At 46.6% G+C, this 57671-nt stretch carries 43 protein-coding genes, 1 pseudogene and 1 riboswitch; of the genes and pseudogenes, 25 read left to right on the top strand and 19 right to left on the bottom strand.

The features are described from left to right. Positions 1-124 precede the first annotated feature (124 nt). Entirely contained in the window at positions 125-625 is a 501-nt protein-coding gene (locus tag H6F52_RS10345) for a pentapeptide repeat-containing protein (protein WP_190534321.1), read from the bottom strand. 413 nt (positions 626-1038) lie between these two features. On the opposite strand from H6F52_RS10345, the gene H6F52_RS10340 reads away from it, so the two are divergent. The 8 genes from H6F52_RS10340 (at position 1039) to H6F52_RS10305 (ending at position 11600) form a co-directional block, all read left to right on the top strand. Next, a complete protein-coding gene (locus H6F52_RS10340; RefSeq protein WP_190534317.1) occupies positions 1039-3531 on the top strand; it encodes a GH116 family glycosyl hydrolase in 2493 nt (830 codons plus the stop codon). Positions 3532-4222: 691 nt separating this feature from the next. After that, positions 4223-7414, top strand: coding sequence for an ABC transporter transmembrane domain-containing protein (locus H6F52_RS10335; protein ID WP_242033905.1), 3192 nt, complete (start codon positions 4223-4225; stop codon positions 7412-7414). A 418-nt stretch (positions 7415-7832) separates the two neighbouring features. Beyond that, positions 7833-9593 carry an HlyD family efflux transporter periplasmic adaptor subunit gene (locus H6F52_RS10330; protein ID WP_190534314.1) on the top strand — a complete coding sequence of 587 codons (1761 nt, stop codon included), beginning with the start codon at positions 7833-7835 and terminating at the stop codon, positions 9591-9593. Between the two features lie 27 nt (positions 9594-9620). Then, entirely contained in the window at positions 9621-10046 is a 426-nt protein-coding gene (locus H6F52_RS25700) for a HetP family heterocyst commitment protein (RefSeq protein WP_190415179.1), read from the top strand. Between the two features lie 253 nt (positions 10047-10299). Next, positions 10300-10518, top strand: a complete 219-nt coding sequence (locus H6F52_RS10320) for a hypothetical protein (RefSeq protein WP_190429765.1) — start codon at positions 10300-10302, stop codon at positions 10516-10518. A 141-nt stretch (positions 10519-10659) separates the two neighbouring features. Further along, positions 10660-10872: a hypothetical protein gene (locus tag H6F52_RS10315; protein WP_190415177.1), complete on the top strand. Its 213-nt coding sequence runs from the start codon at positions 10660-10662 to the stop codon at positions 10870-10872. 128 nt (positions 10873-11000) lie between these two features. Further along, positions 11001-11210, top strand: coding sequence for a hypothetical protein (locus H6F52_RS10310; RefSeq protein WP_190415176.1), 210 nt, complete (start codon positions 11001-11003; stop codon positions 11208-11210). 117 nt (positions 11211-11327) lie between these two features. Then, positions 11328-11600: a hypothetical protein gene (locus tag H6F52_RS10305; RefSeq protein ID WP_190529313.1), complete on the top strand. Its 273-nt coding sequence runs from the start codon at positions 11328-11330 to the stop codon at positions 11598-11600. A gap of 365 nt (positions 11601-11965) precedes the next feature. On the opposite strand, the gene H6F52_RS10300 is transcribed toward H6F52_RS10305, so the two are convergent. Next, positions 11966-12358, bottom strand: a complete 393-nt coding sequence (locus H6F52_RS10300) for a hypothetical protein (RefSeq protein ID WP_190534311.1) — start codon at positions 12356-12358, stop codon at positions 11966-11968. A 234-nt stretch (positions 12359-12592) separates the two neighbouring features. On the opposite strand from H6F52_RS10300, the gene H6F52_RS10295 reads away from it, so the two are divergent. Further along, the gene (locus H6F52_RS10295; RefSeq protein ID WP_190534308.1) at positions 12593-13333 is read left to right on the top strand and encodes a peptidylprolyl isomerase; all 741 of its coding nucleotides are present in this window, start codon (positions 12593-12595) and stop codon (positions 13331-13333) included. Between the two features lie 533 nt (positions 13334-13866). Here H6F52_RS10295 and H6F52_RS10290 read toward each other — a convergent pair. Then, positions 13867-14739 (bottom strand): hypothetical protein, encoded by an 873-nt coding sequence (locus H6F52_RS10290; protein ID WP_190534305.1) that lies wholly within the window; start codon positions 14737-14739, stop codon positions 13867-13869. A 341-nt stretch (positions 14740-15080) separates the two neighbouring features. Between H6F52_RS10290 and H6F52_RS10285 the strand changes: the two genes are divergently transcribed. From H6F52_RS10285 to H6F52_RS10270, 4 genes are all read left to right on the top strand, one after another. Further along, positions 15081-18164 (top strand): zinc-dependent metalloprotease, encoded by a 3084-nt coding sequence (locus H6F52_RS10285; protein ID WP_242033904.1) that lies wholly within the window; start codon positions 15081-15083, stop codon positions 18162-18164. Between the two features lie 507 nt (positions 18165-18671). Next, the gene (locus H6F52_RS10280) at positions 18672-21398 is read left to right on the top strand and encodes a zinc-dependent metalloprotease (RefSeq protein ID WP_190534302.1); all 2727 of its coding nucleotides are present in this window, start codon (positions 18672-18674) and stop codon (positions 21396-21398) included. Between the two features lie 474 nt (positions 21399-21872). After that, positions 21873-22460, top strand: coding sequence for a type II toxin-antitoxin system antitoxin SocA domain-containing protein (locus H6F52_RS10275; RefSeq protein ID WP_190433750.1), 588 nt, complete (start codon positions 21873-21875; stop codon positions 22458-22460). Further along, a complete protein-coding gene (locus H6F52_RS10270) occupies positions 22432-22809 on the top strand; it encodes a hypothetical protein (RefSeq protein WP_190433748.1) in 378 nt (125 codons plus the stop codon). Before H6F52_RS10275 ends, H6F52_RS10270 begins: the two co-directional genes overlap by 29 nt. A gap of 197 nt (positions 22810-23006) precedes the next feature. Here the strand turns inward: H6F52_RS10270 and H6F52_RS10265 are convergent, their stop codons facing one another. Next, positions 23007-24512 carry a pitrilysin family protein gene (locus H6F52_RS10265; RefSeq protein WP_190534299.1) on the bottom strand — a complete coding sequence of 502 codons (1506 nt, stop codon included), beginning with the start codon at positions 24510-24512 and terminating at the stop codon, positions 23007-23009. A 28-nt stretch (positions 24513-24540) separates the two neighbouring features. Further along, positions 24541-26190 carry a pitrilysin family protein gene (locus tag H6F52_RS10260; RefSeq protein WP_190534296.1) on the bottom strand — a complete coding sequence of 550 codons (1650 nt, stop codon included), beginning with the start codon at positions 26188-26190 and terminating at the stop codon, positions 24541-24543. 156 nt (positions 26191-26346) lie between these two features. Here H6F52_RS10260 and H6F52_RS10255 point away from each other — a divergent pair, with 156 nt between their 5' ends. The 5 genes from H6F52_RS10255 to H6F52_RS10235 all read left to right on the top strand — a co-directional run bounded on the left by H6F52_RS10255 (position 26347) and on the right by H6F52_RS10235 (position 31016). Then, a complete protein-coding gene (locus H6F52_RS10255; protein ID WP_190428402.1) occupies positions 26347-26982 on the top strand; it encodes a TetR/AcrR family transcriptional regulator in 636 nt (211 codons plus the stop codon). Between the two features lie 225 nt (positions 26983-27207). After that, complete coding sequence (locus H6F52_RS10250; protein ID WP_190534294.1) at positions 27208-28449, top strand: Rid family detoxifying hydrolase; 1242 nt, start codon at positions 27208-27210, stop codon at positions 28447-28449. 242 nt (positions 28450-28691) lie between these two features. After that, positions 28692-29699 (top strand): GTP-binding protein, encoded by a 1008-nt coding sequence (locus tag H6F52_RS10245; protein ID WP_190534291.1) that lies wholly within the window; start codon positions 28692-28694, stop codon positions 29697-29699. Between the two features lie 21 nt (positions 29700-29720). Beyond that, positions 29721-30632, top strand: coding sequence for an alpha/beta hydrolase (locus tag H6F52_RS10240; protein WP_190534288.1), 912 nt, complete (start codon positions 29721-29723; stop codon positions 30630-30632). A gap of 129 nt (positions 30633-30761) precedes the next feature. After that, positions 30762-31016 carry a hypothetical protein gene (locus H6F52_RS10235; RefSeq protein WP_190415162.1) on the top strand — a complete coding sequence of 85 codons (255 nt, stop codon included), beginning with the start codon at positions 30762-30764 and terminating at the stop codon, positions 31014-31016. A gap of 207 nt (positions 31017-31223) precedes the next feature. Here the strand turns inward: H6F52_RS10235 and H6F52_RS10230 are convergent, their stop codons facing one another. From H6F52_RS10230 to H6F52_RS10220, 3 genes are all read right to left on the bottom strand, one after another. Further along, on the bottom strand, positions 31224-31760 hold the full coding sequence (locus H6F52_RS10230) for a Uma2 family endonuclease (RefSeq protein ID WP_190534285.1): 537 nt from the start codon (positions 31758-31760) through the stop codon (positions 31224-31226). A 120-nt stretch (positions 31761-31880) separates the two neighbouring features. Beyond that, on the bottom strand, positions 31881-32540 hold the full coding sequence (locus tag H6F52_RS10225; RefSeq protein ID WP_190534282.1) for a (2Fe-2S) ferredoxin domain-containing protein: 660 nt from the start codon (positions 32538-32540) through the stop codon (positions 31881-31883). 45 nt (positions 32541-32585) lie between these two features. Continuing rightward, the gene (locus H6F52_RS10220) at positions 32586-32831 is read right to left on the bottom strand and encodes an Asr1405/Asl0597 family protein (RefSeq protein WP_190429618.1); all 246 of its coding nucleotides are present in this window, start codon (positions 32829-32831) and stop codon (positions 32586-32588) included. A 320-nt stretch (positions 32832-33151) separates the two neighbouring features. Between H6F52_RS10220 and H6F52_RS10215 the strand changes: the two genes are divergently transcribed. Both H6F52_RS10215 and carB read left to right on the top strand, forming a co-directional pair. Beyond that, positions 33152-33706: a Dps family protein gene (locus tag H6F52_RS10215; protein WP_190415157.1), complete on the top strand. Its 555-nt coding sequence runs from the start codon at positions 33152-33154 to the stop codon at positions 33704-33706. A gap of 547 nt (positions 33707-34253) precedes the next feature. Then, complete coding sequence (carB, locus tag H6F52_RS10210; RefSeq protein ID WP_190534279.1) at positions 34254-37532, top strand: carbamoyl-phosphate synthase large subunit; 3279 nt, start codon at positions 34254-34256, stop codon at positions 37530-37532. Positions 37533-38131: 599 nt separating this feature from the next. Here carB and H6F52_RS10205 read toward each other — a convergent pair. Then, positions 38132-38359 carry a hypothetical protein gene (locus H6F52_RS10205; RefSeq protein WP_190534277.1) on the bottom strand — a complete coding sequence of 76 codons (228 nt, stop codon included), beginning with the start codon at positions 38357-38359 and terminating at the stop codon, positions 38132-38134. A gap of 539 nt (positions 38360-38898) precedes the next feature. Between H6F52_RS10205 and H6F52_RS10200 the strand changes: the two genes are divergently transcribed. Then, complete coding sequence (locus H6F52_RS10200; protein WP_190429621.1) at positions 38899-39618, top strand: pentapeptide repeat-containing protein; 720 nt, start codon at positions 38899-38901, stop codon at positions 39616-39618. Between the two features lie 218 nt (positions 39619-39836). Here the strand turns inward: H6F52_RS10200 and H6F52_RS10195 are convergent, their stop codons facing one another. Together H6F52_RS10195 and clpS are read right to left on the bottom strand one after the other, a co-directional pair. Next, positions 39837-40670, bottom strand: coding sequence for a type II CAAX endopeptidase family protein (locus H6F52_RS10195; protein ID WP_347276204.1), 834 nt, complete (start codon positions 40668-40670; stop codon positions 39837-39839). 42 nt (positions 40671-40712) lie between these two features. Then, positions 40713-40994, bottom strand: a complete 282-nt coding sequence (gene clpS / locus H6F52_RS10190; protein WP_190415151.1) for an ATP-dependent Clp protease adapter ClpS — start codon at positions 40992-40994, stop codon at positions 40713-40715. Positions 40995-41377: 383 nt separating this feature from the next. On the opposite strand from clpS, the gene H6F52_RS10185 reads away from it, so the two are divergent. After that, positions 41378-42271, top strand: a complete 894-nt coding sequence (locus H6F52_RS10185; RefSeq protein ID WP_190534275.1) for an alpha/beta fold hydrolase — start codon at positions 41378-41380, stop codon at positions 42269-42271. 60 nt (positions 42272-42331) lie between these two features. Here the strand turns inward: H6F52_RS10185 and H6F52_RS10180 are convergent, their stop codons facing one another. From H6F52_RS10180 to ntrB, 6 genes and pseudogenes are all read right to left on the bottom strand, one after another. Then, on the bottom strand, positions 42332-46504 hold the full coding sequence (locus H6F52_RS10180; RefSeq protein ID WP_190534272.1) for a CHAT domain-containing protein: 4173 nt from the start codon (positions 46502-46504) through the stop codon (positions 42332-42334). 1006 nt (positions 46505-47510) lie between these two features. Then, positions 47511-47918, bottom strand: a pseudogene (locus tag H6F52_RS10175) (CHAT domain-containing protein); the annotation flags it as partial. Positions 47919-48567: 649 nt separating this feature from the next. Beyond that, positions 48568-49320: a universal stress protein gene (locus H6F52_RS10170; protein ID WP_190534268.1), complete on the bottom strand. Its 753-nt coding sequence runs from the start codon at positions 49318-49320 to the stop codon at positions 48568-48570. 135 nt (positions 49321-49455) lie between these two features. Continuing rightward, the gene (locus tag H6F52_RS10165) at positions 49456-50295 is read right to left on the bottom strand and encodes a nitrate ABC transporter ATP-binding protein (protein WP_190534265.1); all 840 of its coding nucleotides are present in this window, start codon (positions 50293-50295) and stop codon (positions 49456-49458) included. Positions 50296-50409: 114 nt separating this feature from the next. Next, entirely contained in the window at positions 50410-51816 is a 1407-nt protein-coding gene (locus tag H6F52_RS10160; protein WP_190534262.1) for an ABC transporter substrate-binding protein, read from the bottom strand. Between the two features lie 219 nt (positions 51817-52035). Further along, positions 52036-52890: a nitrate ABC transporter permease gene (gene ntrB / locus H6F52_RS10155; protein WP_190415145.1), complete on the bottom strand. Its 855-nt coding sequence runs from the start codon at positions 52888-52890 to the stop codon at positions 52036-52038. 104 nt (positions 52891-52994) lie between these two features. Continuing rightward, a riboswitch (cyclic di-AMP (ydaO/yuaA leader) is annotated at positions 52995-53216 on the bottom strand. A gap of 255 nt (positions 53217-53471) precedes the next feature. On the opposite strand from ntrB, the gene H6F52_RS10150 reads away from it, so the two are divergent. Next, the gene (locus H6F52_RS10150; protein ID WP_199300502.1) at positions 53472-53753 is read left to right on the top strand and encodes a DUF1830 domain-containing protein; all 282 of its coding nucleotides are present in this window, start codon (positions 53472-53474) and stop codon (positions 53751-53753) included. A gap of 168 nt (positions 53754-53921) precedes the next feature. Continuing rightward, a complete protein-coding gene (locus tag H6F52_RS10145) occupies positions 53922-55199 on the top strand; it encodes an ATP-binding protein (RefSeq protein ID WP_190534352.1) in 1278 nt (425 codons plus the stop codon). Positions 55200-55365: 166 nt separating this feature from the next. On the opposite strand, the gene H6F52_RS10140 is transcribed toward H6F52_RS10145, so the two are convergent. Next, positions 55366-55533, bottom strand: coding sequence for a hypothetical protein (locus H6F52_RS10140; protein WP_190534259.1), 168 nt, complete (start codon positions 55531-55533; stop codon positions 55366-55368). Positions 55534-55885: 352 nt separating this feature from the next. Between H6F52_RS10140 and H6F52_RS10135 the strand changes: the two genes are divergently transcribed. Continuing rightward, a complete protein-coding gene (locus H6F52_RS10135; RefSeq protein ID WP_190529352.1) occupies positions 55886-57148 on the top strand; it encodes a pentapeptide repeat-containing protein in 1263 nt (420 codons plus the stop codon). 197 nt (positions 57149-57345) lie between these two features. On the opposite strand, the gene H6F52_RS10130 is transcribed toward H6F52_RS10135, so the two are convergent. Next, positions 57346-57501: a hypothetical protein gene (locus tag H6F52_RS10130; RefSeq protein ID WP_190534256.1), complete on the bottom strand. Its 156-nt coding sequence runs from the start codon at positions 57499-57501 to the stop codon at positions 57346-57348. Positions 57502-57671: the final 170 nt, after the last annotated feature.

The raw sequence follows: 57671 nt of genomic DNA, 5'->3' as shown, positions 1-57671 counted from the left end.
AGATGGAACGCGATCGCGCGTTGATTCAGCCAAGGGATGCTTCTAGACAAACGCCGCGCCCTCTTCGCGTTGGGCGATATTCTGCTTTGGTTCTGGACATCCCTTAAGATGTTCCCAATCCTTTTCACTCATGGATACTGCCATCGGGCATAATTGCTTGAGTCAGAATGGCTCCGCTCAAGTCAACTTCCAACAAATCGGCTCCTCTGAGATTGGATCGACTCAAATTAGCTCCATATAGATTCACTCCATTCAAGTTAGCTCCTCCTAAAAAAGCTTCACTTAAATTTGCATAACTAAGGTTCGTCCCACTGAGGTCTGCTTTCCATAAGTTCGCGCCAGTTAAATTGGCTTTACTGAGATCCGAGCGTCTTAAGTCGATTGCAGCCAAATCAGCTTGACTTAGGTTAGCGCCAACTAGGACAATTCCGCTTAGACAAGCAGTTCTTAAATTGGCTCCCATCAAGTTAAATGTAGAAATACATAGCTTGCCTGCCTGCATTGTTACCTTACTAAAGATTCTTTGTCCGGTTGCGTATCGTTTGAGAAGTTCGTCAGCTTTTTTTTGAACTAACTCTGGCTGTGGATTCGCTGATGAATCAGTTTTCCGAGAGATAACTTCCATGTATGTAATACTCTAGCGATCAAATTGAATATTTTTTTATCATCCCCCTCTGGACATAAAAATAAGCATCGGAAATGATAAAGAATCTATAAAAGTTTAGTGAAGTTTGTCATTTTTTTAGAGGTAAAGAAATAATTAAAAATTTAAGATTGTAGTGCAATTTCTTAATATTTAGTCATACAGATGGTTATAAAGAGATGCCTGTAAAATATAGATTAAGTTACGTATTTTTCAGGAGAAATCAACAAGAAAAGTTTTTGCAATTAAGTAATACTACGTAATGTGCAATGCTAATACATTTTGTTTTTTGTTTGCAGTATATAGACTTCTTAACTCCCCAATTTATCGGGAAGCTAGAGAAGAACTGACAAAATTTGGGTAATCGTAGGAACGAAAGACCGTAAAATCAAGGCATGATCTATCAACGCCCTCGCCCCGAAATCCCCGATTGCACTTGGAGTCGTCCCATTGGTCTCGGCTGGGACAAACCCCACACGGTTCGCTACCCTAGTAATCTCGACGATGGCCCTTGGCACGGGATGCCCTTGGGTGGCTTTGGAGCCGGATGCATCGGTCGTTCTTCGCGTGGCGACTTTAACTTGTGGCATTTGGATGGCGGAGAACACGTCTTCCGGAGCCTGCCTGCTTGTCAGTTCAGCGTCTTCGAGCAGCCAGAAGACTCCCCCGCGCAAGCTTATGCGCTTTGTACAGAACCGCCTGATGATGGGACTTTATCCCGGTGGTTGTGGTATCCAAAGGAAGGGAGGAGTCGTGAGTCGGGAGCCGGGAGTCCGGAGTCGGTCGGAAATTCTTCGGGAACCTATCATGCGCTGTATCCCCGCAGCTGGTTTGTCTATGAAGGGGTGTTTCAGTCTCAGTTGACGTGCGAGCAATTCTCCCCCATTTGGGCGGGTAACTATCAAGAAAGCTCTTACCCGACAGGAATCTTTCACTGGACTGCCCACAATCCTACGGATAAGCCGATCACGATTAGCATCATGCTGACGTGGCAGAATGTCGTAGGTTGGTTTACGAATGCAATTCAATCTCCAGAAGTGCGGGTGCGGGATGATGGCAGTCCGGTTTACGAGTACCAGCCGCGCTGGGGGGATAGTACCGGAAATTTAAATCAGTGGATTGTGGACTTCCACCGAGTGGGGTGTCTGCTAGATCGGGTGAGGCTACACGATGAAGTCGGAGAGGGAGAAGGACAGTGGGCGATCGCAACTGTCACGAATCCTAGTTTAGAAGTCTTCTATCACGGTCGTTGGAACCCGATTGGGGATGGCTCAGATATTTGGGATTTATTCGCTTGTAATGGCTCGTTGCCAGATCGAGAAGATGAAACTCCGGCAGCACCGGGAGAACAAATCGGTTGCGCGATCGCTGTCCGGTTTACTCTAAAACCTGGGAGAACTCGCCAAATTCCCTTCATCGTCTGCTGGGATTTTCCAGTAATGGACTTCTCACAGAGTAACCAGCAACCAAATCTGGGCACTCAATACTACCGCCGCTACACCGATTTCTTTGGTCGAAACGGCAAAAATGCCTGGTCGATCGTCCGCACCGCTCTCAAGCAAGATGATATGTGGAAGGATGCGATTCGGGAGTGGCAACAGCCGATTTTGCAGCGTCAAGACTTGCCCAATTGGTTCAAAATGGCGCTGTTTAATGAGCTGTACTTACTTTGCGACGGCGGCACCCTCTGGACTGCGGCTTCGGAAGATGACCCTGTGGGGCAATTTGGCGTCCTAGAGTGCTTGGATTATCGCTGGTACGAAAGCTTAGATGTGCGACTTTACGGCTCATTTGCTTTGATGATGCTCTGGCCTAAACTGGACAAAGCGGTGCTAGAAGCTTATGCACGGGCGATTTCCACCCACGACGAGACGCCCCGAATTATCGGCTATAACCAAGCCTCAGCCATTCGCAAAGCCGCCGATGCGACGCCCCACGATTTGGGTGCCCCCAACGAGCATCCGTGGGAGAAAACGAACTACACCAGCTATCAAGATTGCAACCTGTGGAAAGATTTACCCTGCGACTTTGTGTTGCAGGTTTATCGAGATTTTGTCCTAACGGGTTCCACAGATATCGAATTTTTGCGCGAGTGTTGGGTGCCGATTGTGAAGACGCTTGCTTATGTCAAGCAATTTGATATCGATGGGGATGGGATTCCCGAAAATTCGGGTGCGCCCGATCAAACGTTCGATGATTGGAAGTTGCAGGGGGTTAGCGCCTACTGCGGCGGCTTGTGGATTGCAGCATTGGAGGCAGCGATCGCGATTGGTGAAATATTACACAAGTCTGAGTTCAATTCCGAAGAAAATTCCCCTGATTACCAATTACCGATTACCGAATACCAAACCTGGCTAAAACAATCCCGGCAGGTGTATCAAGAAAAACTCTGGAACGGTCAATACTACCGGCTCGATAGCGAAAGCGGCTCTGATATCGTGATGGCAGATCAGCTATGCGGTCAGTTCTACGCTCGTTTATTAAAATTACCCGATCTCGTGCCGCTTGAGCGTGCCGAATCTGCCTTAAAAACTGTCTATAATTCTTGTTTTTTGAATTTCAATCGGCACCTCCCGTCCTCCCATCCTGAAACCTTTATCGGTGCCGTTAATGGCGTCAAACCCGACGGTACACCAGCAAACCCCGACGCGACTCATCCCCTGGAAGTTTGGACTGGTATTAACTTTGGGCTAGCAGCATTCATGATCCAGATGGGAATGAAAGAGGAAGCCTTCCAAATGACGGAAGCTGTGGTGCAGCAAATTTATGACAATGGGTTGCAATTCCGAACCCCGGAAGCGATTACTGCCGCCGGTACTTTCCGCGCCAGTCATTATCTGCGAGCAATGGCAATTTGGGCAATCTACGGCATGATAACGCACTTTTAACGGCAGTATCCCAATAATTTTCGTTATCCCATTTTTCCTTAACGATGCTACACATTTGATTCCCCCCAACTTTACCCTCAATGGGGGGGCAAAGAGAAGCTTACGGTAATGTTAAATGGGATCGTTTTCCCCGATTAGCCAACAGCATCCTCTAAGGCGAAAGTGAAATTATCCCCCTTCCCTGGTAGGGGGATTGGGGGTTAAGTTTGTCTGATTCAAGAAGGATTGAGCAGCATCCCCGTTTGTGAAATATATCAGATTGATAGAATTTGCTGCTACACTAACGAATTTAAATATCAATTGCGAAAGACAGTGCGGAATTTACGGAGTTAAGAATGTTTATTGTAAAGTTACGATGAACAAATCGAACGATTCCATAAAGCTTCCATCATTTTTTTGTAAAGATTCTGTAAAGTTGTATGGAAGCCATGAGATTCGTTAGCGCCTCGGTTGACAAATCCTCAGTAAATTCACTAAGACATATACATTGTTAACGGTTAAACAGCCTTAACTTCCCTTTAATGCTTTTTTTACAAAAACCTAAAGTTAAAAACTTTAGGCTGTTTATAGTTTTCGGGAAATTTATCGAAAAGATGCTTTCTGGCTAAGGATTCTAGCGGTTACTACTGCGATACCTACCGGAAACGCATATTGAGCCAATCACAAACCTTGAAAGCTAAGAGGCTCACTGATGAATCGGATGCTGGTACAGGGTCATCCTCCGCTTCAGGACATACAAAACGCTTACTCTAGCCTTCCCGATATCCTCAATCTCTTGAGGCTGTCCCAATCAGATACGAGCTTTGCTTCCGACTTGAATCAAGCATTTGAACTTTGCGATTTTCAACTGGGCGATCGCCTTGTCAACTATAGTGCCGGCACTGCCTCAGGAAATTCAGTTCGTGATGAACAAAATCAGGGGGATTTTTACCTAGTTTGTGAAGGTCGGGTGCGGCTACTAGCCTTAGACGCAGCACAGGGTAAGGAAGTTCCCGCTCTGGTGGTGGAATCGGGAGAAAGTTTTGGGCCAGAAAAGGTATTTGGCAATCATTGCGAGCTGACGAGCGCGATCGCTGGCAGTGCCGGAATTGTGGCTCGGATTTCAGTTGCAGACCTTCAGCCTTGGTTAGAGCGACTCCCGAATCTGCGAGACTACCTGCAACAGCAGGCAATTTGGCGGCAATGTCTGATTTTCTTCAAAACCTCTACAGACTGGCGGCGCTTGAGCAGCCATACGCTACGACAACTGTTGCCCTACCTAGTAGAAACGCGGATCGAAGCGGGAGCATCTTTGATTGAATCCACACCCTCCGAGGCGGGTCGCTTTTGGTTACGCAGCGGTCAAATTGAAAGCCGACAAGACGCAGATTTACCCCCCACCATCGGACAAAGTTGGGGGTATCCTCATCCCACACCGAGCAGTTGGATTGCCCAGACTGATTTAGTCGTTTATCAGTTGCCTGAGCAACACTTTGAGGCAGCACGAGCAATTGCGCCAATCGCAGCAACTTTCTCAGAGCAGTCAGAAGCAGTTGCCGAGCGAACCCTTGAAAACGGGCACCGTGAATCTACGGAGAAAGGAAAATTGCGGCATCAGCCAAAAAACCTGTCTCCACCAGCTTCTTTGAAGGGCAATCGACCGCCGCAAATTCAGTCAGAGGTGCAGGCAAATATCCAGCCCCCTGAATCGCCTCCGATTGCTTTTCCCAAACCCGTCAAGCGTCCGGGTCGATGGTTTTGGCAACGCTATCCCTTAATTGAGCAGCAAAGCTCTTCTGACTGCGGTGCCGCCTGCTTGGCAATGATCGGACAATACTGGGGGAAACGATTTAGCATCACTTCCTTACGGAATCTCGCTGGCGTGGGGCGTGCCGGTGCCTCCCTGAAGAACTTAGGCGCAGCGGCAGAAAACGTCGGATTTCACGCACAACCCGTCAGGGCGAGTTTAAACCGCTTAGTCGAGGGGAAAAACCCCTGGATTGCCCACTGGCAGGGCGATCATTATGTGGTGGTTTACCGAGTCAAGGGCGATCGCATCTTGATTGCCGATCCTGCTGTTGGTAGGCGATCGCTTTCTGCGGCGGAATTTCTTGCGAGTTGGACAGGATACGCCCTGCTGCTCGATCCGACGCCAGCATTGCACGCCGCCCCAACGGAAAAAAATTCTCTCAATCGCTTTTGGGGTTTGCTTTGGCCTTATCGTTCCGCGATCGGACAAATTATCCTGGCGTCTCTGCTGATCCAGATTTTTGGTCTGATTACCCCCCTGTTTACCCAGATAATTCTCGACCGGGTGGTTGTTCACAAAAGCGCGATCGCCCTGCATGTCTTCAGCCTTGGTCTGCTACTATTTGGCGTTTGGCGCGTCTGCGTCACGGGAATTCGACAATACCTGCTGGATTATTTTGGCAACCGATTAGACCTCACCCTGATCGGCGGCTTTATCAGCCACACCTTGACCTTACCCCTTGCCTTTTTTGAATCGCGCCATGTCGGGGACATTATCACGCGCGTTCAGGAAAACCAGAAAATCCAGATGTTTCTAACTCGCCAAGCGGTCACAGCTTGGTTAGACGCCTCAATGGCACTCGTCTATTTGGGGCTAATGGCTTATTACAACTGGCGTCTCACCTTAGTAGTGGTAGCGCTAATTCCCCCGATTGTTATTTTGACGGTGGTGGCGAGTCCATTTCTCAGAGGAGTATCGCGGAAAATTTTTAACGAAGAGGCGGGACAAAATTCCTCACTCGTAGAAATGATGACCGGCATCGCCACGGTGAAAGCGGCAGCAGCAGAACGACAGTTGCGCTGGCGTTGGGAAGACCGCTTAACCAGCACCCTAAATGCCCAATTTCAGGGTCAAAAACTGGCAAACGGCTTGCAAGTTACCGGCGGCTTAATTAATACCTTGGGTACTACAGCATTGCTTTGGTACGGGGCGACGCTGGTAATTCAGGATCGGCTCACGAGCGGTCAGTTTGTGGCGTTCAATATGATGATTGGTAGTGTCATCAACCCGGTGCTGCAACTGGTGAACCTTTGGGATGAACTGCAAGAAGTTTTGGTATCTGTGGAACGGCTGAATGATGTGTTTTCAGCTCAACCCGAAGAAAGTCCTCAAAAACCTTTGCTAGTTCTGCCTCAGTTGCGGGGCGAGGTGAAATTGGAGAATGTTACCTTCCGCTACTCTCCAGATCAAGAGCGCAATACGCTTCAGAATCTATCTTTTGAAGTGACATCTGGGCAAACGGTGGCAATTGTCGGGCGCAGCGGTTCTGGAAAGAGTACGTTGGTCAATTTGCTCCAGGGTTTATATCAGCCAACCAGCGGTCGAATTTGTGTCGATGGTCACGATACCCGCCATGTTTCTCCCTCATCTTTGCGGAGTCAGTTGGGGGTGGTACCGCAGGAGTGTTTTCTGTTTTCTGGAACCATTTTAGAAAACATTACGCTCTACTCGGATGACTTTACCTTAGAGCAAGTTGTTGAAGTGGCAAAACTTGCAGAAGCTCATGCTTTTATTCAAGATATGCCGTTGGGATATCACACAAAAGTTGGGGAACGGGGGGCAAATCTCTCTGGCGGACAGAGACAACGAATTGCGATCGCTCGAGCGCTTTTGGGAAATCCTCAAATTATGATTTTAGATGAAGCTACCAGCTCTCTAGATACTGACTCCGAGCGGCGATTCCAGCAAAATTTAGCTCGAATTAGCCGAAATCGCACAATTTTTATCATTGCCCACCGACTCTCAACGGTCCGACACGCTGACTGCATCCTGGTCTTAGATCGAGGCATTCTAATTGAGCGCGGTACTCATGATGAACTGATTTCGCTTCAAGGTCTTTATTACCATCTAGCGCAGCAACAACTGGATCTTTAACTCCAAATGTTCTAAACCGAGCCAACTTGTATGAATTATTACAGTTTTACTTGAAATTGGTTTCATCCGTTGGCAGGAATGTGGAGCAAATTACAACCGTTACGATGTTAAAGATTCTTGTTCTGCCAAATTCCTCTTCCACGACCATTTGTTCAGTAGCATTGCAATCATCAATTCCAGTCCTCGGTGAATTGGCAGCTAATTCAGAAAATTTGGCAAAAAATATGCCAATTTGGCAGACTTTCCAAGCAGCAGAAATTAGGATAAAAAGGGAGTTCCTGTGGAAAAATTGGTAACGATGAAAAGCCAAACCAAAATGTTGCTGAAACCGGCTAAAAATGGCACCGCTCGTTAAATCCAAGCAACGAGAGCCATCCTCAATCTCAAACTTTGAACTTGCTCATTCTGGGCCACAGCCATGCAAAAACCAATCAGATCGATTTCTGCATCAACGGCCTCAAACCTACCCTTAACTCCACCCGTTGAGCCTTTTGGCTCAGGCTATACAGGTAGCAACCAGAATTCATTCGATAGCCAGGGGATATTATCCCGTACTCCGACTCAAGGCGAGTCGGTTACTCATCCTGGCAAGATTCAGCGTCAGTGCGATCGCTCTTTTGCTGAGATTTATGGGGGTGCGACTGGCTCTATCGAAATGAGCGTACAGCCCACCTCGACTGAAACAGCTAGCAATTCTCAAGTTCATTTCGCGTCTGCCACTTCTCCAGAGACTCGAACCAACCAATGGTCTACCTCGTTACAGACGGTGCTTGACCAGCCACCTTCCACGCTTCCTCGTCAGCTGATATTGGGCGGAATGGCTTTCTGTCTGGCTTTTGGGGCTTGGGCTACCTTTGGGCAAATTGACGAAGTGGGTCACGCTCAAGGACGGTTAATGCCCAAAGGAGCCGTCTACAAGATTGACCCAGTGGAAATGGGGAAGGTTGCCAACATTGCCGTCAAAGAAGGTCAAGCGGTAAAAGCCGGTCAAGTGTTAGTGGAACTGGATACCCAAATTGCGGCGGGTGAAGTAGAGCGTTTGCAGCAAATGCTGGCAACGAATCAAATGCAACTTATTCAGAAACAAGCGCTTCTAGAGAAAACGCATCTGGAAGTGAAAACCCAGACAGCGATCGCTTCTTCAGACACTCAAGCAGCTTTTGCTGCGATCTCCGAAGTCAATGCCAAAGGATCTGCTACCCGCGAACAAATCGCTCAACTTCAAACGGCAAAGACGGCGAATCAAGAAAGACTCGAAACACTAAAACCCCTGTCGGCGACGACGGCAGAACTGCACAAGAAACTAAAAGCTGATGTAGCGGCGGCGGTAGAGGAAGTCGAGAGGGTAAAACCGCTGGTCAAAGAGGGGGCGATCTCCAAGAAATATTTGCTGGATGCCGAGCAAATGATGCGCGATCGCCAAAGTGCCATCACCAAAACTCAACTAGAAGAAGACACAACTCTTAAAGACCGACTGTTTGAGGCCCAGCAAGCTCTGCGAGATGGCGATCGCGCGATCGCCTCTAGTCTTGGTGATTTAAAGCAGACGCTCGCACAAGCACAGCAACTCCAAGCAGAACTGGCTCAAAAACAAGCTCAAGAGCGCAAAACTCAGATAGAAACACAGCAGCAAATTCAGGAATTAGAAGTTGAAATGACTCAGCTTAAAGCCCAAATTGCTGAAACTCAAAATCTGCTGAACGCCGCTAAAGCAAAGCTCAAACAACGGTTTCTGACTGCTTCCGTTGATGGAGTGGTGTCGTCTCTGAAAGTCCGCAACGTTGGCGAAGTGGTTCAACCCAGCCAAACTGTTGCCGAAATCGCTCCCCACAAAGCACCCATGATTCTCGTAGCCAGTTTACCCAATCAAGAAGCGGGCTTTGTGAAGACGGGAATGCCAGTAAAAATCAAATTCGACGCTTACCCCTATCAAGAGTACGGTATCGTTTCCGGGAAGATACAATCCGTCTCTCCCGATGCGAAACCCGATGAGCGACTGGGAGAAGTCTATCGAATTGAAGTAGCGCTGGATCGTAACTATATCAATGCAGATCGTCAAAACATCAAATTTAAAGCCGGTCAAACTGCCTCTGCGGAGATTATCATCCGCCGACGCCGGATTGCCGACATTCTGTTAGATCCCATCCGCCAGATGCAAAAAGGCGGCATCAATTTGTAAAACCAAATTTATCCAAGGGCAATTGTTATGGCTTATCACATTCCCTGTTCTAATCCTAAACTTGACAAAACCATGAATTCCGAACAGTTTAATCAAGTTGTTGAAGCCATCATGGAAGGAAAGTATTCTTGGGCTTGCGTTTTACTATTGCGGTTTGCTGGTTACAATCCCCTACACTACATCCCCTACCGAACCTACAACCGATTACTCAAAGAAAACTGCCAAGTTGGCAGACACACCAACTGTAAAACAGATACTTTAAATACAGATAATCAAAGGGCTGCAATCGGGTCAGAGAGCCTAGAGTCACACAAGTGTTTAAGCACAATTAAAGACCTTGGTTATCTAGAAGCGATCGCTGAGCCACAAGTACGGGGAAGCGGGGGTCATTTTGATCCCTGGTTAGTCATAAAAACTCAAAAAATAAACTCAATTTTTCGGGAATTAAAATAAAAAAAAAATCTGCTCTTCAAGATTGAAGTTGATTTTTTGACCAGTCGTAAAAATCCTGCCGCGTTCATCTTTACTAAAGAATGGGGCAGGTTTTTCTTTTACAATTGCCAAAAAACTGCTCTCACACTATTTTTTAAATCATCGAGAAAAAATGCCAAAATGGCAACACGACCTTAACCATACTGTTTATATTGTTTATATCAACCAAACAAGGTTGTTTCAGAAAAAAACTGAATTGCAAAGGAAACATTTAATGATTATTTCTGACCTAAGCCATTTGGAAGTTGCCGACCAATCTCCCAGTCTTGTTGGTGCTGGCTATAGCTACTCCAGCTACAGCAAATATAAGAGCAATTCCAGCTATCTCAATCAATACGCTTCTTCCAAAGCAACGGCTAAATCAGTATTTGGTCCAGCAACAGCCGTAGCAATTTCTACAAATGTAGCCACCGTTACCCAACTAAATTTTTAAAAGTGGCGGTTGCTGTTAAATAATGCTCTAAATATTGAGCATTATTAGGGGAAACTTCTCTGGAAGTCTATCGACAATAGGCTTTCTAACTCGGTTACTCAAAAAGTAAACCAAATTCTCAATCTGGAAAGGAGACATCGAATGATTATTTCTGACCTGAGCCATTTGGAAGCTGCGAAGCAATCTCCCAGTGTTGTTGGTGGTTGGTATAGCTATAGCTATAGCAATTATAAGAGCAATTCCAGCTATGTCGATCAATACGCTTCTTCTAAGGCAAGTGCTAAATCATTTTTAAGTTCAGCAACTGCGGTAGCAATCTCTACCAATGACGCCAGCGTTTACCAAATTAATTGATGAAAGGTGACTGCTACTCTAAACTTTGAGCTTTTTCAGTAGTAAACCTTGGGGAAACTTATCCCCGGAATTGGCTTTTCAACCAGATTTCTGCAAAAACTAAACCCATTTTGAAAAGGAGACATCCCATGATTATTTCTGACCTGAGCCATTTAGAAGTTGCCGAACAATCTCCCAGCGTTGTTGGTGCTGGCTATAGCTACTACAGCACATCTAAGAGCAACTACAGCTATCTCAGTCAATACGCTTCTTCCAAAGCGACGGCTAAATCATTTTTCGGTCCAGCAACTGCCGTAGCAATTTCTTCCAATTCAGCCAACGTTTACCAAAGTAACTAATTAACGATGGCTATTACTTCTAGTCATTGAGCAAATTTAAGTCTGAGAACTGCTGAAAGCCAATTTTAAGTAAATAAAAAGGCTTTCAGCGGCCTTTTTGTTAGCAGGAGGACTCCCATGAGTGGATTGACAATCAATGATTTAAATTTTTTCGATTCGGGAATTTCGGACTCAAGTGGGGTGACAGGTGGCTCAAGCAAGATTACCTTGCACGACTTTTTGAAAGATATCAACATCCCGATAGATTATATCGATGTCAAAGACACAGACTACTTTAGTTATTCGACTAGCAGTAGCAAGGGAACGAAAAATAGCCTGAAGGCCACAGCTAGTGCTTTTGGGAGCAAGGGTAATATGTCTGTTTCAACATGGACTTCCGGTGGCTATTAATCTAGATTTGGCAGATAACAGTTCAAGATATACCCTACCTTGGACTGTTTATCAATCCTTCTGTGACTGTAAAAACTGAAGATAATTATGCCTTAGTTTGCCTTGCTGACTTTATTTAAGTTGTTGATCTAAGGACATATAAACAATATGATTAAATCATCTCAATGCGTTTTGTATCTTGGTCTAGCTGGAAGCTTGATCGTATCTGTTGCTCTACCTTCCCAAGCTAACCCTCCGGGTGGCAAAGATTTCACCAGCGCTTTAAGCGTCATTAGTTCATTTTCCTCTGGAGGTGGTTCTAGTAGTGTCACCGCTACCAGTAGTGCAACAGCAACCTCGTCTGGTGATAACGGTTTCAGCAGCAGTCAAAGTACCTCTAGCGCATTCTCATCTTCAGCGGGTTCTGGCAGTAGTAGTAGTGCGACAGCAACATCTCCTACAGGAACTCCCAGTAGCCAAAGTGCGACAGTCTTTACTCCTGGCGCAACATCCAGTAGCGCTAGCGCCACAGCTGCCGCATCTACAACTTCTCCTAATATTACGAGCGTCACTGTTGCCGCACCCGCAACCTCTACCAATCCCACTAGCGTCACCGTTCCTACACCTGCAACCTCTGCCAATCCCAATAGCGCTAATATCACTAGCGCTAATATCACTAGCGCTAAAGTTAATGCGCCAGCAACAATCATCCCTAATGCTGCTGGAATCTCAACCACCTTGCCAGTGGCAACCTTCTCTAACCCTAACGTCCCAGGCACTTCCCGCTCATCAACCGTTGTCGCAACCTACATTAGCAACTTCTCTTTGCTATCATCTCTTCCAGACAAGAGTGAGATTATTGAACAACGTAAAGACCTTTCTGTTGAAAATAATAGTAGCAACAATGAAGGAGCTTCCTATAGCCTTGTAGGGCTAGGTAGCCGAGTTTTTCCAGGCCTTGGTCTGAGGCTAGTTACTGATTAAGTCTAACTGAGTGGAGTCATAACAATGATATGACCGATCTTTCAGGGGCATCTATTCATCCGAATGAAGTGGTTAATTTCCTGAAAAAAAATCTTCAGTTGAAGGATGTCCATCAAAAAATTTTATATCAAAGAATCATCGAAAAAGCGGCTCAGGAAAGAAACCTAACAGTCACCGCAGAAGAAATTCAGGCTGACGCGGATAGGCTGCGTTATGAGAAGCGTTTGGAGAAAGCCGCAGACACGCTAGCATGGCTGTCAGACCAGATGATTAGTGTGGATGACTGGGAGACAGGAATTAGCGATCGCATTCTTGCCCGCAAATTAGCTAATTCTCTATTCTCTAAAGAAGTCGAAAAATTCTTCGCGGAAAATCGGCTTGATTTTGATCAAGTTTTACTCTACCAAATTATTGTTCCTTACGAAAAGGTCGCTCAAGAACTTTTCTATCAAATTGAAGAAGAGGAGATCGATTTTCATCAAGCCGCTCATCTTTACGATTGTGATGAAAGGCGCAGACATCATTGTGGATTGGAAGGCAAGCTTTTCCGCTGGAACTTAAAGCCAGATATTGCCGCCCTTATATTTAGTGCCCAAATCGGAGAAGTAATGGGTCCCATCCAAACCGAGCAAGGTTATCATCTCTTAATGGTTGAAGAGTTCATTCCTGCGGAATTAACCCCTGAAAGGTATCAAGAAATCCTTGATAGACTCTTTGAAGAGTGGTTAACCAGTGAGGTAAATTATATGGTTCACAACCAAATGGTTTAAACAAGCCACCAATTTTGGGTGAATTTAAAATTCAATTTTAACTCTTGCTTTTAATTCAGTATTCAGAAGGGAGGATATCAATCGTGATCCGTTCTAAAGTCTTAATTCAGCGAATCGTCTCATCTGATGGAAAAAGTGTTGCAGAAGCCAAGAGCGTAGTCATTACGTCGGATGATAGTGAGAGTACAATTAGTCAATGCGTCACGGTTGAAGTCTGTTCCGGCAATCGTTGTAGCAGTCGCTCAACATCTAGCGTGACTTCTAAATAGACACCTGCCTGAAAAGTGGGGTGGGATATAATCTTACTGCATCCAAACGAGAATTGTTATATCCCTAGCGATTACAGATCGCCCTTTCTACAAGCATTAGGATGTTCCTATTAGGGACTTTTAGAAAAAGTAATCTCTATGCCATTGTAGGGGCACGGCATTGCCGTGCCCCTACAGCAACTATTCCCTACTAAGAGGCTTAAAAATGAAGGCTACGTAGGCAGGCTTCGTTCGCGTAGCTACGACTTTAGTCACCTGACGTTTTTACTTTGACTTCACTGCAACAGCTTTCTTTCTGGCTTCATATCCAACGCCCATTAAGCAGAATAAGAGTAAAGCTAAAGTACTCGAAAACTCTGGGGTTTCAGCAATTGCCTTACTTGCTTTCACTTTATTTGTCTTAGTTTCTACTAAGGTTAGATAAGTTAAGCTATCGAATTTACGCGAAAACTTACCTTGAATAAAAGCTTCAGCAGTTTCTTCGTTGCCTCCAAAAGAAGTCTCTAAAAAAACTTTATTTGGCTTAACGGTTACGTTGGCGCTCTTCTCATAAGAAAGAAAATCACCAGGTTCTAATGTCTTTATTTTTCCGGCTAAGCTAAAAAAGTCTAAAGGAATCCAAGTCTTCGTATCTTTATTATTTTGGGTGTTATATAACTGAAAATTTACCTCGCTAGACGCACTAGCATATTCAAATTCTGGTTCGTCAATAGAGGTTTTAAGACCTAAAAAAGCTGAAAAATCGAAAGAGAAAGTTTGACCTGCATTTACTAGAAAGTTATAGCCAATCACTCCAGCTACGCTTTTCACCTGTCCAAAATAGCTCTTACCTTCGCCCTCAATTTTACTTAAAGAGAAATTGAAAGCGGAGGTTTTTTTAGGGGAGGGATCGGCTGTAAATTCTGCAAAGGCATCAGCATCGGCAGTCACCTCACTACTGCTTGTAAATATCTCAGTAAAAGCCTCAGTAAAAGCCTCTACCTCAATAGGTGAGTGGCTAAATTTATTCAGTTCTACTGTCGCTTCAGATTTGGCTAGAGTTGCAGCCCAACCAGGCGCAGCAACGAACGCAGAGCTAGCCATCAAAGGCGTTGCGAACAGCAAGAAGCGTAAGCTGGGACGTTGTTTGGTTATCATAAAAACCTTATTTCCTTATGTCACTAAAATTTTGGGCATGAGAATTTTGACCTGCTGAAAGTTGCAGATAGAAGCGATGAACTAACAAAGGAACAATTTCACCTAGACTGTTTTCAATAACAATAAACAGTCTGTTTGTTAAATGGATGTCTCCATTTAACAAGCCTTTGGGTTACGCTGAAAAGACTGACGAGAAAAGTTTCTATTGCACTCTAGCAAAGAAATACTTAAGGACTTTCACGTAAGTATCATAATCCCGATTCTCTAAAATTAGAGTAAAGCTCCAGTAAATATACTGAAATACTTTTTAAAGATTTGATGAAGTAGGAATGGTCATTCGGATGCTGAACAAAATGAAAAAATTGCCGTTCTATCTATGGGTTCTACAAGGAGTGTTGTTCGGGATAGAGCTACAAGTAGCAGCGCAGGCGCTGGTGCCTCTAAAAGCGGTGGAAAGGTTGGGCGGTCGCCAACAGATGCGATCGCTTGAGGCTGCTGTTACCAAGAAGCAGCTATCTGGAAGCCAGAAGTCAGACCGTTTTACTAATAAATTGCAACAGATTCCTATCGATCGGGGAAGCGCAAATAAGTTGCCTCAAAAAAGTGAAGAGGGGTCAGCACTCGAAATTCCTACCTCTGTCACGTCTCCGTATTCTCACGTATGGATCATCAAAGACAGCCAAAATCAGCCAGAGCAACAGCCTTTTGCGTGGATGGTCAAAGATACTAAAAAACAGTATGAAGATGGCAGTACGGTGCCGCTACAACCGATATTGGGGCTGCTGAAAGATACCAACCAGGCAGCGCTTCAGATGGCAGACGCGGGTGACGCGGGTAAAGCTACTAAAAAGTCTGGCTTTGATGAAATCGTTAAAAATACGGAGAAGGTGGAAGGGTTGTTTACCCTCTACCGCAACAAGAAGACGGGCAAAATTTATTTAGAAATCAAGCCCGAACAGCTCAATAAAAACTTCCTCGGCACCGTGACGATGGAATCGGGGATTGGAGAACGCGGGATTTATAGCGGAGTTCCCCTAAATGATTTCCTGTTTTATTTTCGTCGCGTGAACGAGAATTTACACTTTGTAGTTCGCAATGTTAACTTTCGCACGCGCTCTGGGGAGCCGCAAGAGCGATCGCTCAACCGGGCGTTTAGCGACTCTGTCCTCTACTCCCTAGACATCAAAGCAACTCATTCGCAACGCAAAACCCTACTTATCGATATGGGAGACTTACTCCTCACCGATTTGCCTGGGTTAACTTCGATGTTAAAAACATTGTTGGATACTTCCTACCGCCTCGACAGCAGCAAGTCGTATTTTGACACCGCCAAAGCCTTTCCCTTCAATATTGAAATTTCCTCGGTTTATGGTTTCTCATCGACGAGTAGCGAGGACGCAAATTTAGCGACTCTGCCTGATAGCAGGGCACTCAGTCTTAAAGTACATTACAGTTTATCCCAGCTACCGGAAAACAACGGCTATATTCCGCGTCTCGCCGACGACCGCATCGGCTACTTTATCACCGCCTACAAGGACTTCTCCAACGACAACCTCAGAGAACCTTTTGTTCGTTATATTCATCGCTGGCACTTGGAAAAGCAAGATCCGAAAGCATCTCTGTCGCCACCCAAGAAACCAATTGTCTTCTGGATTGAGAATTCTGTTCCGGTTGAGTACCGCGACGCCATCCGCGAAGGCGTTCTGATGTGGAACAAAGCTTTTGAGAAGGCGGGATTTAAGGACGCCATTGAAGTGCGGCAAATGCCGGATAATGCAACTTGGAGTCCCGCAGATGTCCGCTACAACACGATTCGCTGGATCAATTCTTTGGATGGATATTCTGCCAGAGGGCCATCGCGTGTCAATCCGCTGACTGGCGAAATTTTAGACGCCGACATCATTGTAGATGCCAACATGGTGCAATCGATTAAGCAACGATATCGCACCCTTGTCGAGTCAAGCCAGCCGTCGGGAACCGGGTTATTTTCCCAAATTGCGGAGAATCCCAATCTCTGCAACGGATTGGAAAGAGGAAAAACAGAGGGAAATTCTCAATCATCTACCCCTGATTTTTCGCAACTCCTGCAAGACCACGATCTCTGCTATGGCATGGAAGCGGCTACTCAATCGGCGATGGGCGCGATCGCATTATCGCTGGTTCACAATGTCTTGCCTAGCAGCAATGAAATGAAAGAATTTGTGCATCAGTATATCCGCCACCTGATTTCCCATGAAATTGGACATACTTTAGGGTTGCGGCACAACTTCCACGGTAGCACTCTGCTAAAACCAGAAGAATTGAACAACACCGACATCACGCGCCTCAAAGGAATGACGAGTTCGGTGATGGACTACGTTCCCGTCAACTTGGCACCCCAAGGTGTGAAGCAAGGAGACTATTATCCAGCCGTTGTTGGTCCTTATGACAAATGGGCGATTGAGTACGGTTATAAACCGAGTGGGGCAACAAATTTTGTGGCTGAGAAGCGATTTCTAGAGCAAATTGCCTCCAAATCACCCGAATCAGAATACGCCTATGCGACGGATGAAGACATCTTGGATCTCGATCCGGGTGCCAGTCTTTGGGATTTGAGTGGCGATGTGCTGCGCTATTCACAGTCGCAGATGGACAACGCCCGGATGATGTGGGGGCGTCTGGATAAGCGTTATCCGTTGCGGGGCGATAGCTATGAAGAAATGCGCGTGTTGTTTAACACGATACTAAGTTACTACTTCAGTAACGCTAATTTGATGAGTCAATACATTGGTGGACAGTCATTTAGCCGCAACCATGCTGGAGATCCCAACGGGCGTTTGCCGTTTGAACCCGTGCCCCTGGAAAAACAGCGCGATGCATTGACAAAAATAGGAAAATATGTGTTTGCGGCAGACGCTTTTGATTTTCCGCCGGAATTGCTCAATCAGTTAGCACCGTCGCGCTGGAGACACTGGGGAAATCCGATCCCGATTTTCCGACTGGATTATCCGATTCATGAAAACCTGCTGTTGCAGCAACGTCGGGTATTGCGATCGCTTCTATCAGAAGATCGCCTCAATCGTCTGCGCGACATTGAACTGAAAACGAAACCAGGGGAAGCGCTGACGCTACCGGAACTCTTCGACACCCTGCAAAATAGCATTTGGACAGAGGTGCAGCAATCCGATCGCAAACCCGCGAATATTTCCAGCCTCCGCCGTTCCTTGCAACGCGAACATCTGGAAATCATGCTGGGGATGGTGTTGCGGACTGAATCGGTACCGGAAGATGCCCGAACCCTAGCATGGTACGAACTGCAACAACTGCGGAAATCGCTGGATAGTGCATCGAAGCAGAAGAACCTCGACACCTATACCAAAGCGCATCTTCTGGAAACACGCGATCGCATTAACAAAGCCTTAAACGCCCAGTTGGAATCGAAGTGAATCCCCTCTCCGACGATACATGGTGCAACGTCGAAGAGGGCTTTGGGGAGAGGTCTGCCGACTTGTAAACTTTTTTGTTTTTTTTCGCGGATAGTATTTTTTTACACGAGAGCGGGAACCTTAAACAGGGAGACGCTGATGCACGCTAAAGTTGAGCGCGTTGCAGACGAGGCTTAACTTTAGCGTGCAAAATAGCTTCCTAGATTTTGTTGAAGAGAAACGAAAGGAGTCATTTAGTGTCTTCAATCCCGCTTATATCCTGTTTTTTCAGTCCTGGGAAATTTCAACTCAATGGCTTTCAAATAGATCGCATTGCAAGCAATTTGAGAAATCCGGAATATTGAAACTTGCGTAGGTAGGTCTCCTTGGTCTAGACGGTACAGACACCTATCAAGGCGTTTTTCTAACCGCCCTTGGTACGGGAAGAAGACTTGATAAAAAAACTTTCAACTTCTCATCCCTCTCTTTTCACTAATATCAACAATTGTTAATCAGCTTACAGACAACATGAAAAGATCGCCATTCTATGTATGTTTTCTCCTCGGACTATTACTCGGAAATGCTGCTTCAGCTAAAGCCGCGATTACGAACGCCCAGAAGCCATCCGTACATTCTCAGGTTTTAGCTAAAGATACAAATATAGAAAATTCAAATTTTCAATCCTTCGAGGAAACGGTTAAAAATACTCAAAAATTGGATGGATTATTCACTCTCTACCGAAACAAACAAACCGGCACAATATATCTAGAAATCAAACCAGAACAGCTCAATAAAAATTACCTTGCCACCATTACCTTAGAATCGGGGATTGGCGAACGCGGTCTTTATAGCGGAATGCCGCTGCAAGATATGCTTTTCTACTTTCGCCGGGTCAACAACAATTTGCACTTTGCCGTCCGCAACGTGAACTTCCGCACCAGTCCCGGCAATCCAGAAAAGCGATCGCTAGAACGAGGGTTTTCTGACTCCGTTCTCAGTTCCCTGAAAATTATCAGCATTCATCCGCAACGTCAAACCATTCTCGTCGATCTGGGGAACCTGCTACTCAGCGATTTACCTGGATTAAGTTCGTATTTAAAAACTGCTTTGGAGGCTTCATACCAGCTAGAAGAAGACAAAACCTACTTCGGTGCTGCCAAAGCTTTCCCCCTGAACATGGAAATTGAGTCGATTTACGGCTTCTCTAACCCTAGTGGAGATGACGGGGCGTACCTGCCAACACTGCCAGACAGTCGCGCCCTTTCCCTCAAGGTACATTACAGCCTCTCTCAGCTGCCGGAAAACAACGGCTATATTCCGCGTCTTGCCGACGAACGGATTGGATACTTCACGACGGTTTACAAGGATTTTTCTAGTAAGAGTGGCAAAGATCCGTTTGTGCGCTACATCCAGCGCTGGAATCTAGAAAAGCAAGATCCCGCAGCTTCCCTGTCGCCACCCAAAAAACCAATTGTCTTCTGGATTGAAAATACTGTCCCGGTTGAGTACCGCGACGCTATCCGCGAGGGCGTTTTGATGTGGAACGCCGCGTTTGAGAAGGCGGGATTCAAGGATGCGATCGCAGTGCAGCAGATGCCAGACAATGCGACTTGGGACCCGGCTGATGTGCGCTACAACACGATTCGCTGGTTCAATTCTTTGGATGCCGCATTTGCATTAGGACCGTCGCGGGTTAACCCGTTGACTGGGGAAATCTTGGATGCTGACATTATCGTGGACGCTGACTTTGTGAATTCGTTCAAGCAGGAATATCACCACCTGATCGAACCGAACCAGAAGGGGAACAGCAGTATTTGTAACCGTGGCTTCTTGCCTTCTCACTCGTCTAAACAAGGTGCAGCGCGGGGTGGTGCCAACAGACAGGTAAAACCTTCGTTATTAGAACAGGATGGTCATAACCATCGGTGCGAGGGAATGCAATTTGCCAATCAGATGGCAGTTGGGTCGCTGTCGCTGTCACTATTGCAGAATGTCAGTCCCAGAAGCGATCGCATGAAAGAGTATATTCATCAATTTGTGCGATTGCTCATTGCTCACGAAGTCGGACACACTCTAGGCTTAAGACATAACTTCCGTGGCAGTACTCTCCTAACACCAGAGGAATTGAACAACACCGACATCACCCGCGCTAAGGGGATGGTGAGTTCCGTCATGGACTATCTGCCACCCAACTTGGCACCCCAAGGCGTCAAGCAAGGAGATTACTATACCAGCAAGGTGGGTGCTTATGACGAGTGGGCGATTGAGTATGGTTACAAACCCAGTGGCGGGGTAATTCCCATCGCCGAACAGCGGTTTCTGGATGAGATTGCCAAGAAATCGAGTCAGCCGGAATTAGCTTATGCCTCCGATGAGGACAGCTTTGACCTCGATCCTACCGTGAACCAATATGACATGAGTCTCGATCCGCTAGGCTATGCGCGATCGCAACTGGATATCGACCGCCAACTATGGGATCGTCTCAATAAAGGGTATCCCGGCACTGGAGAAAGTTATAGCGAAGTCAGCGATCGCTTTAACACCGCGTTCATGCACTATTTGCAAAACGTGTTCTTGATTACTAAGTATATTGGCGGACAATCGTTCTACCGCGATCGCCCCGGAAACCGCAACGGACGCTTACCCTTTGAACCTGTGCCAGTCGCCAAGCAGCGCGAAGCCTTGGCAGCATTGCAAAAGTATGTCTTTGCGGAAGACGCTTTTAATTTCCCGCCGGATCTACTTAATAAGTTAGCACCCTCGCGCTGGATGGATTGGAGCAATAATATTGCAATTAATCGCCTTGATTTTCCGGTTCACGATAGCATCTTCTTCCCGCAAAGCATTGTTTTGAGAGAAGTGCTATCGGGCGATCGCCTCAACCGTCTGCGCGACTTGGAACTGAAGAGTCAGCCAAATCAAGCGCTGACGCTACCAGAACTATTTAATACCTTGCACAGTGACCTTTGGAGTGAGTTGCAGCCAGCAGATAGCAAGTCGGTGAAGATATCCAGCTTTCGACGGGCTTTGCAGCGAGAACACTTGCAGATACTAATCGGCATGGTGTTGCGGACTGAGGACGTGCCCGAAGACGCCCGAACGCTTGCCTGGTCAAAATTGCGCCAATTGCGCGAAGACATCAACGGCAGCCTCAGACACCGGAGTGGGAACTTAGACGAATACACCAAAGCACACCTGCAAGAAACACGCGATCGCATCTCTAAAGCCTTAGATGCTCAGATGCAATCAAACTGAAGCAAGCGATCGCCAAAACGAAGGTAGTCTGTCACACCTTGAAACCGTCCAGTTCTTCGACAAAAGTAAAAAAAATTCCTCTTGAGCAACGTTTGGGCGTAAGGCTGAACTGTAAGCCATCGAACAAAACAGGTGTAACAAAGATAACTCCTCCAAAGCTGAACGATGGCTTAATCGATTACATCAGTCGGAGGATCGTCAAGCATCAGTTAAACAGGTGGTACAACCGTTGAGCTTCTAAAACTTGGGATTGCAAGCTTTAATCAAAGGAGTCAGGAGCTGGGAATCAAAGTCCAGACACTTCCTGACTCTTAAATTCTGCTGGAAGATATAGTTAGTTGGTGCATTGCCCTATAGCCATTTTGCAGAAAAGTAGTAATTTTGTACTATATACTTGCATGCTTCGGTTATAATAATACATATTAATTGAAAAATGCTACAATCAAAGATTTACTATTTTTGCGGGTTTGAGCTATGATCGATTGTCTCAATGTGGCTCGCTATTTCATTGTGAGAGCTTACGAGGACGGTATAGAAGCTGAAATGACCAACATGAAGGTTCAAAAGCTTCTGTATTATTCACAAAGCGTACATTTGGCATTGTACGATGAGCAATTGTTTGATGAAGTAATCCAAGCATGGCGATATGGCCCTGTATGCCCTCCTGCTTACAGGTTTTACAGTGAATTTGAAGCTAAGCAATTACCTATCCCGGACAAAGAATTCTTGTTGCAGATTCCTAATGAGAAGAAAAAACTTTTAGAAGAGATGTGGGGATATTTTGGTGGCTACCATGCCTATCGACTTAGTGAGATGACACATTTGGAGTTTCCTTGGAAGAAAGCTCGAAAGGGTTTGCCACCTGAAGCAAGTTCAACTGAGCCGATTCTTCTTGAGGATATGAAAGCGTTAGGTTATAAGAAGCTTGATGTGATAGAGCGTGATAACCCCGCGTATGAATCTGTGATGTCCAAGATATTGGAGGATGCTTTTAACTCGGAATCCTCAACTCGCATTAACAAAGGAGAAGTGCGTGACTGGCTCAACTCCCTTCTCGATTGAAGAATCCGAAAATTTCAAACGTTCTTTCAAAAAGCTTGCAAAAGCTTATGGGGCTGATTTTATTGAGCTTGTCGCAGATACCTTAGAAGATTTAACTGAAGACCAGTGTCCCATAAATTCCCGTAGAGAACCTTTACCGGGAAAAATTCAGTTACCTGAAGGATGGACGTTTCATAAGTTGGAGTTAAGGGTTTCCAAGGGCGCTTCAGGACAAATCAGATTGATGTATTTAGTCAGTACCACTGTATGGGTAGTCAAACCTGTGTGGATTTATAGCCACGAGCAGTTTGAGAAACGCCCTGCTGACAAAGAGCTGAAGAGTGTTATCCAAGAAATTTTAGACTGTTAGCTTTCTCTTTTACCAAACGGAAGCGTGGCGAGAGATATTACGGAAAGAGCGATCGCTCTCTTAAATTACTTGAAGAGAGCGATCGCTCTTTCGTAGCTAACAGAGAGTTAGGGCAATTGTTAAGAGAAAATTCAGTCAGTCTGCATTCGCTTTATTATCTGATTATTGCTTCTGGCTCGGTTTCTCTAAACTCAGCACTAACTATTTTTTGATGCTCCTGGAATCGCAATATCTATCGATGTAACATTGGGCGTGATGCTGGTTAGAGGCGGCTGAATTGCAGCAGCATTTCCAACCACCAGGGTAACAATGTTCTCTGGCTGGAGATATTTTTCAGCAACCCGTTGAATATCCTCAATCGTGGTTGCTTCCACGTCGCGCTGGTAACGAAAGATAAAATCCTTCGGGTAGCCGTAATATTCATATCGCATCAATCGCGACAGAGTTTGGCTGGGATCTTGGAACTTAAAAACAAAAGAATTGAGTTCCGACTCCTTGGCGTAGGAAAGTTCTGCTGGCGTCACTGGATTGGTGCGGATGCGCTGGATTTCCGATAAAACGCCCTTAATGAAGGGTACAGTCGCATCTGAACGAGTTTGTCCCCCAGCAAGGAATACGCCTGGGTAGTCATATTGAGCGCCCCAATAACCGTACACCGTGTAAGCGAGACCTTGGCGCGATCGCACTTCGTTAAACAACCGTCCGCCAAAACCGTTTAACACTCCATTTAATACTGACAGAGCCGCATAGTCAGGACTGTTCAATTGACCGCCCAGATGACCCATGACAATATTACTCTGGGTTAGCTGCGGCTGATTTACCAGAAACACGCCTCCCCGCTTTGCCTGTTCCGCCCCTGGTATCGGTGGAGTTTGCGCTGTGCCTTTTGGCTTCCAGTTGCCAAACTTTTCCTGGATCATCTGACGCATCGCCTTACTGTCAAAATCCCCCACGATGCCCAGAATCATATTCTTCGGATGAAAATATTTCTGGTAGAAACTGATTAAGTCATCGCGGGAAATGTTGTCTAAGGTTGCATATTCTACGGTGCGAGCATAGGGGCTATTGTTGCCATAGACTAATTTCTCAAATTCGCGGGAAGCAATACCACCTGGGTCGTCATTCCGCCGCGCAATTTCACCGCGCTGTTGCGTCTTGGCTAAATCTAGCTTTTCCTGTGCAAAAATCGGCTCTTGGATTACCTCAGCAAACAAACTAAATACGTCCTTCAAGTCTTCAGAGAGCGTCGTAAAGTCAGCACTACCCGCAGTGCTAACAATACTGCTCTCTACCGAAGCGGCGCGTTGTTCCAACAATTGGTTTAGTTCATCGCTGGAGTGCTTCGCGGTTCCGCCAGTCCGCAGGACTTCCCCAACCAACGTAGCCAAACCTACCTCGTTTTCTGGTTCCAGACGAGCGCCGGTGCGAATCATCGCCGTGCCACTCACGAGGGGAAGTTCGTGATCTTCCATCAGATACACAATCATCCCATTGTCCATCTGATAGCGCGTGTACGGAGGGACCTGAATTTCCGGCAACGGCGGAAACTTCAACTCTGTATAATGCCGCGCTGTATCCGCTACTGCTGGCATCAAAAATGTCAAAAGTATCAAGGAGAAAGTCAAAAGAAACAGAAAATAATTTTTCCTTTGTTTTCCTTTGCCCTTCTTCAGCAAATTCTGCCTAAACCACTGCATACTCATTCCTCTTCCTTCTTCTTCCTCTCAGTCCTCAGTCCTGTTTAGGCAGAATTCGCCCAATTGTCCGGTTTTGTGGCTGGAAAGTTTCTTTCGCCACTCGCTGAATCTCTGCGGGTGTCACGGTAGCGATCGCATCTAGTTGCTTAAACAGGTTCCGCCATGAGCCGGTTTTCACTTCATAGTCCACCAGCGACATCGCCATGCCCATATTGGAATCGAGCGATCGCAATAAATCAGCTCTTGCCTGTGTCTTCACCCGATCTAAATCCATCGCCGCTACGGGTTCCGTCTTCAGCCGCTCAATTTCCTTGCTCAAAGACGCCGCCACTTCATCCACTGTATGACCGGGAGCGGTCAGCGCATAGAACAGCATCAAATTCGGATACTTATCTCCCGGAAAGCCACTAAAACCTTCCGCATTCAGAGCCACTTGCTGCTCTTCTACTAAAGACTTGTAGAGGCGAGAAGTCCGACCATCGCTCAACAATCGACCGATCAGTTCATAAATTGCATGATCCGGATGATTCATCGCCGGACGGTGATAGCCTTCTAGATACCAAGGTTGGGATTGCAGCCGCAAGGTGACATCCTGCGCTTCCGTTTGCTTGGGTTCCGTCGGTAATTGCTCCTCCGTCGCAGGTCTCGCTTTGTAACGTCCAAAATAAACTTGAGCCAGCCGTTTCACTTCCGTTGGGTTAACATCCCCAACGACCGCAATAGTTAACTTGCTGGGGACGTAGTGCGTGTCAAAAAACTCCTGCACATTTTCGCGGGTAAGATTGCGGATGTCCTGGTCGTAGCCAATCACTGGACGCTTATAGGGATGCACTTTGAAAGCCGCATCGAGAAAAGCCTCAATCATTTGACCGATGGGCGAGTTATCAGTTCGCAACCGTCGCTCTTCCAGGATGACTTCTTTCTCTTTATAAAATTCTCGAAACACTGGGTCTAAAAACCGCTCTGACTCCAGCGACATCCACAGCTCTAATTTGTTGGAAGGAAAGCTGTAGAAATAGACTGTGGAATCTGTAGAGGTTGCCGCATTTAGACCGACGCCTCCCGCTTGTTCGACAATTTGACCCAGTTCATTTTGCTTGACATATTTTGCTGCTTCGGCTTCAACTTTGTTAAATTCTGCCTGCAACGTTGTCACTTCTGCCGATTTCTTTGCCGCTTTTGCTGCCTGAATTTGTTCGGATAACTGGTCTAAACGGTCTAAAAGCGGTTTTTCTGCCTTGTAGTCCTGCGTACCAATGCGTGTGGTTCCCTTAAAAGCTAAATGCTCTAGAAAGTGAGCAACGCCTGTTTGACCATTGGGTTCGTTGGCACCCCCCACATCGGCATAGGTGTAAAAAGACACAACCGGCGCTTGGTGCCGTTCCAATACAATAAACTTCAAACCATTGTCTAAGCGAAACTCTGTCACCCGCTGAATCACCCGGTCTAAATAGGGCTGAATCGATTGGGTTGTGGCAGTCCCATCCGCCTTTTCAAGCGTCTGGGTACGAGCTAACGCCACATTTGGCTGCATACCCCACCCCAGCAGCAGCGCGAGCAGAAAAGCCAGAATGCTTCGCCACTGACGCTGTCTTGACGGTTGAGGGCTGGGGTTCAAACTTTCCGGTAACGGTTGTGCTGTCGTTGGGATTGACACACACAAGAATCGACAAAACTGACTCATACAATACTAAAGATTAAGCAGCGCTAATTCCAAGATATTGACTCTAACGTGGATTGTGTGGTGTTAACAATCTGTGAAGGTTTGGGTGATTGATTACTCGCCTATAGCACAATTGCATTAGGGTGTTAGTGGTAATCCATCCATTTATTTCTTAATATGGGAATTTTTAACCGGAAAACGGTAGGAACAACTAAGCAAGTTGCTCATACTGAAGACGATACTCACACCCGAATTTTACAGGCAGCACAGCGGTTATTTGCCCGCCAGGGATATGAGGGGACAACAACCCGCGATCTTGCCGCAACAGCGGGGGTTGCAGAAGGAACGTTGTTTCGTCATTTTCCGAACAAAAAGGCGATCTTGATTGAGGTGGCGACGCAAGGCTGGGTAGAAATTCTCACAGATTTATTAACGGAATTGAGTGAAATGGGCAGCTATAAAGCTGTGGCTCAGGTGATGCATCGGCGGATGATGAATCTACGTGAAAATGCGGATATGCTGCGGGTTTGTTTTACAGAAGCGCAGTTTCATCCAGAGTTGCGCGATCGCATCCAAGCTGAAGTAATTGTCAAAATGACGGATGTGGCAGAAGCTTTCTTTCAAACTGCAATGGATAGAGGCACCTATCGCCGCATGAATCCGAGAATTGTCGCCCAAGTTTTCTTGGGGATGTTCACAATTGCCGGTTTTAGCCACGACACCCTATTGGGAGAAAATGCTTCCCCGAAAGCAATGCAAGAAATGGCAGAAGGGTTGGCTGATATTTTCTTAAACGGTGTGTTAGCGAAATAAAGCAATTAAGATTAGCTCCGGCAATTAGAATTTGCATGAGTTGCGGAGATTAGAATTTGCATTAATCCGACCATTTAAAATTTGCATGAGTTGCGGCGATTAGAAATCGCGCCTACACAGACAAAACCCGCCTTCGCGGGTTTAAAACAACGCTCCAGCGATTTCCTGTTCGTCCGGTGTCTTAAACTGATGCAAGTGCGCGACAATCGCTAAGCTAAACCAACAATGAACGCTGAAGAATTTCTAGAAAAATACGCCAAGGGCGAACGGAACTTTCAAGGAGTAAAACTAAGTGGGATACAGCTCCCAGGTGCAAACCTAAGTAAGATAGACCTACAGAATGCAGATTTGACCGGAGCTGAGTTACATCAGGCAAACTTGGCTAATGCCAACCTCACTGGCGCAAAATTTAGCAGAGTATCCTTAATTGGAGCAAATCTGAGTGGGGTGCAAGCTTCTTCAGTAAATTTGGGTTTGGCAGAACTCAGCGGTGCCAACCTCAGTAAGGCAAACTTGAGTGGTGTTAACTTTAATAATGCCAACCTAGACAATGCAAACCTAAGTGATGCTCAACTAAATAGTGCCAACCTAACTAAAGCGTCTCTAAGTCAAGCCAACCTTGTTAGAGCAAACTTGAGTAATGCGAAACTAACGAGTGCAAACTTATTTGAAGCTGACTTAAGTCGGGCAGAATTAGCTAATGTTAACATCCAAGATGCCAATCTCCAGGGAGCCAAGCTCCGTGGTGTCAAGTTGCCCAGCTATAATTTGTCAGCTATGAATTTTGCTGAGGTAGATTTAGGCGCAGCAGAACTGACAAACATACAGTTTAGAAAAGCCTGCCTGCGAGGGATAAATTTAGAGAGAGCAGGTCTGCAAGGAGCAAATTTCATGGGGGCAAACCTGAATGGAGCCAACCTGAAAAAAGCAGATTTGACTGATGCAAACCTTTATGGAGCAAGCATCAAGGGTGCGGATTTCACGGGCGCGATAATGCCCGATGGGGAAGTTTACAAGTCCTCAGCCTCTGATACAGAACCCCGCAAACAGGAAACATCGTTATCAACACAAATACTAATGACACGCAAAGTAATTCGTACAGAGAACGCACCAGCACCAGTCGGGCCGTATAATCAAGCGATCGCTGCCAGCGGTCAGATGATCTTCGTCGCCGGTCAAATTGCTATCGATCCTAGAATCGGTGATATTGTCTACACCGACGATGTAGCCAAGCAAACAGAACAGGTAATGGCTCATCTTGAAGCGATTCTGTCTGCTGCTGGGGCTAACTTTGAAAATGTGGTCAAGACCACCGTTTTTCTCAAAGATATGAATGATTTTGCTGCGGTTAACGCAGTTTATGGTAAATATTTTGATGCGGAGACAGCCCCTGCCCGTGCCTGCGTGCAAGTATCCCGTCTACCCAAGGATGTGCTGGTAGAAATTGACTGCATTGCGGTAATTTAAGACCGACAACGCCAAGCGCGATCGCATTGTAGGTTAGACTCGCTACTCTAACCTACGCCTGTATAGCCTGCAAGCGATTGATAGAAGAGTTCGCCTACGAAGCACTACCTGCGATCGCCTATGATAATAGTTATCATTATTAAAAATATCTTGGCATTCTGAGAACTTGCCATGTCATCGCAGACACTGCGCCGCATGGTGTGAATCTATGTCTGCATCGCTCAATTAACACCGAAAGAGTAATGAACAATCTTACAGCACCCAAACAAAACCTGATTTCGGATATTCCTAAACGGGGAATGCCAGTCACGATCGTTACAGGCTTTTTAGGCAGTGGTAAAACAACGCTGCTTAACCATATTTTGCATAATTGTCAAGACTTAAAAGTAGCAGTTTTAGTTAATGAATTTGGCGATATTAATATCGATAGCCAGCTATTGATTTCCGTCGATCGAAACATGATCGAACTCACTAATGGCTGTATTTGTTGCACCATCAACGATGGATTGCTCGATGCAGTTTATCGGGTGCTGGAACGGAGCGATCGCATTGATTACTTAATTGTCGAAACAACCGGAATTGCCGATCCATTGCCCATTGCCTTGACCTTCATTAGTACAGATTTGCGCGATCTAACTCGGCTCGATTCTATCTTGACTTTGGTGGATGTGGAAACGTTTACACCGGAGCATTTTGAAAGTGATGCCGCCCTCAATCAGATTTCCTATGGTGACATCATTCTGCTGAACAAAACCGATTTGGTTCCAGAAGCCCAAGTCAAGGAGTTGGAAGACTACATTCGCGCCATGAAAGTAGGCGCAAGAGTTTTGCGAACCTCCTACGGACAAGTTCCTCTGCCACTAATTTTAGATGTGGGAGTTTCCCAAGCGGAATCTTATCCAGCTAAAGAGGAATCTAGCCATCATCACCATCATGATCATCATCACGATCATTCCCACCACTTAGAAAATGATGGTTTCATGTCATTTTCTTTTCAAAGCGATCGCCCTCTCCTTTTAGAGAAATTTCAACAATTTTTAACCGAACAACTTCCCGAAGACGTTTTTCGCGCCAAAGGTTTACTCTGGTTTAAGGAAAGTAGTTTACGCCACATCTTTCAACTGTGCGGTAAACGGGTTGAAATGAAAACTGACAAGTGGATTTCTCAAAAGAGCAATCAACTGGTATTTATTGGGCGTAACTTGAATGAAGCCCAAATTCAACAGCAGTTAAAAGATTGCCTAGAGTAAATAAAATAGGGATTGTGTCTTATGGCAACTTCAACGATTTCTGCACCTAGTACTGTCGGAATTGGCGGAACCGTTCAGGAATATCTCTGGGCTTGGGAAGGGCAACAATTACCCATAGTTCATGAAACTCTAGGCAAAGGATCTCCCATATTACTTCTGCCAGCTTTCAGCACTGCTTCCACACGCTCGGAAATGCGCGGACTGGCAGAGTTATTATCATCTCAGTTTCAAGTCGTCGCTCTCGATTGGCCTGGATTTGGGCGATCGCCTCGTCTACCCTTGAACTACCAACCCGCCCTATATCACCAATTTCTGCAAGATTTTGTCAAAAATGTTTTTGATACTCCAATAGCCATCATTGCTGCTGGACACGCTGCTGGTTACGCGATGCAACTAGCGCAACAACAACCGCCCGTTTTGTCACGGATTGTTTTAGCGGCTCCCACTTGGCGCGGGCCATTTCCGACGATGATGGGTAAAAAGCAAGGGTGGTTTAGAACGCTAAAGAATGTAGTGCGATCGCCCATTTTAGGACAAGCTCTCTACAAGCTAAACACCACAGAATCCTTCATTAGCTTGATGTATCGTCGCCATGTCTACGTTGAACCTGACTCGCTGACTCCTAGCCGACTCGAACAAAAGTTGCAGACAGCACATCAACCAGGAGCGCGTTTTGCTCCCGCCGCCTTCGTCACCGGAGGTTTAGATCCGGTTAATCATAGAGACGATTTTCTCGCCTGGTTTCAGCCTTTACCCTTACCCGTGATGGTGGTAATTGGCGAACAAGCACCGCCGAAATCAAAAGCAGAAATGGAAGCAATGGCTAACGTCCCAGGAGTGCAGACACTCCGGCTTCCCGGTTCGTTGGGATTACATGAAGAGTACGCAGATGCTGTAGGCGCTGCTATCTTGCCATTTTTGATGGGTGGATGAGCGCGATCGCATTTACTTGTCCTCAAGCCAAGCCAAGCTAACACAGCTAAGGATTTGGTTGCCGTTAAGCAAAACTTAGCGGGCAATTAATTGGCTATAATGCCATCAAAAACTGTCAGCTTTTGAATTATGAACAGAATTGCTCTTGCTTTGCTTACTTGTCCGATAATTTTGGCATCAATGCTCCTGCTAGCGAATACAGCACAAGCCGCTGAAGCTTCAAATATGATGCTGTCTGCACCAACTGCACAAGTTATTGTCGTGCAATATCAACAAGTGCCTGCATCTGTGCAACCGAGTAATCCTATCAAAGACCATCTAGGGTGCAGTTGTGCTGCTTGCACTAAGGCTCTGAGTCAAATGCAAGGTCAGTTTACGCTTTAGTCAAGATGGACGGCGATGCCAAAAAAGCGATCGCGCTTTCTTGAGTTGAAGAATTTCCTTCTCTTTACCCACTATGCCCGTCTTCAGGCGGTAATGGTGGGTTTTTGCTTAATCCACGTAACTTTTAGGCGATCGCTCTTGCCACGCTACTCGCGCTAAAATTACTATCCATTTAGTAATATTTTAAATCTCTATCAACTGTCAGCTTCAAGCTAACAATTCATCTAGCGCTACACTAAATCCTCTGAGTACAAGTTGCGTACTCACTACATCACCAGTATTAAACCCTAATGTCTGACTTTGAGTAATTAACAATACCCGACGACTCTCAGGAAATACTAGCCAGACTTCTGAACAACCCGATTCTAAATACTCGCTTGCTTTGGCAAACAAATCCTCGGCTGAATCCGTTGGAGAAGCGATTTCAGAAATCAGCGGTGGACTTTGTGGTAATGCTCCTGCCTCACCAAACTGCGCTACCAATTCCGCTGTGAGATAGGATACATCAGGACGACGCCCCTGCTTCAAAGTCCGACAGGGAAGTTCTACAACAACCTCTCCTCCTTGTCCAGATTGGGTAATGAAATTTTTCCAGCCCCAAGCTAACCTAGTCTGAACTATACTATGTTTTACCGTCATTCCCGTTTTCTCCACAAGTTGTCCATCCACCCACTCCATGTGATCGGGGGGATTAGCCATAAAGTCTTCTAGAGAGCAGCTTTCGGTTACAGTAGCGATCGCCATAGTTATCTACTCGCTTTGGTCAGGTACTAATATTATGGCAGGCTGCACATAGACGATACCCCCAACTTCCTGATAAAAAGAAGTTGGGGGTATGTATTATCTATAAATTACGAAAAATTATTAACGAACCCTAGCTGTTTCGCACTCCAAACGAGGTGCAATTAGCTCTTCAGATACCATCTCATCTGGAAAATGTTTATCTATAATTTCAGGGATTTCTGTAGCGTTAATCCGAGTGTAGCGGGTTTTATCCGGCATAACGATGTTTGGCCCTGATTTGCAACGCTTCATGCAGCCAGTTCCTTTAATCGTAACCTGGTCGTCCAAGCCGCGATCGCGCAAACCTTCTTCCAAAGCCTGACAAACTTTATTAGCACCCAACTTGCAACAATCTGACTTCTTACACACCAAAATTGTCGCTTTGACGCCGGAAGGTAGAGGTAATTTTTTAGCAGGTCGAGGCAATTCCTGAATTTCCTCAACTTGTGTAACTTCCTGAGATTGGCTGGGGGGAACACCCGGTTTAACCAGATAAGCCTTTTGTTTGACTTCTCCGCTTTTTAACTTGAGCTTAGTTTCGCCAAAAACCTCAACCCAAGTACCGGGTGTCACTCCTGAGCGAAATAGGGAAATCCGAGCTTCTTTGGCAAGCTTTATCTGACATTCACCCTGTGAAGTTGCGAGTCTCAAATATTTGATTTTATAGCCATCTTCGATGACAAAACCGAGTAACCATCCCTCAAGGCGGAATTCTGAGTTGTTTTGTTTAAATTTACTCATGCTTTTTTACAACCTCTTTTAACTTTCTTTTGGATCGTTACTCGTCTACCAGCAGCGTTCCAGATGGCTCACTAACTCGCCGCGCGATGCCGTTAACTGCCTAACAACACTCCACAGCTGAATCGCTGCTGTCGTGTTGTAGACCTCAACCAGCAAGGGCTGGTCAACCGCACACCCACAGGAAATTCCTAACTCTCGCAAGCGGTAATAAACTTGCCACCGATCTGCTCGATTCACCTCAACAACCTTGCCGGTTTCTGGTTGTGGCTCAATTGGCTCTATTGGATTCATTCGTTCCCACAGACGCGAAAAATTAGCATTGTCTATAACTTCCTTGGACTCGCTAGCCTTTCCGAAAATTCCCTGACGTAGGGAATTTTTACAATTTCACCCTAGTTAATACATATAACTCAAACGACAACAATTCTCAACTAGCTTAACTAAAAATTTAATTGCTTGCGAGAAATAGGCAAGGATACAACTGAGGAACTAGCGCTTGCTGCGGATCGGGTCAAACTGGCTCAGACTATAGTGAGACACCAAAATTGGGTTAGCGTGATACACTTACTGCATTAGCAACAACCGTTGCTTATTGAGAGGAGAATACAACGATGTCCGAAACTCAGAGTGTATTGCGCTCCTTCGGTCAGGTTTATGACAATCCGGTGTTGCTGGATCGCAGTATCACCACGCCGGTTTGTGAGGGCTTCAACATTGCTCTAGCGAGTTTTCAGGCGCTGTACTTGCAATATCAAAAGCATCACTTTGTGGTCGAAGGTTCAGAATTTTATATGCTGCACGAGTTCTTCAGCGAAAGCTACGAACAGGTGCAGGGACACGTTCATGATATTGGCGAACGGTTGGATGGACTGGGTGGCGTTCCAGTAGCTGGCTTTGCCAAGCTAGCAGAGCTGTGCTGCTTCACGCCAGAAGATGAAGGGGTATTTTCTTGCCGCCAGATGGTGGAACACGACTTAGCCGCCGAGCAAGCGATGATTCAGCTAATCCGGCGTCAGGCAGGACAAGCAGAAAGTTTGGGCGATCGCGCAACCCGTTATCTGTACGAAACAATCTTGCTGAAAACCGAAGAGCGGGCTTATCATCTGGCTCACTTCCTCGCTAAAGACAGCTTGACCTTGGGTTTTGTCCAGACTACGAATAATTAGTATCTGCCTCTTGAATCCCGTTGAGGTAAGCTAGATGTAGCCTCGATATGCAGGCTGCTAAAATTTTCAGTACCTAACCTGTGGTTCTTTAAGACAGAGAGTAACACTAACTGAGCAGAGGGAAGATATCTTCTCTCTGCTTGTTTATTATGAAGTTGTAAAAGTTCTGATTTAAGTTGTAAAGAAAAACCCAGAAATTAATTTTCACCTTGTTGAAATTAGTTGTCAACTAACCTAAAAGGCGGATTTCTTGGCTTCCCTACATCATGGGAATGAGAACCGAAGAGTTCAGAATGGAAGGGCGGATTTGACGCGATCGCGGTAGAGACGCGATAACCTGGTCTCTAACATCGATAGCCTCGCTCAAACTGCCCGGTCAATGGGAGCTGGTTGTACCACGAAGACACTTGCCAGTTGACACAAAAGAAGTTGCAAAAACCTTTCCTCATCAAATCTTGGGCAAATTGGCAAAAACCACTACCAAGCACAGGGAAGAAAGCCTTTAAAATAATCTGGACTTAAAACAGTCACGCTAGGACAAACAACTATGCCCCGCCGCCAGGACATCCACAAAATTCTGTTACTAGGCTCTGGTCCAATTGTGATTGGACAAGCCTGCGAGTTTGACTATTCAGGCACTCAAGCCTGTAAGGCGCTCCGGGAGGAAGGATATGAAGTCGTGCTGGTGAACTCGAATCCAGCCAGCATTATGACCGACCCGGAAACGGCCGATCGCACCTATATTGAACCGTTGACACCAGAAATCGTAGAAAAGGTAATCGCCAAAGAACAACCTGATGCGCTGCTGCCCACAATGGGAGGTCAGACAGCTCTAAATATAGCCGTCACCCTTGCGAAAAATGGAGTACTGGAAAAGTACGGGGTCGAGTTAATTGGAGCCAAGCTACCGGCAATCGAGAAAGCCGAAGACCGGCTGCTGTTTAAGGAAGCGATGGCGAAAATTGGGGTAAGCGTGTGCCCATCGGGGATTGCTAGCACCCTCGATGAAGCGAAGGCGATCGCGTCCCAAATTGGCAGCTATCCCTTGATTATCCGCCCTGCCTATACCCTAGGCGGCACCGGCGGCGGCATTTCCTACAACCAGGAAGAATTTGAAGAAATGGCTCAGGGCGGTTTGGATGCTAGCCCAGTGTCGCAAATTCTCATCGAACAGTCGCTGCTGGGTTGGAAAGAGTACGAACTAGAAGTCATGCGCGATTTGGCAGATAACGTCGTGATTATCTGCTCGATTGAGAACCTTGACCCGATGGGCATCCACACTGGGGACTCGATTACCGTAGCACCCGCGCAAACCCTCACCGATAAGGAATACCAGCGGTTGCGGGATGCGTCGATTAAAATTATCCGCGAGATTGGGGTAGAAACCGGCGGCTCGAATATTCAGTTTGCAGTTAATCCTCTGACTGGCGACCTGATTGTCATTGAGATGAACCCCCGCGTTTCTCGCAGTTCTGCCCTGGCTTCTAAAGCGACCGGGTTCCCAATTGCGAAGATAGCGGCAAAGTTGGCGGTAGGCTATACCCTCGACGAAATTCCCAACGATATCACCAAGAAAACCCCGGCGTCCTTTGAACCGACCATTGACTATGTGGTGACGAAAATACCCCGATTTGCCTTCGAGAAATTTCCGGGTTCTCAGGCAATCCTGACGACGCAGATGAAGTCGGTGGGAGAAGTGATGGCGATGGGGCGGACGTTCTGCGAGTCGTTCCAGAAAGCATTAAGAGGCTTGGAAACGGGTCGCGCGGGTTGGGGATGCGACAAGAACGAGAAATTGCCAAGTTTGGAACAAATTCGTTCGGGACTGCGGACGCCTCATCCAGAGAGAATTTTCACCGTTCGTCATGCCATGTTGATGGGGATGACGGTAGAAGAAGTCTATGAACTGACGGGAATCGATCCGTGGTTTCTAGATAAGATGCAACAACTGTTGGAAACCGAGAAGTTCTTGAAGCGAAGCAAGCTGAAAGACCTGACAAAAGAAAAGTTGTGGGACATCAAGCAGGAAGGTTTTAGCGATCGCCAGATCGCCTACGCTACTAAAACGACCGAAGATGAAGTCCGCGACTACCGCAAGCAGTTGGGCGTCGTCCCCGTCTACAAAACCGTGGATACTTGTGCGGCGGAATTTGAGGCACTGACTCCTTATTACTACTCGACTTACGAGGAAGAATCAGAGGTATTGCCCTCAAATAAGCGCAAGGTCATGATTTTAGGGGGTGGCCCGAACCGGATTGGACAGGGGATTGAGTTTGACTACTGTTGCTGTCATGCAGCTTATGCTCTCTCCAAGCAAGGGTTTGAGACGATTATGGTCAATTCAAACCCGGAGACCGTTTCCACCGATTATGATACGAGCGATCGCCTCTACTTTGAGCCGCTGACGAAAGAAGATGTCCTCAACATCATCGAGGCGGAACAGCCAGAGGGAATTATCGTGCAGTTTGGGGGTCAGACGCCGCTAAAATTGGCTTTACCATTGCAGGAATATCTGCAATCCCACCCCGAAATCACCGCTAAAATTTGGGGAACTTCGCCAGATTCGATTGACACCGCCGAAGACCGAGAGCGATTTGAAAAAATCCTGCGGGAACTTGATATCAAGCAGCCAGCGAACGGAATTGCTCGGAGTTTTGAAGACGCCTTAGCGGTCGCGCAGCGCATTGGCTACCCCGTCGTGGTACGTCCTTCTTATGTATTGGGAGGACGGGCGATGGAAATTGTCTACTCTGATGAGGATTTGCAGCGCTACATGATGTATGCGGTGCTGGTGGAACCCGATCATCCGATCTTGATCGACAAGTTTTTGGAAAATGCGATTGAGGTGGATGTCGATGCGATCGCTGACTACACTGGTAAGGTCGTGATTGGCGGCATCATGGAGCATATCGAACAAGCGGGCATTCACTCTGGGGATTCTGCCTGTTCCTTGCCCTATACTTCCCTATCGGAAGCAGTCTTGGATACCATCCGTACCTGGACTATCGATCTCGCCAAGACCCTCAAGGTGATTGGATTGATGAATATCCAGTTTGCCGTTCAGGGGGAACAAGTTTACATTCTAGAAGCCAACCCCAGAGCCTCGCGCACCATCCCTTATGTCTCCAAAGCGACTGGAGTACCCCTAGCCGCTCTGGCGTCCCGAATTATGGCAGGTGCCACGCTGGAATCCCTCGACTTGACAGAGGAGGTACTGCCGCGTCACGTTGCCGTCAAGGAAGCCGTACTGCCTTTTGAAAAATTCCCCGGTGCTGACACCCTTCTGGGGCCAGAAATGCGCTCGACGGGAGAAGTGATGGGGATTGACGTGGATTTCGGAAGAGCGTTTGCTAAGGCAGCGTTAGCAGCGGGACAACGGTTGCCCTTATCTGGCACAGTGTTTGTCTCAATGAACGACCGGGACAAGGCGGCGGCGGTGCCAGTGGTCAGAGATTTGATCGAGTTGGGCTTTCATATTGTCGCCACCGTTGGCACGCGCAAAGTGCTGCGGGAACATGGGCTAGAGGTGGATGTGGTGCTGAAACTGCATGAGGGGCGTCCTCACGTTCTGGATGCGATCAAAAACAACAAGATTCAGCTGATTATCACCACACCTTCTGGGGAAGAAGCGCAGGCAGATGGACGCTTGATTCGTCGCAGTGCCCTCACTTACAAAATCCCTATGATCACGACGATTGCAGGTGCTAAAGCTACTGCGGCAGCGATTCGTGCCTTGCAGTCAGCTCCTTTGGAGGTGAAAGCCCTGCAAGACTATATTGGCATCCCCAACTATAGTGATGCCAAGTTGAGTCCAATCCAGGTTTAACCCTCCAGTCCCCTTTTCGGAATCGGGAAGGGGAGGGGCAAGGTCAGAGTGTATGGCATAAAAATAAGAACCGCTATAGATGCCAAACGCCCTTCCGGGAATCCCCCATGAATCTTAGGGGATTTTACCGAAGCGATCGCAAGGTTGCTTACCCAAACCTGTTCTCGAAGAAAACAGGTTTGGGTTCTTTCAAAACTAAGCCGAAATCTACGTAGTGGGATCGTATCCCTACTTCAGTTAGGACTTCAATCAGGTTTTGCAAGAGATAAGCATCCCCGTTCTTAAACCATTTCCCGTTCAAAATGTCAAGCTTGTCATCCCAGAAACCGACGCTGAGCTTTGACAATTTATTGGCAACCTTTATGAATTATTAGGGATAGGTATAAATTTATTGCCCTTCGTAAAGGCAATAGTTGGCAGCAACTGAGTTGAGATTTTTTGACATTCAGAAGAAATTACTACTTTGTTAAAGTGTCAGCAAATCGTCAGATTCGCCTTCTATCGAGAAGCGTGGATTCACAATTATTCTTTTATGCAATTTGATAGAAACTTGACTAAAAAGGCATTTCGAGCAAAGGGAATCTCAGTAGGCAAAAGTATTATAGGTTACATAGTAATTTCGCTTGGTGTTCCCCTGATGCAACTGAACCGATGCGATCGCTACATAGCGACTTCAATTGCAGCATATGCTGTCGGCTACGCAACACGATCGCTCGATAAGCGATCGCCCAAAGTCCCTCCAGCAGGTCGAGGTTAAATCTTCTTTCTCTGAGTCTGATAAATGTCTGCCCGTAACGATCCCAGCTATTTTGTTGAGGAAATGCCAACCAATAGAACTTTAGACAAAAACAACCGTAAAGTTTTTTCGAGCGAGTTCAATCCAGAAATCAAAATCCAAGTACCCAAGTATAAAAACATACTAAATATTGCTTTTGTTTTACTGGTTGAGAATCAAAATTTTTTTCTACAACTCATGCAGCTTCAGACATCTAGACGAAAAGGAGTTTGTTACTTTTCCATAACTTGATGAACCCTCAAATTCACGTAAATTTTAGTGGATATTTCCCCGGCGATCGCAGTGCAATGTTATTTTTAGAATGGGTTTACTTAAGCTAAATGATGTTGAGGTAAAAAATGCAATACTCAAATTCTAAAAAATCCCACCTAGAGATGGTTGATGAGGAGTCAACAGACAGTCTCGATAAATCCTTAGAAGCAATTTTGGCTCAACTAGAGCAAAATAACCAATTTGTAAGTGAATATCCGGATGTCGAGGAACTGGGGTTGAAGCATATTAGTCGTAACAAGAGGGCGGTAATAGAGAGAATGATTGCCCTCTGCCTATTCAGGTCCAAACAAAAGCCTAATGAAAGCCGGACAGAGTTTGAATGTGCCTAATGAGAAATCTCTCCAGCGACTGAAAGACTTGATCTTACACGTTGTAGAGGCAGATACAGATAACTTCCTTGAATTAGCAGAAATTGCTGGATTAAATCCCGTTAAAGATTTTGCGGGTGCTAATCTTAGTGGCGTTGACCTACATGGTGCCGACTTAAGCGGTTCGATTTTGCTGGGTACGCTGCTGCTGGGTGCCAATCTGATTGGTGCCGATCTCGCGGGTGCCAAGCTGAATAAAGCCAACTTGAATATGGCTGATTTGAGCGGTGCCAATTTGCTCAGTGCCAATCTCAACAGAGCTGACGCCATTAAAGTCTGTTTGATGGGTGCCAACTTGATTGGTGCTAACCTCAACAGTGCCAACTTACTATGTGCCCAACTCAATGAGGCTCAAATGATTGGAGCCGACCTTTGTCGCGCCAACTTAATTGATGCTTCCTTGTGTAGTGTCAACTTGAGTGAGGCGAACTTGAGTTATGCTATCCTGCGTCGTGCTGACCTGAGTAGTGGCACGTTGATAGGTGCAAACTTGATGGGTGCCGACCTAAGCGGCGCTGACCTGCGTCGTGCCAATTTGAGCGATGCGGATTTAGGCACGGTAAAAGTGGAAAAAGCTCGATTTGGAGAGAATACAGGACTTTCAGAAGCAATGAAGCGTGACTTGAAGCGGCGAGGGGCAATCTGGTAAGAATATTTGCGCTCGTCGTTGCTCCTCAAGAGCCGCTTACCGAATCCGCCACAACTAAGTTTTATAATACTTTTCGGTTAACCTCTCTCCAAAGAGTTTAGATGGGGGAGACACGCAGGGAAGTAGAGACTTCCGTTTGCCGATAAAGAGGGACTCTCCCACTCCAGAAGCCAGATTGGGTAATGCTATAGGTTGAGTCTAGGATCAATGGTTGTTGATTATTGGGGCGAGTGTAGTGAATGCGATCGCTTCCGCATCCCAAACGCCAAAACGCTCAAAAACACCAACCCGATTACCCCCGCCAAGGGATTTTTGTCCACACCAGTAATCCAGTCGGAAACTTGACCAGAAAATTGCACCAGATTCCCCACATTAATGATGTAGTATCCCCAAACCAAGCCAGCGTGCAGACCGATCGAAAGTCCCAGACGCCCCTTGCTTCCGCGCTTTGCCCAAACCAGGGTTAATCCCAGCAGCAACAACCCTGGAAATCCCGGCAAAGTCCGAAAAATCTCCCTCAGCGGCTTCAGAAAATGTAGCAGCGCAAAGATAAAAGCATCTGCCAAAAGAGATACACGGGGACGATAATCCCGTTCCAACTCATCTAGCAGCCAGCCTCGGAATACCAATTCCTCTGCAAAACCGATACCCAGCGCGCTCGCTAACCCTTCTAAAATCAGCTTGGCTAATGGAATTGTCGGAGGCTGCCACACCAGCCAACCCAATAGCCCCTCCAGCCCAAACAGACTGAAAGTAATCAAGACGCCAACACCCAGTCCAGAGAAAAGCTCTTTGGCATTTTGCCGCGTTCCTTGTAAACCATAGCGTCTCAGTAGCTGGGGTTGCTGATAGACTTTCTGACCCCACCACCGAACAAGCAGGAGAAACGCTGCAAACAACAGCCCCATCGCCAGGATGGTGACTAAGTTGGGATCTTTACTCAAGAGTAAGTAAATGGGTGCAGCCACCGGCAACCAGAGCAAGAGTAAACTCAGCACAAAACAGCCCAGCCGCGCCGGTGCCGGGTACTGGGCTAAACGGACAAAGTTTATTTTTAACAACCTCTTGCCTCTTACTTGTTGCCTGGGCGTATTTTATTCGTCTGGTTCTATGGTGCTGGTCAATCCGTGGTTGTTCAATGTTTCGCTATAGAACTCCGCATGCTCCAAGGCGCAAGTAATCACGAGAGCAAGCCCATTGGTATGAGCTTCCATCATGATACTGACAGCCTGAGGTTGCGTGATACCAGGCACCGTCGTTATCAAAACCTGCACCACGTACTCCATTGGGTTGAAGTCATCATTATGGAGCAACACACGATAACGAGGTGCGAGTTTACGGACTGTTGAAGGCTTTTGTACGGTTTCGACAGACACTGCTCTTCCCTCTTCGTTACTGATCTACGATTGATAAACGCTACTTGAACTCTCCCCTTCTCTACTCCGGATGTGATGCGAACACAGCTTGCGTACTACCATACGGAAAGCCGCTACGCGCCTACGTTACCCCATCTGAAGTTGGGTCGCTCAAGGCAAATGTTAAGATTCTAGCTGCTTTTTTTATATTACTCAATACTTATGCGTTCTGAGGAGGCGATCGCTCCAGCATTTCCCCTACGCCTGAGCAAAACCTTTCCTCAACATAACTAACGGGGATGCAGCAACCAAGCCCTTAGACAGAACTACTGAATGTCTAAGGGCATCCAGCCTTCCTGAGAAGCTAAAATAAAGAAGTTAACATTACTTAACATTTTTGTGACATGCAGGCAACCCCAGCAGCCTCTACCGTCCCCATTCCCGGCACTTATTGGCAATGGCGGGGGCAATCCATCTATTATGTACGGGCAGGACAACCGCAACCCGAACGCCCGCCCCTATTATTGATTCATGGCTTTGGTGCCTCTACAGACCACTGGCGCAAGAATATTACTGAACTGAGTCAGGATTTTGAAGTTTGGGCGATCGATCTGCTGGGCTTTGGTCGTTCAGCCAAGCCGGAGTGGGAGTATGGTGGCGACTTGTGGCGAGACCAACTGTATGATTTCATCACTAACGTGATTCGTCAGCCAGTTGTGTTAGCAGGAAACTCTCTAGGCGGCTATTGCGGGCTTTGCGTGGCAGCCCAACGTCCATCAGCCGCTGTTGGATTGGTATTGCTCAATAGTGCTGGCCCGTTCACCAATCTTAAGGTGCCGACTCAACCGAACCCTATCCAAAAAGTGATGGGTGAAGTCGTTCAGTCACTTTTTCGCCAACCCTGGGCTAGTTTTCTGTTGTTCCAGTATGCGCGACAACGTTCAGTCATTCGGAATACACTCCAGAAAGTTTATCTCGACCAGAGTGCGATCACCGATCGGTTGGTGGAAGAAATCTATCGCCCCTCTTGCGATCCCGGTGCTGCTCAAGTGTTTGCTTCTGTCTTCAGAACGCCTCAAGGCGAAAAAGTTGACGTTTTATTAAAGCAGATGCGCTGCCGGCTGTTGCTGTTGTGGGGAGAAGCAGATCCCTGGATGAATGCAAGAGATAGAGCGGAGCAATTTCGCCAATACTATCCTCAACTGACAGAGCATTTTTTACAAGCAGGTCACTGTCCCCATGATGAGGTACCAGAACAAGTAAATGCTCTGATGCGCTCGTGGGTATTAAGCAATTAAAAATTCAAAAAAACGCCAAATTAAAAATCAGAGAATGTTTAATTTGGCGTTTTTAATTGTTTACCAAGGATTGCCGATCATCGTAAACGCTGCCCAATAATAGGGATGAGAGAGTTTCTTCTCTCCTAACCCTGCCAACTCCGGAGGTAGCGAGATATCCTCTCTGGAAGTATGCATTTTGTTTCCCTCAATGCTTACTTCTCCATTAATCATCGATATCTGTGCCTGCCGTAGTGCCTCCGCTTTGATGGGGGCTTTTTTCAATTGTGAATAGAAACTGGTCATCAGTCCCAGCGTCCCTTCATCGCTGACGTACCACAGACTTCCCATTGCCGATTTCACCCCTGCTTGCACAGCCAATCCAGCAAAGCCCATCTCTGCCTGTTCATTGCCTAACGCTGTGCGACAGGCGCTCAGCACTAATAACTCTACAGGTGGATCGTTCCAGCCCATTTGCTTTAGCTGATTCAATCGCAGTTTCGTGTCCCATAGCTGAATGTAGGATTGGCTAGGAGGGCCTAATTCAAATTCGGCATGAGTTGCTAGATGGACAATCCCAAAAGGCTGCGAGTAGCGCTGAGACTTCAGATTCTTGAGGGTGAAGGCATCGTTAAGGAAGGCTTTGCCTTTCCACAGCTGGGGCGTAATCATTGACAACTCCAGGGGCACTGATGGTAAAGCGCTTTGTTCGGGAAACTTCTCTGCTCCCATTGCCAGAACTTGGGAATTTTTAATGTCTTTGAAGAGAGTATCCGTCAAACTAAGACTGGGCATCAGCCCCGTACTGTATTTCTCCACCAGAAACTTTTGACCATCGTGGAGAGCGGCAATCGGGATGGAGCGTAACCCACTGTCTGCGAGGAAGACCATATTCTGGATACCCCGCGCTTGTAAATCGGCTTCAATGGGTGCAATCATCCACTTATAAAGTTTTTGGGCTGGAGCCAGGTAAGCCTTCTGTCTTCGGGGGTTAATCACTTCGGCACGGAATTGATCGGCAACCTTGATTACTTGCGATCGCGTTGTCCCCGGAACCCGTTTGCGAATTGGTACACCATCAGAAGTCACTACCAATATTTCCAACTGGTCGCTATTGTTACGCCCTGCCCGATTGACCTTACTTAGGGAACTAGATTGCTGCACATTTTCTGGTTGATTTAACGGCTGTAGTGACTTAGTTCCATTGAAAGCCGTCGTATCTAGTAGGCTCGGATCGAGTGCAATCGTCTGGGGTACAAAAGTTACATAGATGAGTGCCGGTTTCACCCCAGTCGCTTTCTCAATTTTTTGCAAAATATTACGAGCCTCTACCAGTGTGGTTGTCTGAGAATCAACCTGCTGACCCAAATATTCCTCAAATTCACGGGTGAAGGATTCTTCCAGAACTGCAACAGATTCACTTGCATCAGTTTGTGAAGATGATTCCGCATCCACCTTTCGTGATGATGAATTTTCCTTGCCGGAAGAGGTGGAAACCGGATCGTTTCCTGAGCCGGATAAGTTATCTCCCTGACTTGTTCCGTCATCTCCCTTGCTTGCTTGATCGTTGCTAGGGCTGCCGGAGCCTGTGTTTTTGCCCGTGCCACCAGTGCCGGTACTACCGCCCCCCGTGCCACCGGAGGAGCCTGTGTTTTTGCCTGTGCTTCCACCCGTACCGCCAGAGGAACTTGTGTTTTTGCCCGTGCCACCAGTGCCGGTGCTACCACCCCCCGTGCTACCGGAGGAGCCTGTGTTTTTGCCTGTGCCGCCCCCCGTGCCACCGGAGGAGCCTGTGTTGCCACCCGTACCCCCGGATGAGCCGGTGCCGCTGCCACCTGTATTACTGCCCGTATCTATGCCGCCGGTACTTCCACCTGTATCTATGCCGCCCGTGCCGCTGCCACCTGTATCTATGCCGCCCGTGCCGCTGCCACCTGTATCTATGCCACCCGTGCCGCTGCCACCTGTATCTATGCCACCCGTGCCGCTGCCACCTGTATCTATGCCACCCGTGCCGCTGCCACCTGTATCTATGCCACCCGTGCCGCTGCCACCTGTATTACTGCCCGTATCTATGCCGCCCGTGCCGCTGCCACCTGTATTACTGCCCGTATCTATGCCGCCCGTGCCGCTGCCACCCGTATCTATGCCATTCGTGCCGCTGCCACCCGTATCTATGCCACCTGTATTACCGCCCGGATTTGGGGCAATATCTGTACCTACCTTGGTAGGTTGGGCAGATCCCGTAGATCCCGTGTATTTTATGGGGGCTGCTGTACCCGTTGTTAAAGTAATCGTGCCATCAGTGCCTTGACCGAACTTTCCATTACCGGAAGCGCCCGCCGTTATCTTGTTATACGTAATGCTACCCTTCGCAGTTAACGTTACATTCCCACCATCGTTGGGGCCACCTGTAGCTTTCGTTATGATGTTGCCAGTTTTAATGTTTCCGTCTTGTGCGGTCAACGTTACACTACCAGCACCGCCCATGTTGCCCTTAACAGAAGTGTTAATCTCTCCAACAGTTACATTTGCGCCTGTAATGGTTAACGCTCCCCCGGAAGTTGTGATGGATTGCGATTGATCCATTGAAAAAGACCCGGCACCATTTTTATCCGCGTCGGCAGTAAAGGTAATCGAGCCACCAGAAGAAAAGTCCAGCGACACACCGTTGTCGATGGTAATATCATTCGTTGCTTGTAGTAAGACATTACCAGTCTGATTTTCGAGTAAGCTCTTGGAGATGGTGAAGTCTACCTCATCCCCTCCATCAGCCGATAAAATTTGCCCTGCTAAGTCTCCTGTAGGAGTATCGGCACTGAGTTGATCGTCGTTCGTACCACCTGTATTGACTATCTTGATATTCTTTGGATCGAGCAGAATGGTACCGTCTACCCCGTTAGGGGCACCTACATTGACCTCTCCTTTAAATGCCAAGTTTTCCTTGCCAGATACCTCGACGAAGCCACCATTACCTTGATTAGTGCCGCCACTAGCACCGATTTTGCCATAGAAGCCAGTTACTTTGTCTGCCCAGACGATGACATGACCACCATTTCCGTTGAGCAAACTGTCAGCATTGATCGTAGAGTCACTGCTGATGTATGTATGAGAGGCAGTGGGAATGGTGCCTTTCCCCTGAAAATCCCCTCCAATGAGGACAGTGCCGCCACCATTGGTGCCTGAAGCGTTAACATTGCCACTAACCAGCCCGACTTTGTCGCCCAAGACCTGCGCCGTGCCGCCAGTCTGACCTGAAACGTTGAGACTGCCAGAGGCGATCGCAGTGCCTGGATCTGTGGGAATGCTAACCCCAGATCCCGTTAACACTACCTGACCATTGCTGTTGACTGTTAGCCCAGTGGCACTCCCGGCACCGCCTCCCGTTAACAGTTCTGGGATGGAAGCAACTGGCAATGTCCAATTTTCCGGCTGGCTACCGGCTGCTGCTATGGGTTGAATTTCTAAGCTTAGTAGATTCCCTGGTTGACTCAGGCGTACTATGTTCTCACCAGGTACGGCTGTTAAGGTGATATTACCGCCAGGAGCTGTCAGGGTTCCAGTATTTACTACGGTACCACCCAGTAAAGCAATATCCTTTGCCGCGCCTACACTCAGATGCCCTGCGTTGATAATTGCACCGGGTTGAGCGTTGGTGAAGGCAAAGGCGTTGGGTTCTCCCCCCAGGGCAGCATAATTATTGTTACCAGATGCATTGAACCAGTTGTTGCCAAAACCAATTCCTGTAGCAGTGGTGGCGATGAAGCTTCCGTTTACATTTAAGCTGGCGTTGGCACCCAATACAATGCCAGATGGATTAATTAGAAATAGATTGGAATTGCCATTCGTAACTTGGAGCAGACCGTTAATAAAAGAGGGGTTTCCGCCAGTGACGCGACCCAATATATTTTTAATATTTTGGTTTGACAGAAAATTTGCAACTTGGTTGGCGTTTAGCCCAAACTCGGAGAAACTGTGAAAAAGGTTTGCCCCATTACTGGAGGTTTTTCCCCCAGTAATGTCGAAACTGTTGCCATTGGTATTGACAATGGTGTTCGTGCTGTTGGTGGGGTCTTGATCTGGCACAATTTGTGCCTGCGCGATCGCCCAATCGACGCCTCCTGGAGCGATCGCAGGCAACATCCAAAAGGCCAAGGGTAAAACTAAATATTTTATCCTTTTTCCTTTTTCTTTTTTCACTTTAATATAGCTTGCCTTCAGCAATAGACTGATTTCACATACAGCGACTTTCATTTGCCTAATTCCTGGGAAGAAACACGTCGCTCGTTGCCACTTCTGGAACTGTCACCCCAGCTTGTGTTGCAGGTAGCAGGTAGCCAGATACTTGGTAAGAATGCACCGATTTTTTTTCTACTCTCAATTAGAAAAGTGGCGAGGCGGCAAAAAACCAAATTTAGATTGCCCTGCCTAGCCTTATCTCCAAGCTATCCTCAAAAAGCAGATTTTAGGCACTTTCAATGCATTTATTTTAACAAGATGTGTTAATGCACTTTTCTCTCTACAGCTATATAAAACCCATAGGCGAACGCATTCCTTTTAGGGGATGGTAAAATTATTTTTTCTATAAAACTAATTGGCTGTAACACTGTTTGAGTTTATGCCAATCGTGAAGTGCCAATCATCGCCAAAACGGATGAGTAGGCAAATTTCGATTCTCCACTTCGGGCAGTTCAGTCGGCAACATATACCCTTCCGGAGTATACCCCTTTCTGCCCTTAAACGTACCCCTTTCCTTTAAACGTTACCGCATGGGTCGATGATAGCCCAGGGCTTTGCTGTACCGATCCGAAAAGTCTGTCATTCATTTGGGAATTTTCCGAGATGAATGACAAAGAGTCGCTACCGCTTTTGCTAGCCCCTACATGCTGAGTTCGAGGATTTCCGCAAGAATATGACCTTATCTAAATAAAAACGCGATCGCGCTCTTCAGATGCACTTTGTGCAATACTCGCCCCAATTCTTCTAGAATTCACAATCCGATGCACGAGCTTCTAGGTCGAGGATTGCTGGGAGTTAAGTCGGAGAAATGAATGAAACCCTGTCATTCGTACGCTGGTAAGCCACTCCGTGTAGATGAGTTCTCCGCGTTGGGGGCGTGGCGTTTGAGGAACGCAACCCACAACATTGAGAAGAGTTCGATGGGTAACGCTTAGTAGCTCTACCCTTCACACAGATAATTATGGGTTGGGGAGAGATTAACCGAAAAGTATTGACTTCAATCTTACTCAAATATTTCCCTTCACTGCGCTTCGCCGATCAGGGTAAATACCGCCCAGTCTAATGGGTTCAGGTATGTTTTCAGAGTTTTTCACATGGCACTTCGCAGCGCAGCGGCTCTGTCTGGATTTCCCTGGAGATTATTATAAAACTTCGTCATTAGGAAAGAAGTGGGGGCAGCAGGGATCGCCCATAATGACACTTGAACACTAGGAACTCTAGCGGAAATAAAAACACGAGACAGCCTGATGACGCCATCGCCTGTAATCCGACCTCTTCCCGTGTCAAAAGCACTCAAAACCACCAATTCGGCTTTTAAAGACGAACTGTGCGGTGTGTCGAAGGCAGTTCGCTCCGATCGTGCGTACAAATCCAGTATTTCACCCGCCGTCAGCAAACCACTATCTTTCCCGTCTGATGCAAAGGCGAGCCTCCTTTCGGGAGGAGCTAGCGCTATCTACGTTTAATTCTCCAACCTTTTGTGGCTTTTAATCTTATGAAGATTTGGCTAAAAATCTTTCCTATCCCTGAGCTAGATGCGGGCTTTCAGGGTTTAATTGCTTTTATGGATCGGTTCAGGGGAGTTGTTCCCACAGCTCTTGAGTCAACCGATTTCCACTTTTCCTCTGCCTAGAGTGACAAAAGAGCGATAGTGTGGTTTGTGATGTACTCCATCTGATTCAGTACTAATTTTCAGAATTTCTTTTTCAGGAGCCGATAGTCGGCTTGAGCGATGGTCGGCTTGGGACGATAAAAAGGCAAAATGCTAAAGAAAGGAGCAATTTTCTTGATGCATTTGCCTTTTTATTTTTGTTGTAGGTTGTAAAATTATCCGCTTGTGTTCTTCGCTTCCTTTGCATCTAAAGCGAAGAATAACGCATCCGCAGTGCTATGCGATCGCTAACGGAGTTTTTTAGAAGAGACTCTCTTCACAAATCAGATAGAAGTGCAATAGAAACCTTTTAGGCGATCTCTAATTGTGCTTTTTCAGGTATCGGGAAAAGGTAGAAACAAATCAAAATTATTTAAATCCCGATGGTTTTCCTCTAATTTCCTATGTAAAAATTTCCGCTCAACGATTAAACTGATTGGAAATCTGAGGAACAACTTGAAATATCCGGTGAATTCAAGATGCTGGGAATACCCAACACCGCGCAAGGAAAATTAGAACCTAGTTTCTGAACGATTGGATGATTGGCAGAGGTACAGCCCAGCAACAATAAAGTCGCAGCTTCTGATTCAACAACTTTTCTGAGTTCTGTAGAAATGCAACCAAACCGTAGATGAGCTTTGAAAGAACCTCTCCATTCTTCAGCCAGACAACGGGCTTGCGATAGGATACGATCTGCTTGCTCAAAAGGATTCGTTTGATAGAAAATTGCCCTCAAATAGGAAGGATCTATCTCCGTTATTCGTGTGCGTGCTTCTAGTTCCACAGGGGTAGGTTGAGTTAAAACAGGTGTGGCACACTTTCTTGTCGATGCTTCTAGAGACTCTAGGGGAAACTGTTGGCTTAAAGGGCGTCTAGCATCACCCCTGTTACAGATATGTGGACAATGGCTGCTTTGCTCTTCATCGACAACGTAAACGACTTGAACCGTGACTTGCGCCTTTGTAACTAACCGGGTTTGATGGGCAATCCATAGGGCAAGATCCAGAGCGGTTTGACTGCTAGGAGAGCGATTATAGCCCACGACTAAATTGATTGATTTAGCAGCGTTAGCGCGTTTGGAAGTGGGGGAAGCTGGCTCTGGTAGTAATACCATTTGTTCAACTACATCCTGACGACCCATTGCGCTTTCAAGACGGGCTAACATTGACTTAATATTCACAAACTCAAACCTCCTGAAGTAATTAGGCTAGCTTTGCAAGAACTTAAGTAAGGGTTTTAATGGGTTAGAAACGCAATAGAGCGTGTTTCCAGTTCAGTTGTTTTTTCTTTGATAAACAGTTGACCAATGGCTCGTCTACTCGTCGTGATTGAAATATTCATCGAGGAAGTTCAAAGCGTGGTTACGCAATTCAAAATACTCGCGGGAGTTGCGGAGGGCTTGGCGATCGCGTGGATGCTTAAAAGGCACGTCCAAAATTTCCCCGATTTTCGCGTGGGGGCCGTTGGTCATCAGTATAATTCGGTCAGACATATACAGCGCTTCATCTACATCATGGGTAATCATCATCACCGCCTGCCGTTGGTGTTCCCAAATATGCAATACCTGCTGCTGCAATTTGCCCCTCGTTAGGGCGTCGAGTGCCCCAAAAGGTTCATCCATTAACAACATTTTGGGGCGAATTGCCAAGGCACGAGCAATCCCCACCCGTTGCTTCATCCCGCCAGAAATTTCATCAGGATATTTGTCAGCGGCTGCTGTTAAATTCACCATTGCCAAGTGTTCGTTCACAATGCTAATTTTTTCAGCACGGGAGGCATTTTTTAGCACTTCATCGACCGCCAGACGGATATTTTCTTTCACCGTCAACCACGGCAGCAGTGAATAGTGCTGGAACACCATCATGCGCTCGGCACCAGGTTTACGAATTTCTTTACCTTCTAATTGCACGGAGCCGGAAGTCGGTTTTTCTAACCCAGCAACCATTTTGAGAAGCGTTGATTTGCCGCAGCCAGAGTGACCAATCACGCAAATAAATTCATCTTCACTCACACTAAGATTAATGCCATCCAGAACAACAAATTCACCTCCATCGGCTGTGGGATAGGACTTGCAAAGATTTTCTATTTCCAGAAATCCAGTGCGGTTGACACTTTGATTATTGGCATCCGTTGAGAATGAGGTGGATTTAGTCATATCATGCTCCTTCTGGGGACGAACTCTTGAGAATTTTAAAGGTATGAACGAGGCTGGCTTTTGCCAAAAAGTAAAACTCAGCCGAGCCGTTTGAACAGTAACAAGTGCAACTAATTAAGATAAGAAGAAACGAGCGGGACGGTTTGCCCGAATCTCAAACCCATTGATATATCCAACTGGATCGCTGGGGTCAAAACCTTTCTTATCAATAAATACTTCCGGTACTTCAACTTTGTAATCTTCTTGGGGACACTCAATGCCCATTTCTGTGGCAATTTCTCGATAGAGATCGGTTCTCCAGCCTTGTTTGGCAAGTGCTTCTGCATTCTTTGGAAATTCTTTGATTTGTCCCCAACGAGCTGCTTGAGTCATTAACCAGAGACTTTCAGATTGCCAGAGAAATGTCGAATGTTCTCCTGGACGTTTGGGAATGTTGTCAGGGATATCGAAGAAGATTGTACTGTCCTCGGCTTTCGCAATCCGAGCTTTACCATCAAAACCGCCATAATTGTAGTCGCCAATAATTGCGGGACGAGTAAATTTGGGTTTAGCACCTGTAAAGGAACGCTCGGAAATAAGTGTTGCTACTTCTTCGCGGTTTTCAGGCTTGCTGCAATACTGGCAAGCTTCAATCATCGCTTTGACGAGGGAACGATAAGTTTTGGGATTTTTTTGGATGAAAGATTCCATCACACCCAGCAGTCGATCTGGGTGTCCCAACCAAATTTCTTTGCCTTGAGCGAAGGTAAAACCAACACCTTCATTTCCGGTAATTGCGCGGGTATTCCAAGGTTCTGCCACCATGTAGGCTTGCATCGCTCCTATCCGCACGTTCGTCACCATTTGCGGTGGGGGAACGATGATGACGCGAAACTCTTTCAGGGGATCGACTCCGGCGGCGGCGGATAGGTAGCGGACGAAGTATTCGTAAATGGCAGAACTGAGGACAACTGCCCAAACTCGTTGTTCTCGCGGCTGCTTCTCAAAGTAGCTGCGGAAATCCTTCCCAAATGCTTCTAAATCGCCGTTATACTCCCGCCAGGGACGCAAACCTGCTTCCCACATTTTCCGGTTCATCGTCATGGCGTTACCGTGTCGGTGAATGGTCATGGCGGCGCAGAGAGGGGCATGGCGTGCGCCTTCAGCACCGATTCTGGCGTTGGTGACGGCACCAGAGACTACGGGGGCGGCATCAGTGCGACCAAAAATTACGCCGTCACGAGAGGTTGCCCAGCTAGCTTCCCGGTTAAGTTGGACGTTGAGACCGTACTTGCGGAAAAATCCTTTTTTCCAAGCGATCGCAAACGGCGCACAATCATTCACCGGCACATAGCCAACAATCAGATCGGGTTTTTCTAACGATCCTGGCTCTACGACTTGTTTGATGGATGCGGATTCTTCAGTGAGTCCTTTCGCTGAGCGATCGCCGCTAATCGCACAAGATGATAGTGCCATTCCTGCTGCTGTGGCACCCATACCCTCCAGAAATTTTCGTCGCGTCCAGTTTGTGGTGTCACTCATAATTCGTCCTTGCGATCCATTTCCACTCAGCTCAAGCCACTAGGTTTGAGCCATTACTGCTCATGAGTTCTCTGAAAAAATTGACGCCGTAGGTACTATGTCTCTCAACCCACTCGTTTGAGCAATCATCGTTACCACGACGCCCGTGAGTCTCGCTCACACTAGCGATTTCTGTTAGAGCAGAATCATCCCTACTCAACAGAGGTTTACAGAAAATTATTAGACAGAGGTTGCCCTAGGGCGACGGTGAGTAACCAAAGCTTCAACTTTGCCTAGGGCGTAGTCCAGCAGTAGTCCTGTCAGCCCAATCACTACCACTGCCAAAAATACTGAGCTTAGGTTTAAGCGACTCCATTCATCCCACACAAAAAACCCAATCCCGATGCCGCCCGTGAGCATTTCTACAGCGACAATGACCAGCCATGCAATCCCCAAACTAATCCGTAAACCAGTAAAGATATAAGGCAAACTGGCAGGCCAAATAATCTTGGTAATTCGTCGCCAGCGGGGCATTTCTAGCACCCTTGCCACATCGAGGTAATCTTTGGAAACGCTAGAAACACCGAGAGCAGTATTAATAATGGTGGGCCACAAAGAGGTAATGAAGATAACAAAAATTGCTGACGGATCTGCTAGGTTAAAAATTGCTAAAGCAATGGGCAACCAAGCTAGCGGCGATACCGGCTTGAAAATCTGAATTATGGGATTGAGTGCCATCATTGCTTGCTTGGACATGCCAATCAAAAATCCAATGGGAATGGCAACAACTGCACCTAACAAAAATCCCAGCAATACTCGTCGAAGGCTTGCCAGTAGTAACCAACCAATCCCTAGATCGCCAGGACCCCGTCGGTAAAAGGGGTTCAGAATGTAGTCTAAATTCTTGACGAACGCCTCTGGTGGGGTGGGTATTAATTCATGCTTGAAAAGCGCAACAATCCACCACAGAACGATAATTCCTAAAAAACCAAGGGCGGGGAGGACGACGACATCCCGAATCAGAACGGGTTTTGCCCGTTTCCAGGCTACCTGTCCAGCAACTGCAATCGCAGACAAATTCAGCTGCAATATCATTATGAAGCTCCTCAGAGTCACTCTTCAGGTACAAAAAGTAGAGCAGTACCAGCCGGGACACTGACAAGTTCAGAACATTTCAAAAAATGAAAAATGCTGACTCTTCAGTCTCCTCTCAATGCCTACGAAGTTAGCTGACGGGCTAGAGCTGAGAGATGCTCTTCTCTAAGGGATAAGGGATGAAGGATGAATAAACAGTTTTTTATTCCGCCTTACACCTTTTGCCTTACTCCTGGCAGAGATACGCCCCATTAATTGGTTCCTCCGTTCCAGCGCTTATACAGAGCGATCGCTTGCTAAGACGCTGAATTAGGCTGACTTACTCGGATTAACCGATAAGTTTAGCACGCCTTTTTAAGACAGTCCACCTTTCCGAAGACATAGCTTTCTAGCGATCGCTTCTCCATCAAATTCACAATAGTTTACGAACTTTTTGAGGCATTCTAGTGATGTTTGTATTCTCTACTACATCTTGCCTTCCTTCAACCCCATCTTTAGGTAGAAGCCGCTTGAAGCAGTCGAAGTTTATATTATCTATCTTGTTAATCAGCCAATTTTATCGTTCGTTCAAGGCACCCAATATGATGTCAGTATTCTCCTCTTTGGTTTCTGAACCTTCCGAACAAATACTTTGTTTTTATACAAATTGCACAAATAAGATTCAAATTGTTAGAGTTGATAATACTCAAGACTTAAGCTTTGAACGGATTGTTTTCCCTGGTCAACGTTTATTGTTTAAAGCCTTACTAGACTCCCAACTAGAAATACATACTAACCCAACAAGAATTTTTACTGAAAACTTAGCTTTAATAGAAGTAATTCCCTGCGCTAATCTCCGCGTACAGGAAGAAATGAGCGCCTGAAAATGAAGTTTTTAACCCTTAGGGTGGCTTTTGATTAAAAACATTTTAAGAGCTTATAGCCGAAGTATTTGGGCGCGAAAACAAGAAGGAAAAACAAATTAGCTACTCCCCAAGCTAATCTTAGTCTATGGAGAGCATTTGTAAACGAGTCAATAGCGCCAAAAAATGATGGATTTTAGTCAATTACTGATCGATAAATCTGCCACGATTGTAGAGAAATGGATTGAAGCTGTCCGTGCTGATAGTCGAATTGAGACCGCAGCAGAATTATCTTACAAGGGTTTGCGCGACAGCCTCCCCCGTGTCCTCAAGGCATTAGCGACTGTACTTTCTAAGTTTCAAGACAGTGATGTTCAGTCGTTAGTAGATGCAAGTTTAGAACATGGTATACTTCGGGCTGAACAAGGTTACGATCCAGTAGAAATTGTCCGTGAATACCGAATTTTACGGGAGACAATCGTTTCCACCTTAGAGGGAGAGTTGCTAGACTCATCACCGATTGAGATAATCCGAGTCATTCGTCTGATTGATACAGTAGTGGATGAAGCGATCGCTCAATGTTTTAAAAGCTATATGGATGAGCGATTGCACGAACTCCAACAGCTGCAAAGTCAGTTAAAATTGACCAATCAAGAATTAACTCGTTTGCTTCGGGCGAATAAAGATAACCTTTCTCATCTAGCCCACGAATTGAAAACTCCCCTTACTTCCATTATTGGCTACTCAGATTTATTTTTGCGCCAACAACAACGGAAGCAGGAGGAGAGTGATAACCTTCCGAATCTAGAACACATTGAGAAAGTGCTACGAAATGGACGACAGCTACTTCGATTAATCAACGATGCGTTGGAAATCTCTCGCTATGAAGCGGGGAAAATGAAATTGCAGCCATCTGTAACAGATGTACGCTCTTTAATTCAGAATATCCTGGAAATGGTAGAACCTTTGGCGGATTCCAAGGAGCTACAGATAATCGTTGATTACGATTCAGCTAGCGCCGATAGCTGTGCTGCTCTTCGAGAAGGACTACACCCAACATGCGCCCCCGATCGGGTGCTGACAGATCCGCTGAGACTACAGCAAATTATTACTAATCTCTTTAGTAACGCGATTCGTTACACCGACTCTGGAACGATTAAATTAAGGTGCCAAACGCTATCAGATAAAGAGTGGGCGATCGCTATCAGCGATACGGGAATCGGCGTTCCTCCAGAAGACCAAGCTCGTATATTTGAACCCTACTTTCGCTCTATTCCCCAAGAAAAGTCTTTCCTTCCGGAAAGTACAGGTTTAGGATTAGCGATTGTCTCGCGGTTGGTAAAATTATTACAAGGAAGAATAGAGCTAGTTTCACAAGTAGGCATTGGCTCCACCTTCACTGTCATTTTACCGTTAGCAGTGAATACTTCTGAGGAAATCGTGACCCCTTCAACAACCCAGGTATAGCACTTTCAACTAATTTTTAAAGATGAAACCCCAGACTCCTTAGAACAGTCTGGGATTTGAACTCTAAACTCGGATCATATAGCGATGAAGCCTGTTTTCGGGAAACAACTGCTAGTTTAGGGTCAAGCAGACGACCTGCAAGACTCTCCAAAATTCTTGAACCCCTTCAAAAGCCGTAGGTGCCCGTGCGGGAGCGTAGGTGCAGCCTTGGAGAGTCAATAGAGCGAAACACTGGCTGCTGTTGGGGGTGCATCCACTTCAACCCAACCCAGACGCAAAGATTGGTCAGCCAGCCAAGACTAACCACCTGAAATTCTCGAAGGGGTGGAGTCACGATTGAGCGCTAGGTGAATTGGAAACAGGAGGAATTTGACAAGCAGAAAACTGAGTGTTGCGATCGCTCGTAAACTTTACCATGCGATTTCTTTGCTAGCGTATGCCGCGATCGCTCGGCGGCTGCTCATCTACCTTCGATCGGCAGGCGAGTGAAAAGTTGTACTTCGCGTATGATTAGTAATCAGCTGCTCAGCACTGGGAATAATAACTTAAGAGTTGAAAGCGGTTATTTTTAAAGTGCTGAAAAAACAATTAAAAACATTTCCAGAAAATCCGAGCGGGGAAAAACCTATTCGAGCTGACTTGAATAGCCAATACCTAAGGGGGCACAAACCCAGGGGGCATACGCCGTGATTGTAGACTTGAAAGAAACTGAACTCAGGGGAGCTTTTCTCAAAGGGAAGGAGCTGAGGGGAGCAGACCTAAGAAGGGTAAACCTCAGCGAGGCGAACCTCAGTTATGCAGATCTCATAGAAGCAGACCTAACAGAGGCAAACCTGAATGGGTCAAATCTAAGTGGAGCCTGTCTCAATTTAGCAAATCTGAGCGAGGCAGACTTGACGAAAGCAGACCTGAGTGGAACCACCCTGATTGGAGCAGATTTAACAGCAGCCAACTTGAGCGGAGCCAACTTGAAAAAGGCGAATCTGGTTGGAACTAATCTGGAAAATGCTAACTTGGCTGGAGCGAACCTGGTAGGAGTGGACTTGAGCGCAGCCGAGCTAAAGGGGGCTATCCTACAAAAGGCTGTCTACAATCAAGAGACTCGATTCCCTCCAGACTTTAACCTTCAGGAAGCGGGGGCTTACTTGATTGCCTCTGGCACTTTACTCATCGGCGTCAACCTGAGTGAAGTCGATCTCAGTGGAGTTTATTTAAAGTCAGCCGACCTGAAAGCAGCAAATTTGATGAGAGCAAATCTGGTCGGCGCAAATTTGGAGAACGTTAACTTGGCGGGTGCCAATCTGGTTGGAACCGATTTGAGTAAAGCCAAGCTGAGGGGAACCATTCTAGAAAAAGCTGTCTACACGCAAGAGACTCAATTTCCCTACGAGTTTGACCCCAGTGAAGCTGGAGCTTACTTGATTGCTGCGGGTGTATGCCTGCCTGGGGTTAATTTGAGCGGAGTCAATCTGAGCGGAGCCGACTTAAGGGCGACCAATCTGCGAGGGGCAAAGTTACGAGGAGCAAACTTGAGAGGGGTAGACTTAAGCAAAGCTAACTTGAGGAAAGCTGACCTGGATGATGCCAACTTGAGCGGAGCCGACTTACGAGGGGCGGACTTTACGGGAGCCATTTTGAAGCTGGTGAACTTCAGCGAGGCGGATCTAAGAGGAGTAGACTTAACGCGAGCCGACTTGAAGGGAGCCAATCTAAGTAGAGCCGACTTGAGAGGAGTAGACTTGACGGGAGCTAGCTTGAAGCAGGTGAACTTAAGTGAAGCCGACTTGAGGGGGGTAGACTTGACGCGAACGGATTTAAGGGGAGCCAACCTAAGTGGGGCAGACTTGACGGATGTGGATTTGAGTCGGGCGATGCTCAAGGGTGCCGACCTGACAGAAGCCAACGTTCCGCAAGAAAATTTCTTTAACTTAGAAATAGAGGCGCGATGAAGCTTAAAGCGATGTGCGATGGATGTGCGATGAATAGAGGGGCGAATAAATAATCGGAGTATTCACCCGGAGACGATATCCATTATTTTTTCTTGCGAGTCCAAAGATCCGTGAACATCATGGTCAACCCGCCGATAAAAATTGCGATCGCCATCCCGCCTGCCGTAACATTCATCCAATCAATATTTTCCATCTGATTATTCAGCCGTTTTTTTGAGCAACGGTACTAGATTAGCAACTTTGGCATCCAGACAAACATCCCCGCCCAGAAAAGCGCGAACTAAGCGAACATTAAAGGTTCTGTAACCTGCTGCTGGCAAGTTTCGCTTGCGTGCTTGCTGGTGCGCTTTCAACCGTCCGGTGCAAGATGCGAACTCAAGGGACTTATTTTGCTCAAAGCAGTCTTAGACCTAGTAGTTAACCACGATAGTTTTGACAGATAAACAGGGATCGGGGAAACTGGCTAAAACCCAAAACTTCCGATGCCAGAAAAATATACAGTCACGCTCAGCAACGAAGAACG

This window comes from Coleofasciculus sp. FACHB-542 (assembly GCF_014695825.1).
GTDB lineage: Bacteria > Cyanobacteriota > Cyanobacteriia > Cyanobacteriales > FACHB-T130 > FACHB-T130.
The sequence above is the reverse complement of the archived record's forward strand: the minus strand, read 5'-3'. Positions and strand labels throughout refer to the sequence as shown.

Coding starts and splice junctions, on each gene's coding strand:
- H6F52_RS10150 (WP_199300502.1), top strand. CDS start 53,472: ATGATGTCAGTATTCTCCTCTTTGGTTTCTGAACCTTCCGAACAAATA.
- H6F52_RS10250 (WP_190534294.1), top strand. CDS start 27,208: ATGAACGCTGAAGAATTTCTAGAAAAATACGCCAAGGGCGAACGGAAC.
- H6F52_RS10295 (WP_190534308.1), top strand. CDS start 12,593: ATGACCGATCTTTCAGGGGCATCTATTCATCCGAATGAAGTGGTTAAT.
- H6F52_RS10200 (WP_190429621.1), top strand. CDS start 38,899: ATGAAAGCCGGACAGAGTTTGAATGTGCCTAATGAGAAATCTCTCCAG.
- H6F52_RS10275 (WP_190433750.1), top strand. CDS start 21,873: ATGATCGATTGTCTCAATGTGGCTCGCTATTTCATTGTGAGAGCTTAC.
- H6F52_RS10305 (WP_190529313.1), top strand. CDS start 11,328: ATGAGTGGATTGACAATCAATGATTTAAATTTTTTCGATTCGGGAATT.
- H6F52_RS10160 (WP_190534262.1), bottom strand. CDS start 51,816: ATGAGTGACACCACAAACTGGACGCGACGAAAATTTCTGGAGGGTATG.
- H6F52_RS10265 (WP_190534299.1), bottom strand. CDS start 24,512: ATGAGTATGCAGTGGTTTAGGCAGAATTTGCTGAAGAAGGGCAAAGGA.
- H6F52_RS10340 (WP_190534317.1), top strand. CDS start 1,039: ATGATCTATCAACGCCCTCGCCCCGAAATCCCCGATTGCACTTGGAGT.
- H6F52_RS10260 (WP_190534296.1), bottom strand. CDS start 26,190: ATGAGTCAGTTTTGTCGATTCTTGTGTGTGTCAATCCCAACGACAGCA.
- H6F52_RS10225 (WP_190534282.1), bottom strand. CDS start 32,540: ATGAGTAAATTTAAACAAAACAACTCAGAATTCCGCCTTGAGGGATGG.
- H6F52_RS10215 (WP_190415157.1), top strand. CDS start 33,152: ATGTCCGAAACTCAGAGTGTATTGCGCTCCTTCGGTCAGGTTTATGAC.
- H6F52_RS10290 (WP_190534305.1), bottom strand. CDS start 14,739: ATGATAACCAAACAACGTCCCAGCTTACGCTTCTTGCTGTTCGCAACG.
- H6F52_RS10235 (WP_190415162.1), top strand. CDS start 30,762: ATGAACAGAATTGCTCTTGCTTTGCTTACTTGTCCGATAATTTTGGCA.
- H6F52_RS10240 (WP_190534288.1), top strand. CDS start 29,721: ATGGCAACTTCAACGATTTCTGCACCTAGTACTGTCGGAATTGGCGGA.
- H6F52_RS10320 (WP_190429765.1), top strand. CDS start 10,300: ATGATTATTTCTGACCTAAGCCATTTGGAAGTTGCCGACCAATCTCCC.
- H6F52_RS10345 (WP_190534321.1), bottom strand. CDS start 625: ATGGAAGTTATCTCTCGGAAAACTGATTCATCAGCGAATCCACAGCCA.
- ntrB (WP_190415145.1), bottom strand. CDS start 52,890: ATGATATTGCAGCTGAATTTGTCTGCGATTGCAGTTGCTGGACAGGTA.
- H6F52_RS25700 (WP_190415179.1), top strand. CDS start 9,621: ATGGCTTATCACATTCCCTGTTCTAATCCTAAACTTGACAAAACCATG.
- H6F52_RS10285 (WP_242033904.1), top strand. CDS start 15,081: ATGCTGAACAAAATGAAAAAATTGCCGTTCTATCTATGGGTTCTACAA.
- H6F52_RS10185 (WP_190534275.1), top strand. CDS start 41,378: ATGCAGGCAACCCCAGCAGCCTCTACCGTCCCCATTCCCGGCACTTAT.
- H6F52_RS10180 (WP_190534272.1), bottom strand. CDS start 46,504: ATGAAAGTCGCTGTATGTGAAATCAGTCTATTGCTGAAGGCAAGCTAT.
- H6F52_RS10230 (WP_190534285.1), bottom strand. CDS start 31,760: ATGGCGATCGCTACTGTAACCGAAAGCTGCTCTCTAGAAGACTTTATG.
- H6F52_RS10280 (WP_190534302.1), top strand. CDS start 18,672: ATGAAAAGATCGCCATTCTATGTATGTTTTCTCCTCGGACTATTACTC.
- H6F52_RS10165 (WP_190534265.1), bottom strand. CDS start 50,295: ATGACTAAATCCACCTCATTCTCAACGGATGCCAATAATCAAAGTGTC.
- H6F52_RS10220 (WP_190429618.1), bottom strand. CDS start 32,831: ATGAATCCAATAGAGCCAATTGAGCCACAACCAGAAACCGGCAAGGTT.
- H6F52_RS10330 (WP_190534314.1), top strand. CDS start 7,833: ATGCAAAAACCAATCAGATCGATTTCTGCATCAACGGCCTCAAACCTA.
- H6F52_RS10145 (WP_190534352.1), top strand. CDS start 53,922: ATGGATTTTAGTCAATTACTGATCGATAAATCTGCCACGATTGTAGAG.
- H6F52_RS10245 (WP_190534291.1), top strand. CDS start 28,692: ATGAACAATCTTACAGCACCCAAACAAAACCTGATTTCGGATATTCCT.
- H6F52_RS10315 (WP_190415177.1), top strand. CDS start 10,660: ATGATTATTTCTGACCTGAGCCATTTGGAAGCTGCGAAGCAATCTCCC.
- carB (WP_190534279.1), top strand. CDS start 34,254: ATGCCCCGCCGCCAGGACATCCACAAAATTCTGTTACTAGGCTCTGGT.
- H6F52_RS10255 (WP_190428402.1), top strand. CDS start 26,347: ATGGGAATTTTTAACCGGAAAACGGTAGGAACAACTAAGCAAGTTGCT.
- H6F52_RS10335 (WP_242033905.1), top strand. CDS start 4,223: ATGAATCGGATGCTGGTACAGGGTCATCCTCCGCTTCAGGACATACAA.
- H6F52_RS10310 (WP_190415176.1), top strand. CDS start 11,001: ATGATTATTTCTGACCTGAGCCATTTAGAAGTTGCCGAACAATCTCCC.